Genomic DNA, 53970 nt, shown 5'->3' on the forward strand with positions numbered 1-53970 from the left:
GCTTCAACCGGCTGAAGCACTTCCGCCGCATCGCCACGCGCTTCGACAAGCTCGCTCGAAATTACCTCAGCGCCGTCGCCATCGCCGCCATCAGGCTATGGACCAGGTTTGAGTCCAGGACCTAGCCCGGTCCAGGCCGGCTCCCGCTGCGCGGGGCGAATGCAACCACGCCGTGCTTGCCGCGGTGCAGCACAGCCTTTCCTTGCTTCGTTGCGTGTCCGTCTGTCAGCCTGGGTGCTCCCACGGGAAGGGACCGGGCCATGGACATCGGCAGCATTCTGCGCAGCAAGGGCAACCAGGTCGTCTCCGTCGGCCCCGACGACGACGCCGGCACCATCGCGCGCATCCTCGCCCAGCACCGCATCGGCGCCGCGCTGGTGCGCGACGCGGCGGGCGACGTGCTCGGCATCGTCAGCGAGCGCGACATCGTCCGCTGCCTCGCCAGCCATGGCGGCGATGCGGTGGGCCTGCCGGCGGCGCGGATGATGACGCGCCTGCTGCACACCGTCACGCCGCGCACCACCCTGCCGGAGGCGCTGGCGCTGATGACCGACCGGCGCGTGCGCCACCTGCCGGTGATTGCGGAGGATGGCAGCCTCGCCGGCCTTGTCTCGATCGGCGACCTGGTGAAGGCCCGCATCGACGAGGCGCTCTACGAGGCGGAGGAACTGCGCCACTACGTCGAAAGCGCCGGCTGATCCCGCCGCGCCGCGCCGCGCGCCCGCGTTGATCCTGATCAAGGACAGCGGTCGCGCGGCCGTGAAGACTGCGCGTGCAACCAGTTCGGGACCACGCCAGGATGAATCACCGCCATCGCAAGGTGCTGCACGCCCTCTTCGCGCACCCGGTCAGTTCCAACATCGATCCCAAGCACGTGCTCGCCGTCTTCGAGGATCTCGGCGCCGAGGTCGCCCATGGCGGCCATGGCCAGGTGAAGGTCACGCTCAACGGCCACACCCACGGCTTCCATGACAGCCGCCACAGCCTCTCGAAGGACGAGGTGAGCGAGATGCGGAAGTTCCTTGAGCAGGCCGGCGTGGATCCGGCAGCCTACCCCGTGTAGCGGGGGGCTCTTGCCCCGGCGGCGCGCGGCGGCGATGTTCATTCCCAGGAGAGGCATCCAAACGGGGGAATGATCCGCATGCTGAGCCGCCGCCACCTTCTCGCTGCCACCGGCGCCGCCGTCGCGGCGCCCGCCATCGTCCGCGAGGCCGCCGCGCAGGCGACGCGCTGGCAGATGGCCACCCCGTACCCCGACGGGAACTTCCACACCCGCAACATCCGCACCTTCCTTGAGGAGATCCAGGCCGCCTCCAACGGGCGCCTCGCGGTCCAGCTGCATTCCGGCGCTGCGCTGCTGCCGATGCCGCAGATCAAGCGCGGCGTGCAGACCGGCCAGGTGCAGCTGGGCGAGATCCTGCTCGCGGCCTATGCGAACGAGGACGTCTTCTTCGACGCCGACAGCATTCCCCAGCTCGTCAGCAACCTCGCCGAGGCAAAGAAGCTCGCCGACCTGCAGCGCCCCTACATCGAGCAGCGCCTCGCCCGCCAGGGCCTCTCCCTGCTCTACATGGTGCCCTGGCCGCCGGCGGGCCTTTACGCGCAGCAGCCGATCACCTCGATCGAGGGGCTGCGGGGCCTGCGCTTCCGCACCTTCTCGCCGGCCACCAACCGCTTCGCCACCATCGTCGGCGCGCAGCCCACGCTCGTGCAGGCCGCCGAGCTCGCCCAGGCCTTCGCCACCGGCGTCGCGCAGGCGCAGATCACCTCCGCCCAGACCGGCGTGGACACCTCCGCCTGGGATTACGCGAAGGTCTTCACGCCGCTCGGCTTCACCATGACGAAGAACGCCGTGATGGTCTCCCGCCGCGCGATGGAGGCCCTGCCTGCCGACCTGCAGCAGGCGATCCGCGCCGCGGCCGCGCGGGCCGAGGTGCGCGGCTACGAGCTTGCCGGCGAATCGCAGACGAGCTCCGAGCGCACGCTCGGCCAGCGCGGCATGCAGGTGATCCCGCCGACCAACGAGTTCATGGACGGCCTGCGCCGCGTCAGCGCCCAGATGACCGAGGAGTGGGTGCAGCGCGCCGGCGCCGACGGCAAGGCGCTGATCGAGGCCTATCGCCGCGCCTGACCGGGACCGGCTGCGCGTGGTTGCGGCACGGCGCCCTGGCGCCTGCCGCCGCCATGGGCAGCGCCGCCGCGACGGCTGCATTGTGCTGCCCGCGCGGGCTTCCCGGCCCGCCTCCGTCCACGCATTGATGCCCTGACACAGCGGAGCCTCGCCGCATGACGACCCGCCGGCGCGCCGCGCGCGCCTTCGCCTGAGATGGCCGTGCTGCGGCGCGGGCTCGACCTGCTCTACCTGCTCGGCGGCATCGCGGGCGGCGTTTCCCTGGCTGCGATCGGCGCCATCATCGCCGCGCAGGTCATCGGCCGGCAGTTCGGCCTGGTGTTCAACGGTGCCGACGACCTGACCGCCTTCGCGGTGGCTGGCTCCGCGCTGCTGCCGCTCGCCTATGCCTTCCGGCATGGCGCGCATATCCGCGTCGACCTCATCATCGGCCATGTGAAGGGCGGTGTGCGCTTCGCGATGGAGGCGGTGGCGCTGGCGCTTTCCGCCGCGCTCGCGGCCTTCCTCGCCTATGCCATGGCCGACCTCGCCTACGATTCCTGGCAGTTCGAGGACGTCGCGCAGGGCACCGTGCCCTGGCTGCTGTGGTATCCGCAGGCGATCAGCGCCGCGGGCTGCGCGCTGTTCGCCGTCGCGCTGTTCGATGACCTCGCGGTGCACCTCGCGGGCGGGCGGCCTTCCTATCGCAAGGCGGCCGAAACCTCGGCCGTTCAGCGCGCGATGGAGGAGCTCTAGCCATGGAACTCGCCCAGACCGAGGCCGGCCTGCTGCTGCTCGGCGCGCTCTTCGCCATTCTCGCGCTCGGCGTCTGGATCGGGCTCGGCCTGCTCGCCACGGGCCTGGTCGGCGTCGTCGCGCTGCCCCTGCTGATGCCGGGGATGGCGACCTTCCCGGCGGAGAAGGTGCTCGGCAGCGCGGTCTGGGGATCGCTCGCCTCCTGGACGCTCGCCGCGCTGCCGCTCTTCATCTGGATGGGCGAGATCCTGTTCCGCACGAGACTCAGCGAGGACATGTTCCGCGGCCTCGCGCCATGGGTGCAGCGCCTGCCGGGGCGGCTGATGCATGTGAACGTCATCGGCTGCGGCATCTTCGCCGCCGTCTCGGGCAGCAGCGCGGCCACCGCGGCGACCGTCGGCAAGATGTCGCTGCCCGCCCTGCTGCAGCGCGGCTACCAGGAGCCCATGGCGATCGGCTCGCTGGCCGGCGCCGGCACGCTCGGCCTGCTGATCCCGCCCTCCATCGTCATGATCGTCTACGGCGTGGCGGCCGAGGTCTCGATCGTGCGGCTTTTCATCGCCGGCATCGTGCCCGGTCTGATGCTGATGGCGCTGTTCAGCGGCTACATCGCAGTCTGGTCGCTGCTCAACCCGTCGAAGACGCCGCCCGCCGACCCGCCGATGCCGTTCCGCGAGAAGCTGCGCGCCAGTGGCCAGCTGTTCCCGGTGGTGCTGCTGATCGGCTTCGTCATGGGCAGCATCTATTTCGGCTGGGCGACCGCGACGGAGGCGGCCGTCTTCGGCGTGGTCGGCGCGCTCGCCCTCTCCGCCTGGGGCGGCACGCTCAACTGGGGCAGCTTCACGGCCAGCCTGATGGGCGCGGTCCGCACATCCTGCATGATCAACCTGATCCTGGCCGGCGCCGCTTTCCTGACCAAGGCGATGGCCTATTCCGGCATCCCCGCCGCGATGGCCGCCTGGGTCGGCGCGCAGGGCTTCTCGCCCATCACCATCATCCTGGTGCTGACGCTGATCTACCTCGTGCTCGGCTGCTTCATCGACGGCATCAGCATGATCGTGCTGACCGCCTCCGTCGTGCTGCCGATCATCGCTGCCACCGGATTCGACCTGATCTGGTTCGGCATCTTCATCGTGCTGGTGGTCGAACTTGCGCAGATCACGCCGCCCGTGGGGTTCAACCTGTTCGTGCTGCAAGGGCTGACAGGGCGCGACATCCTGACCGTCACGCGCAACACGATGCCCTTCTTCTGCCTGATGCTGGTCGCGGTGGCGCTGGTGACGCTGTTCCCGGGGATCGTCACCTTCCTGCCGAACACCATGTTCGGCGCCTGAGGTGCCGGATGCGGGGAGGCGGTGCGCCGCCTCCCCGGTCGTGCCCTACTGCGTCGAGCCGGTGTTGCCGCCGCTCGCGCTGCCGTCGCGGTTCTGGTTGAACCCGGGCACCACCGCGCTACCGCCGCCGCCGACCGGATCGTTGATCGGGTTGTTGGAAGGCGCCGGCACGCCGCTGGTGGCACCGGTCGGGTTCGGCCGGTCGAGCCTCCCGACACCGCCGCCGCTCCCGCCGCTCGCCGAGCCACCCGATCCGCTGACCTGGCCCGCATCCTGCACCTGGCCACCGCCAACGGTCCCGCCACCCATATAGGCGCGGTTGCGGTCGGAACTGCCGGTCATGCTGTCGCCGACGCCGAGGCTCGCCATCATCTGCGAGTTTGGCCGCCCGGTCGCCTGCATGTTGTTCGCGCGCTGCCAAGCCATCACCGCCTCGCGCGTGCGCGGGCCGAAGACGCCGTCCGCCGGCCCCGCGCTGTAGCCGCGATCATTGAGCGCGCGCTGCATCTCGCGCACCTGGGCGCTGGCCATGCCGCTGCCGCGATAGTTGCCCGCGCTGCGGCTGCCCGTGTTGCTGCGGGCCGTCCCGCTGTTCACGCCCGGCACGCGCGCATCGGGGTTGCTCCAGGGCGGCTCGCCCAGGTTCACCGTGGAAGGCTCTGTCAGCGCCCCGGTGGCCGCGCCCGCGCCCGCGCCGATCGCGGCGCCGGCCAGCGCACCCGGCGGCCCGCCCAGCGCGCCCACGCCGGCACCCGTCGCGGCACCCGCGGCCGCGCCGCCCGTCACGCGCTCTTGCTCGGTCACGCCGCAGGCCGCCGTGATCAGGCCGAGCGCCAGGGCACCCAGCATCCTCGTCTTCATCGCGTCGCTCCTCACTGTCCCGGCCGGCCGGCAGGAGCGCCGCCGGTCCGTTGGGCGGGAAACGCCGCCGATGAACGGAAGGTTGCGCCGGGGCGACAGAAGGCCTGTGCCTCTACGCGCGCAGCGCGATAACGCCCTACGCGCGCAGCGCGATGGCCCCGGATCCGACGAGAGCGGCCACACGCGCCGCAACCGCTGCGGTTCCGCGCGCCTCGAGCCCCAGCAGACGCACGACGCCCGCCGAGAGTTCCTCCTCCGTCGCAATGGCCATCGCACCGAGCAGCGCCTTGCACGCCGCCTCGATCTCCGCCGGCGCCACCATGGCCGCACGCTGCAGATGGGCGGCGGCGCCGCGCCGGTCACGCGGCGCGGGCGGCGGCGCATCCTCCGCGCTCCAGAAGGCGTTCCGCTCGGAGACGCCCTGCAACTGCCCTGCCAGGCGCAGCGCCTGCTGCAGCGCCGCGCGATCCGCGGCGTCCAGCGCGTCCTTGCACCACAGGATGCGCGCGCGTTCCGCAATGGCATCCGCATGCACCGGCTGCTCCACGCGGATGATCGCCGCGAGGATTTCCGAGAGCTTCGCGAAGGGCACCTGCGGGATCGCGGCGTCCTTCGGCACCTCCGGCGTCGCTTCCTCATAGGGTTGCGCCAGGCCGGGATCGGGGCCCGCCGCCACCGGCGCCGCCTCCTCTTCTGTGACCGGTGCGGCGCCGAGCGCCGCGCGCAGCTTCGCGCGCTCCGCCTCCGGCCGTTGCAGCCACGCCAGCGACCAGGCGCGGTGCAGCTTCCACCCCATCATGCCGAGCGCGCCGGGCCTGCCGCGCTCGCGGTCGCGCGCGGCGCGCACGCTGGTCCAGTCGCCCGCATCCGCCTCCACACCGAGCACGAAATCCGCGCCTTCCTTCGCCGCGACATCCAGGTAGAGGCCCGAGATGCCGATGCGCGCCACCGCCTCCTTGCCCGCCGCCGCGATCTCCTGCGCGATCACGCGCGCGATCGGCGCCGCCGCCGACGCGCCCTCGGCCCGGCGCATGTCGCCCGCCGCCGCGAAGCGCAGGAAGGTCTTGAGCGCCGCCACGCCGCGCCCGCTCGCGCGGTCGAGGTCGATGTCCTCCGCCGTGAGCCCGCTGAACACGACGGTGCGCTTCTTCGCCCGCGTGATCAGCACGTTGAGCCGCCTTTCGCCGCCATCGGCCGAAAGTGGGCCGAAGCGCATCGCCAGCTTGCCGTCCGCACCGCGCGCATAGCCCACGCTGATCAGGATCGCGTCGCGCTCGTCGCCCTGCACGTTCTCCAGGTTCTTCACGAAGAACGGCTCGTCCTCATGCGCGCCGAAGAATTTTTCGAGCTCGGGATCCTCGCGCCGCAGCTTCTCCACCGCGTCGAGGATCGCGTCGCGCTGCTTGATGGAGAAGGCCGCGACGCCGAGCGTGTCGCCCGGCGTCTCCTTCGCATGCGCCATCACCGCGCGCGCGACCGCCTTCGCCTCGATGCGGTTGACGCCGGCACCCTGCTCCCACTGGCCATCCACTCGCACCAGCGAAAGTCCGAGCTTCTGCGACCGTGCGCGCGGCGAGGGCAGCACCATCAGCCGTCCCTCGTAGAACTCCGCATTCGATGTGGCGATCAGGCTCTCGTGCCGGCTGCGATAGTGCCAGCGCAGCATCACGTTCGGCACGCCGCGCGCATTGGCGAGGCCGAGGATGCTCTCCACCTCCCGCGCCGCCACCGGGCCTTCCGCGAACTCCTCCTCGGCATCGTCCTCGCTGGTCATGCGCTGGAAGAAGCGCGTGGGCGGCATCTGCTTGTCGTCGCCCACCACCACCACCTGACGGCAGCGCGCGATGGCGCCGAGCGCATCCACCGGCTCGATCTGGCTCGCCTCGTCCATCACCAGCAGGTCGAAGGTCAGGGCGGGTTTCAACCCGTGCGGCGGCGCCAGGAACTGCGCGACGGAAAGCGGCGACATCATGAAGATCGGCTTCGCCGCCTGGATCGCCGGCCCCGCGCGTTCCAGCAGCGTGCGCACCGGCAGGTGCCCGCGCTTCTTCTCGAACTCGCCCTTCAGGATCTCGTAGCCCGGCACGCCGGCGCGCACCCGCGCCAGCGCCTGCGCATGCGCGTATGCCGCCTCGCGCCGCGTCAGCTCGATGCGGGCCTTGTCCGCTTCGGCGAAATCCGCCGCGAGCCGGTCGAACTCCGCCCCGTCGAAGGTCGCGAGTTCCGGCCGCGCGCGCATCGCCGCCTTCAGCAGTGCCTCGTCCAGCGCGAAGGCGAAGTCCTGCTCCGCCTTCTTCGGCGCCAGCCTTCCATCCGCCAGCCGCTCCGCGACCGGCGCCAGCGCAGCGCCCGCCCGCTCCACCGCGCGCTGCCAGCCAAGCCAGAGCGGCAAGCCCTCCGGCGCCGCCGCCCAGTCGCCGAGCCGCGCGGCGATGTCGGCGCAGGCGGGATCATCGCTGCCGAAAGCGACGCGCCCATCGAGCCCCGTCGCCGCCCGAAGCTCCTCCCAAGCTCCAACGGCTCCCTCCCCCGCGCTGCGGGGGAGGGATGGGGTGGGGGCCGCACCACCTCCGCCAGCCAGCGCGACTGCTGCGTCGCTTCCCTTCTCCTCCCGCCACGCCACCAGCGCCGCCATCGCCCCTGAATCGCCCCACAGCGCCCCGAACGCTGCGCGCCCCAGCGCCTCGCCCTCGCGCAGCGCACGCTGCGCCGCCTGTCCCGCCAGCGCCGCATCCAGCGCCGGCAGCGCATTCTCCGCATCGCGCGCCACCCGCGCCGCCACCGCCTTCGCGTTGCGCAGCGACGAAGAGAGGAACCCGAAGATCCCGCCGCCTTCCGCCAGCGCCGCCCGCGCCTCCGCGATGCCCTCGACCGCCAGCGCCCCCGGCTGCAGCCGCGCATCGCGCTCGGCCGCCGCAACCGCCGCCGTCGCCTCCGCCAGGGCGCGCAGCGGCGCCGGATCGTCCTGCCACGCCGCATGTCCCATCGCCGCCGGATCGTGCCGCGGCGCCGTCGCCGCCACCGCGTCCCGCGCCATCCGCGCGCGCAGCGCCGCCGGCCCGACATCGCCGCCCGCCGCCAGCGCGCGGATCAGCGCCGGCAGCCGCGCCAGGAAGCGCTCCTGGTCGGTCGGCGCCAGTGCCACCGTCACGCCGCGCCAGGCGCTGCGCGGACCGCCTTCCGCCGCGCGCGCAGCAAGCTCCGCCACCGCATCGCGCGCCTCGGCGATCGCCATCGCCGTCCAATCGCCCGGCAGCGCGAAGTCGGGCGCCGCCACGCCTTCCGCCCGCAGCGCGACCAGGTTGCCCACCACCTGGTGCAGCCTGCGCCTGCTCTGCCCGACCTCGCCCGCCATCGCCGCGGCATGCGCGTTCAGCCGCGACCGCAGCGCGCCCAGCCGCTGCACCAGCGCTGCGCGTTCCGGCTTCGGCACATTGGGCAGCGCGAGCGTCGCGCGCAGCTCGTCCAGCACCGCACGCTTCGACTGCTTCTCCGAATGCAATTCGAGACACGCCGCGCCGAGCCCGATCGTCCCGAGCCGCCGCTTCACCACTTCCAGCGCCGCCAGCTTCTCCGCCACGAACAGCACGCTGCGCCCGTCCAGCACGGCCTGGGCGATGATGTTCATGATGGTCTGGCTCTTGCCCGTGCCGGGCGGGCCCTGGATCACGACGTGGCCGCCCTGGCGGACGGCCTCGGCCGCCAGTGCCTGGCTGCCATCGGTGTCGATCACGTGGTCGAGCCGCTCCACCTTGATGGTGGCGTCCACATCGGCGTCGTCGGGGAAGGGAGGCGGCGCCGCGATCATCTCGCCGCCGACCAGCGCGCGCACCATCGGATGCTCGGCAAGCCCCGGATTCTCGCGCGGCCCCAGATCCCGCCACATCAGGAATTTTGCGAACGAGAACAACCCGACGGCGAGCCCGTCCGCATCGACGCCCCAGCCTTCGCGCTCCCCGATGGCGGCCGCGACGGCATCGGCCCATTTCGTCGGGTCGTAGGTCTCGGCATCGAATTCCGGCAAGGCGACGCGGAACTCCGAACCAAGCTTTTCACGCAGGGAAAGGTTCTCCTGCACCTCCAGCCCCGCCGAGCGGATGCGGAAGGTCTGGCTGACTCCCTGCCGCTCCAGCGTCACCGGCAGCAGCGCGAGTGGCGCGAGCCGCTCCGTCCCGGGCGTGCCGGGATCGCGCCAGGACAGCGTGCCGATCGCCAGCGACAGCGTCGCGATGCCCGTCTCCTCGCGCGCCGTGCGCGCATCGGTCATCAGGTCGCGCAGGCGGCGGGTGAGATCGGCCGGCGTCATCGCCACGCGCAGCCGGTCGTCGGCGCGCCACTCGGCCTCCGTCTTCGCCGCATCGGCCACCGCCACGCCCTCGGCCTTCGCCTTCGCCGTCCGCCGCGGCGCGCGCTTCGGCTTCGCCGGTGCTTCGGCCGGCGTCGTCCCCGCCGCTTCCGGCGCCGCGCTTTCCACCGCCTCGAAGCCGAAGGACTCGCCGGCCGTCAGCTCAGCCAGCACGAAATCCGCATCCTCGCGCTCGATGATCACCACGCCCCGCGAGCGGCCGGGCTTCGGCAGGGCCAGCAGCCGGTTGCGCGTGGAAAGATCGAGCAGGCCGCGCCGCGCCTCCTCCAGCCGTGCCGCGAGCGTCTCCGTGCCCATCGTCTTCCCCTACTTCCCCGGCGTCGCGCCGAGCAGCCGCAGGATGCGCAGCTCCTCGAGGTCGAGCTCCGATTCGATCCCGGCCAGCAGCTCGTCCGAAAGCCCGTCATCGCGATGATGGTCCAGCAGCGCGACGCGCCCGGCACGCAGCGCGGCGAGGCGGATGCGCATCCGCGCCTCCAGCTCCGCCTGCCCGCCGCCATCAGCGACGCCCCGAAACACCCGTGCCTTCTCGCGATACTCGTCCACCAGGTCGCGGGCCACCGCGCCTTCCAGGATGTCCTCCGCGCGGCGCTCGATCTCGGCCAGCGTCGCCCGCGCCACCTGCCGCCGCGCCCGTGCCTCGTCCGGCGCCATGCCCGCCGCACGCGCCTCCTCGACGCGGAAATGGGTGATGACGCGGCTGAGGGTCGTGCCCTGCAGCACCAGCGTCGCGAGGATCGCGCAGAAGGCCAGGAACACCAGCAGGTCGCGCTCCGGGAAGCCGAGCGGCAGCGCCAGCGCCGCCGCGAGCGAGACCACGCCCCGCATCCCCGCCCAGGAGACCACCATCGCCTCCCCCAGCACCGGCTCCCTCGGGCGCCGCCGCAGCCCGGCGATCCAGTGCGGGATGTAGAGCGAGGGAAACACCCAGACGAAGCGCGACAGGATCAGCGCCGCGGAGATCGCGAGGGCGAGCCCGGCGAGCTCCGGCACGCCCCGGTCGGCGATCCGCTCCAGGATGCCGCGCAGCTGCAGCCCGACCAGGATGAAGATCAGGCTGGTCAGCACGAATTCGCTGAAGCGCCACACCGCCACCGACGTCATCCGCGTCTGCGGCGACAGCACGCGGTGCTGCATCTGCCCCATCACCAGCCCCGTGGTGACCACCGCGATCACGCCCGAGAAGCCCAGCGCCTCCGCCGCCATGAAGGCGCCGTAGCAGGCGATGAAGCTGACGGCCGTCTCCAGCAGCGGATCGTCGAGGCGCCGGAAGGACCAGATCGCCGCCGCGCCCACCGCCCAGCCCACCGCGATGCCGCCGGCCGCAACCAGCACGAAGCTCAGCGCCGCGCTCTCCAGCGCGATGCTGCCCGCCGCGACGGCGGCGATGGCGAGGCGATACAGCACCAGCGCCGTCGCGTCGTTCACCAGGCTCTCGCCCTCCAGGATCGCCACCAGCCGCTGCGGCACCGGCAGCCGCCGCAGCACCGCCGAGACCGCCACCGCATCCGGCGGCGCGACGATGGCGCCGAGCGCGATCGCGGCCGCCCAGGGCAGGCCGGGCAGCAGCAGCTTGGCCACCGCCGCGACGCAGAGGGCGGTGAACAGCACCGCGCCGACGGCCAGCAGCAGGATCGGGCGGATATTGCCGCGGAAGGCGCGCCAATCGGTGCGCCAGGCGCTGGCCTGCAGCAGCGGCGGCACGAAGAAGGCGAGCGCCAGCTGCGGATCCAGCGTCACATGCGGCAGGCCCGGCACGAAGGCCAGGACGATGCCGCCCAGCACCAGGATCACCGCATAGGGCAGCCGCGCATGCCGCGCGATCAGCGCGAAGCCGACACAGGCCGCGATCAGGGCCAGGACGGCCTGCACGATCTCCATGCGGGAATCATACCCGCCATGCCACGGCTTGGGGGAGGGGAGCCCGCTTCCCATCTTGGGAAACATGCTCGACGCCCCCATCCCCTCCGATGGCGCCCTGCTGGACGCCTATTCCGCCGCCGTCACCGCCGCCGTGGAGCGCGCCGGGCCGGCGGTGGTGAACGTGGCCATCCGCGCCGCCCGCGGCGGCGGCGCGGGCTCCGGCGTGGTGGTTTCGCCGGATGGCCTGATCCTCACCAACAGCCATGTCGTCCGCGGCGCCGAGGCGATCCTGGTCGCCACCGCCGAGGGCCGCCGCATGCCCGCCCGCCTGCTCGGCGACGACCCCGACACCGACCTCGCCCTGCTGCGCGCCGAGACCGACGCAGCGCTGCCGGCCGGGACGCTCGGCGATTCGGCGGCGCTGCGTCCGGGCCAGCTCGCCATCGCCATCGGCAACCCGCTCGGCTTCTCCTCGACCGTCACGGCCGGCGTGGTCAGCGCGCTCGGCCGCACGCTGACGGGTGCGGGCGGGCGGCCCGTGGAGGACCTGATCCAGACCGACGCCGCGCTCAACCCCGGCAATTCCGGCGGCGCGCTGGTGGACAGCCGGGGCGCGGTGGTGGGCATCAACACGGCGATGATCGGCGGCGCCCAGGGCCTCTGCTTCGCCGTCGCGTCCAACACCGCGCGGCTGGTGCTCGGCCATCTGGTGCGCTTCGGCCGGGTGCGGCGCGCGCGCCTGGGCCTCTCCGGCCAGCGCGAGGCGATTCCCCGCCGCTTCGTCCGGCTGCACGGCCTGCACGGGGCGACCGGCGTGCTGGTGACGGAGGTGCAGCGCGGCAGCCCCGCCGACCGCGCCGGCATGGAGCGCGGCGACCTGCTGCTCTCGGCGGGCGGCGAGACGATGCTCGGCGTGGACTCGCTGCTGCGCTGGCTCACCGGCGACCGGGTGGGCGAGGCCGCCGAGCTGGTGGTCCTGCGCCGCGGCGACCTCCGCCGCTTCCGGGTGACGCCGGAAGAGCGTGCCTGACCCCGCCAACGCCTCGCCAGAAGCCCTCTCCCTCCTCAGGGGGAAGAGGTGAGGGGGGCAACCCAGCAATCGCGCTGCTTCCCCGCGCGAAACCCGCTACGCTCCCCCCAAAGGTCCAAGGGGAGTGCATACCATGCCCGGAACCGTCCGCATCCTCTCCCTCGATGGCGGCGGCATCCGCGGCCTGATCCCGGCCGTCGCCCTCGGCCACATCGCGGCCGCGCTCGGCATGCCCGGCAAGTCGCTCGCCAACGCCTTCCACCTCGTCGCCGGCACCTCCACCGGCGGGATCATGGCCGCCGGCCTTTGCGCCCCCGGCGCGTTGCGGCACGGCCCGGCCGAGCTGGCGGAGCTCTACACGGTGCATGGCGGCACCATCTTCCCGCCCGGCGCCTGGACCCGCCGCAACCCGATCTCCGAATGCAAATACGAGCCCTCGGCGCTGGAGCAGCTGCTCGCCCAGCGCCTCGGCCAGACCCAGCTGCGGGAGGTCGCGCCCGAGCTGCTCGTCACCGCCTGGGACCTCGAGCGTGCGCGGCCCAAGCTGTTCAGCTCCTGGCGCGCGCGGCTGAACGGCAGCGAGGATTTCCGGCTGCGCGACGTGGCGCGCGCGACCTCCGCGGCCCCCACCTATTTCCCGCCCGCCATCGTCGAATCCCTCGACGCCAACTACCCCGCTGCGCAGCGGCGCCATGCGCTGGTGGATGGCGGCGTCTTCGCCAACGACCCGGCGGCCGTCGCGCTGGCGGAGGCGCGGCGCATCTTCCCGAAGGCCGACCGCGCCCTGGTGCTTTCGCTCGGCACCGGCGCGCGGGTGAACCGCATCAACGGCGACAAGGCGCAGGGCTTCGGCTTCGCCGGCTGGCTGCCCGGCCTGATCGACGTCTTCATGGACGGCGCCTCGGCGCTGACCGAGCACGAGATGATGCTGCGCCAGGCACGCGACGAGCTCGCCTATTTTCGGCTGCAGGTGGAGCTGGATCCGCCGCCGCCCGCCTTCACCATGGACGACGTCGCGCAGCCCACCATCGGCGGGCTGCAGAAGCTCGGCGAGCAGGTCTTCGCCCGCTTCAAGGCCTCCGGCGCGCTGAACGGGCTGATCATGGAGATGCAGAAGCCGCTCGCCAGCCCCGCCGCGATGGGCTTCGACCCCGACGCGCCGGGGCCGCGGCTGTCGTGACTACTTCCGGCTGATCAGCGCCACCACCAGCACCACGGCCGCCAGGATCGCGACCGACATCATCCCCTGCACCACGTCGAAATTCTCGGCGTCCGGCGCCACGAACAGCGCCGCCACGGCGCCGCCCGCCAGCAGCAGGATGCGGACGATCCAGCCGATCATGCGCGCCGCTCCTCAAGCCTCTCGAGCCGCGCGAGCGTGTCGCGCAGCATCCGCGTGAGCTCCGTCACCTGCTGCTCGCGCAGCAGGTCGATCTTCTCGTGCAGCAGCGCGATCTCGGCCTCTGCGCGCAGGTTCACCTGGTAGTCCGCCAGCGCGCGGTCGCGGTCCGTGTCCGCCTGCCGGTTCTGGCTCATCATGATCACCGGCGCGGTGTAGGCCGCCTGGAAGGACAGCAGCAGGTTCAGCAGGATGAAGGGGTAGGGGTCCCAGCCGCCGCCGAGCAGCACATTCGTCGCGATCCAGCCGGCCAGCAGCGTGGACTGGATCGCGATGAACCGCCAGGAGCCCACGGTCGCGGCCACCGCATCGGCCAGCCGTTCGCCGAAGCCGGGCGGCGCGGGCGCGTTGCCGCGCCGCCGCTTGGCAAGGGCGATGGTGCGCCGGATATGCGTGTGCTGCGCCTCATGGCCCGTGGCGTGCCGCGTCCTCATCCCCGACCTCCGCATCGGGGGCGTGGCGCTCAATGGCTGAAGCGCCGCACCCCGCCATCCACATGGATCACCTGGCCCGTGATGTAGCGCGCCCGCGGCGAGCACAGGAACGCCACCAGCACCGCCAGGTCCTCGGGCTCGCCCACATAGCCGACCGGCACCTCGCGCTCGGCCCATTCCCGCGCGATCTCCGGCGTGGGCAGGATGCGGGTGTCGATCTGCTCGGAATGGATGCGGCCGGGCGGGATGCAGTTCACCGTGATCCCGTCGCGCCCGAGATGCCGGGACAGCGCCTTGGCCCAGATATGCACCGCGCCGTTCGGCGCATTGGCCGCGTTGATGCTGAAGGGCTCGTCCGGCCCGGTGATGTTCACGATGCGCCCGAATTTCTGCGCCTGCATCGCGGGCACGAAGGCATGCGCCATCCGCCGCCCTGCGTGGAAGTTGAGGTCGAGGCTCTCCATCCAGACCTCCTCGCTGCCGAGGTCCGTCTGCGGCCGGCTGCCGCCCGCGTTGTTCACCAGGATGTCGCAGCGCCCGAAGCGGCCGAGCACCGCATCCCGCGTGCGTTCCGCCGCGCCGGCACTGCGGAAGTCCTCGGCGATCACCAGCGGCTCCGCGCCCGCCGGCAGTTCCGCCGCCAGTTCTTCCAGCAGGTGCCGGCGCCGCGCCAGCAGCGCCAGCCGGCAGCCCTCCTCGGCCAGCATCCGCGCGATGCCGCGCCCGAGCCCCACCGAGGCGCCGGTCACCAGCGCCACCTTGCCGGTCAGTTGCAGGTCCATGCGCGTCCTCCTCCGGAGCCCCATCATGCGCCGACCCGCGCAAACGAAAAGGGCCGCCCCCTTGGGGGCGGCCCTGCTTCCGGCGAACCCGGCGGCGCTATTCCTGCAGCGCCGCGTCCTTCTTGCTGCGCAGCCCGGGCAACAGCATCGTCGCCAGCGCGATGAAGCCGATGCCGAGGAGCGTCGCCGAGATGGGCCGTTCCAGGAACACCATGGCGTCGCCGCGCGAAAGCAGCATGGCGCGGCGCAGATGCTCCTCCATCATCGGGCCGAGCACGAAGCCGATCAGCAGCGGCGCCGGCTCCATCCGCAGCTTGGAGCAGAGATAGCCGAAGATGCCGAAGGCCAGCATCTGATACACGTCGAAGACGTTGTTGTTCAGCGAGTACACGCCGATCGCGCAGAAGGTCAGGATCGCCGGATACATGTACTTGTAGGGCACCTGCAGCAGCTTCACCCACACGCCGATCAGCGGCAGGTTGATCACCAGCAGCATCAGGTTGCCGACCCACATCGAGGCGATCAGGCCCCAGAACAGGTCCGGCTGGGCCTCCACCATGCGGGGCCCCGGCTGGATCCCCTGGATGATCAGCGCGCCGACCATCAGCGCCATCACCGCGTTGCTCGGGATGCCGAGCGTCAGCAGCGGGATGAAGCTGGTCTGGGACGCGGCGTTGTTCGCCGATTCCGGCCCGGCGACGCCCTCGATCGCGCCGGTGCCGAACTCGTGCTTGTACTTGGAAAGCCGCCGCTCCATCATGTAGGAGCCGAAGGCGGACAACGCCGCGCCGCCGCCCGGCAGGATGCCGAGCACGGAGCCGAGCGCGGTGCCGCGCAGCACGGAAGGCGTGGCGCGCTTCCATTCCTCCTTCGTCAGCCACAGGCTGCCGACATTGCCCGACAGCACGTTCCGGCTTTCCGGGCGCTCCAGGTTCAGGATGATCTCCGCGATCCCGAACATGCCCATGGCGATCGTCACGAAGCCGATGCCGTCGGACAGTTCCGGGATGCCGAAGGTGAAGCGCTGCTGGCCTGTCTGCACGTCCGTGCCGACCAGGCCGAGCGAGACGCCCAGCACCACCATCGCGATCGCCTTGATCACCGAGCCCTGCGCGAGCACGGCCGAGATGATCAGGCCCAGCAGCATCAGCGAGAAGTAGTCCGCCGGGCCGAAGGACAGCGCGACGGAGGTGAGCAGCGGGCCCGACGCGGCGACGAAGATCGTGGCGACGGTGCCGGCGAAGAAGGAGCCGATGGCCGCCGTCGCAAGCGCAGCGCCCGCCCGGCCCCGCCGGGCCATCTTGTAGCCTTCCAGCGTGGTGACGACCGAACTGACCTCGCCTGGCAGGTTCAGCAGGATGGCCGTGGTGGAGCCGCCATATTGCGAGCCGTAGTAGATGCCGGCGAGCATGATGATGGCGGTGGTCGCCGGCTGGCCGAAGGTGATCGGCAGCAGCAGCGAGATCGTCGCGACCGGCCCGATGCCCGGCAGAACGCCGATGGCGGTGCCGATGACGCAGCCGATGAAGGCGAACAGCACGTTCTCGACGCTCAGCGCGACGCTGAAGCCGTGAGCGAGGTTCTGGATCAGCAGTTCCATGGTCCGATTTCCTTCCCCGTCCCGGCGATCACTGCGTCAGGAACACGGGCCAGACGGGGACCCGGATGTCGAGCTCGTAGATGAAGACGAGCCAGCACAGCACGCAGAGGAAGATGATCATGCCGATCACCCCCTTCACGCGATGGGTCGGATCGGCGAAGGCGGCGACGATGCACATCGTGGTTATGGAGGCGATCAGCCCGAACTGCTCCAGCATCAGCCCGAACACCGCCAGGCCGGCATGCACGAGGCCGATCGGCCGCCAGCCAGGCGCCACGGACAGTGCGAGGCACCCCGCAAAAGCCCCCCAGCCCAGCGGATACCATCCGGTGAACAGCCCGGTGGCGTCCGCGATGAAGTAGCCGGCGAAGAAGGCGACGATGCCGAGCGGCACCGCCATCACCTCGAGCCGTGTCCAGCGTGCAAGCGGATCCGGACCGTTGAACAGCCCGCCCAGGAACACGATCGCTCCGAGCACGCCGAGCAGCCCGAAGGACAGCATCGGCATGTAGCCCGGGCCCATGCGGCGCGCCGAGCCCAGCGTGTGGTCGGTGTTCAGCCACAGGCCGATCACCGCGACGAGGATGAAGATCCCGCCCGAAATCAGGTTCTTCGTGTTGAGTCTCATCGCCACCTCGTTCCTGCCCGGGCCTGCCCCCGGGATAGACGCCTGTCCATACCCATCGCGGCTGCCTGACATGCGGGCAGCACGCAAGGCGCCGGGCAGTCTTCGCCGCCCTGGCGCCGGTTCCCTCTAGCTACGCGTCACGCGGCACGTCACGCAATTGCGAGCAAAGCCGGAAAGACTGTTTCTGACAATCGGCCCGGCCGCCTTTTGCCCGCCTGCACCCACCGTCCCGGCGCCCCTCAGTTCACCGTGGCGCCGGAGGCGCGCACCACCGGGGCCCAGCGCTCCACCTCCGCAGCGACGAAGGCGGTGAATTCCTCGGGCGTCATGTCCCCCGCCGTCCCGCCGAGCTCGGCGAAGCGCGCCTGCGCGGCCGGGGTGGAGACGAAGTCCCGCGTCTCCCGGTTCAGCCGCTGCACGATGGCAGCCGGCATACCCGCCGGCCCCGACAGCGCGAACCAGGATGTGCTGACCAGGTCGAAGCCGGCCTCGCGGAAGGTCGGCACCTCCGGGAAGGAGGGGTGGCGTTCCGCGCTGCTCATCGCGATGGCGCGCACGCTGCCCTGGCGGATATGCGCCGCGGCGGAAGGCAGGCTGTCCGACATCATCGGCACCTGGCCCGCGATCACCGCCTGCATCGCCGGCCCCGCGCCGCGGAACGGCACATGCGTGAAGTCGATGTTGTTCTGCTGGCAGAAGCGCACGATCAGCAGGTGGTTCGAGGAGCCGGCGCCCGAGGAGGCCATGTCCAGCCCGCCCTGCTTCCCCTTCGCCATGCGCACCAGGTCGGCGAGCGAATTGATCCCGCTGTCCTTGTTCACCACCCAGACTGAGGGGTTGGTGATCACCATCGCGATATGGCTGAAGGAGGAGACCGGGTTGTAGCGCACGCGGTTGCCGTAGAGCGTCGGGCTGATTGCGTGACTCGCGATGTTGCTCATAACCAGGGTCTGCCCGTCCGGCGCGGCATCGGCCACCACCTGGCTGCCCGTGGTCGCGCCCGCGCCCGCCCGGTTCTCCACCACCACCGTCACGCCCAGCCGCTGCGACAGCCCATCGGCGAGGAAGCGCGCCGCGATGTCGGTGCTGCCGCCCGGCGCGAAAGGCACGACGAGACGGATCGAGCCGTTCGGCCACGATTGCGCCCGCGCAACGCTGGCGAGCGCAAGCGATGGCGCCGCAGCCAGAAGCAGGCGACGCGAGAGAATTCCCGGCATGTTCCCTCCCTTGTCCAGACAAATTCCTAATGCACGCGGCGGCAGGGGGCTGCAAGCCGCCGCTCCGCGCCATGACCGCTTCTTCACCTGTGCAGGCGGCGCCGCTTCATGCACCATGTCGCCATGACCGCCAACGACCCGACACGACGCATCCGCGACGCCGCGGAGGCGATCGCGCCGCACCTCGTCGCGCTGCGCCGCGACATCCACGCCCACCCCGAACTCGCCTTCGAGGAGACACGCACGGCGGGCATCGTCGCCGCCGAACTCGCGCGCATGGCGATCCCGCATCGCACCGGGATCGGACGCACCGGCGTGCTCGGCGTGATCGAGGGCGGCAGGCCGGGACCCACGCTCGCCATCCGCGCCGACATGGACGCGCTGCCCATCCATGAGGAGACGGGGCTGCCCTATGCCTCGACCGTCGCGGGCAAGATGCATGCCTGCGGCCACGACATCCACACCGCGACTCTGCTCGGCGTCGGCGCGGTGTTGCGGGACATGGCGCCGATGCTCGCCGGCCGCGTGCTGCTGGTCTTCCAGCCCGCCGAGGAGATCCTGGAAGGCGCGGCCGCGATGATCGCGGACGGCGCGGCCGAGGGCGTGGACCTGGCCCTCGGCTTCCACAACCAGCCGGACATGCCGGTCGGCCGCTTCGGCTACGCGCGCGGCGCCTGCCTCGCCGCCGCCGACCGCTTCGACCTGATCGTGCGCGGCAAGTCCGGCCACGCCGCGCACCCCTATGCCGCGGTGGACCCGATCGTCGCCGCCAGCGCATTCGTCGCGCAGGCGCAGACGGTGGTCAGCCGGGAGATCAAGCCGCTGCATCCCGCCGTCGTCACCATCGGCATGTTCCAGGGCGGCACGACCTACAACATCATCCCCGAGCGCGTGCATCTGAAGGGCAGCGTGCGCACGCTGCACGCGGAGGCGCGCGACCTGGCAGAGTCTGCGATCCGCCGCCTGGCGACGGGCCTCGAGGCGACGATGCGCGTGCGCTGCGAGATGGACTACCAGCGCAAGGTGCCGCCGCTGCTGAACGACCACCGCGTGCTGGAACCGACGCTCGCCGCCATCCGCGCGCAGTTCGGCGAGGACCCGCAGGCGGGCGAGCCCAGCATGGGCAGCGAGGATTTCTCCGAGTTCGCTGCCCGCGCGCCGGCCTTCCAGCTGCGTATCGGCTCCGGCGCGCCGGGCCGCGACGACCGCCTGCACAATGCCGGCTACCAGCCCGACGAGCGCTGCATCGAACTCGGCGTCCAGGCCCTCAGCCGCGCCGCACTGGAGCTTCTGTCGTGAATGCCTCTCCCTCCCCCGTGAAACGGGGGAGGGTCGGGGTGGGGGCCGCGCAACACCCGAGGACGAGTGAATGAAGATCTGTGTTTACGGGGCAGGCGCGATCGGCGGCCAGTTGGCGGCACGTCTTGCCCGCGGCGGCGCCACCGTCTCCGTCGTCGCCCGCGGCCCCCATCTCGACGCCATCCGCGCGAACGGCCTCACCCTCGAAGCGCATGACGGCACGCATCACTGCCGCCCGCACGCCAGCGACGACCCGCGCGACCTCGGGCCGCAGGATGCGGTGATCGTCACCGTGAAGGCGCCTGCGCTGCCTGCCGTCGCCGCCGGCATCGCGCCGCTGCTCGGCCCCGACACGCCCGTCGCCTTCGTGATGAACGGCATCCCCTGGTGGTATTTCGACCAGGAAGGCGGCCCGCATGACGGCATGCGCCTGCCCGAGGCCGATCCCGGCGACGCCATCCGCAACGCCATCGGCGTGGCGCGCACCATCGGCGGCGTCGTCTACGCCGCGAGCGAGATCATCCGCCCCGGCGTGGTGCACTCCGAGCACGCGAACATCCGCGTGATCCTCGGCGAGCCCGACGGCCGCATCAGCGAGCGCGCCCAGGCGCTGGCCGCGATCCTCGCCGCCGGCGGCATGCCCTGCCCGGTCTCCCCCACGATCCGCACCGAGATCTGGGCGAAGCTGCTCGGCAACCTGTCCAGCGGGCCGCTCTGCGTGCTCACCGGCATGGGCGTGCGCCACGCCTATGCGGAGCCGGTGATCCGCGAGGCGGCGCGCCGCAGCGCCGAGGAAGGCCAGGCGATCGCCGCGGCGCATCGCTGCCCGCTGCCCGACGCCGCGGTGGAGCGCGTCGCGGCGTCGAACATGCTGCACAAGCCCTCCATCCTGCAGGATTTCGAGCTCGGCCGGCCGATGGAGATCGACACGATCTACAGCCTGCCGCTGAAGCTCGCGCGCTTGGCCGACGTGCCCACGCCGCAGCTCGATCTGCTGGTGGCGCTGGTGAAGCAGGCAGCGCGGACGAAGGGGCTTTATTGACCCTTGCCCTCAGGCGCCGGGCGCCGCCTCTGGCGGCTTGGCTTCGCGGCATACGCCGCGGCGCCCGTTCGGGCGTTCGGAAGGCGCTTGGCGCCTGCCGCAATTCTCATGCGTTCGGATAGGGCAGGGGCGCCAGGTCCGGTGCCACCCACCCTCGCCGCGCCGCGACGGAGAACAGCACCGCCTCCGACCAGTAGGGCGCCAGCGCGCGCTTGCCGCTGCCGAGCGCGCCACCATCGAGCAGCGCGTTCACGCGGCGATGCGCCGGCGCGGTCGCGTCGTCCTTCGCCAGCGCATCCCGCAGCGCAAGCAGGAAGAAGCGCGTGATCGTCTCGTGATAGCCGCGCGTGTCGCTGTTCGGCACGCCATGGCTGTCGTTGAGCCGCATGATCAGCCCGCGCAGGTCGCGCTCAACATCCATCCCGGGATGCAGCAGCATCAGCCCCGCCGTCGCCGCGATGTGTCCCTCATGCGTCCAGCGCGCCTTGGGCAGGGCGGCGTCCAGCAGCCCCCGCACATGCGCGGCGAGCTCCGCGTCGCTGTCGAATCTCATGAATCCTCGCGCGGCATATCGGACTGCCCGAGCACCCAGCCTTCCCAGCGGCGGATCCAGGGATCCTCCGGCACGACATCCTCGCGCGCGCCGTCCAGCACCGCAATCAGCGCGAGCAGCCCGAGCACGCAGTCCAGCCGGTCCTCGCCCGCCGCATCCGCGCCGAACCCATCGGCGATCATGCGCGCCAGGTCGCGCGAAGCGTAAACGCGCAGCCGCGCCATCGCCGCGCGCAGCGTCTCCGCCAGCGCGATCCGCGGCGCCTGCGCGCGCTTGCTGCCGGAAAGCTTCAGCCCGAGCTGCCGCAGCGCTTCCGCCGGATAGACCTCCGCCACCGCGACGCGCCCCGGTGCGAGCAACCCGTGCAGCCCGCCCTCGAAGGGCCAGAGCGACACCGGCGCCCCCGCCGCCAGCGCCGGCGCCAGCCAGTCCCGCCACGCCGCGATTGCCGCCTTGCCCGACTGGTTCGCCCCGAGCGTCCAGAACACCGGCGCCCCCGCCGGCCGCGTCGCCGTCGCCCGGTCGCAGAGCCGCGACAGGTCGCGCGCCGAAGCCAGCCCGAGTGCCGCCGCATGCGCCGCCCGCGTCATCCCCTTCACGCCCCGCGCCGGATAGAAGGGCCGCGCCGGCGACACCTCCGCCAGCGTCGCGCTCACGCTGAAGAAGTCGGCATCGCCCGCCAGCCCTCGCAGCATCGCCGGGAAGTCGCGCTCGCTGCGCTGCGCCGCCCAGCCGCGCGGCACGCCGAGTGGCAGGTCAAGGCCGAGCGCCACCGGCGCGCCCTCCGCCATCAGCCCCGGTAGCAGCACCGCCGTATCCCCCACCAGCCGCGGCGCCTCCGCCCGCCAGCCATCCGCGCCACGCCGCGCCAGCGCGATCCACCGCTTGCGCGGATCGATGCTCCAATCCGCATGGGCGGCGATCATCTCCCTCCCCCGCATGCGGGGGAGGGTCGGGGTGGGGGCCGCGCGCCCTTCAGCCCTCAAGCCGGCAGCGTCTCGTCATAGGCGCTGTCGAAGAAGGCCCGCTCGAGCGTCGCCGCGCGCGTGAACAGCGCCCGCACCCGCGCCCGCCCCGCCGCATCCAGCGCGATCACCTCGCGGTCCAGCGCCGCGCGGAGCCCACGCACGAAAGACTCGAAATAGGGCGAGGCATGCAGGTCCACCCATTCCGCGCACCAGAAGGGTTGCGGCGGCCGCGTGGCCCGCGCGGGGCGTGCCCAGCTCAGATACACCCACTCCGCCACGCAGAGCACCGCGAGCTGATCGGCATGCACGGCGCTCTCCGCCGCCTCCACCATCAGCGCCCTGAAACCGCGCGCGGCATCCGACAGCGGCGGGTCGCGCCGCAGCGCCTCGCTCACCCCCAACGCATCGAACGCCCGGACGAAAAAGGTATTCTCCTCCGAGCAGAGCAGCCCCATGAAGCGCCCGAGCGGCAGGCGCGAAGGCAGGTCGGGCGCGGTGTGGATCGCGCGTCCGAGCAGCGCGCAGAAGGCGCCGATGAACTGGTAGTCCTGCACCAGGTAGCGCCGCATCACCGTCTCCGGCACCCGGCCCGCATTGCAGTCAAGCGCGAAGCGATGCCCGACCGCCGCGCTCCAGTCGGGCTCCGCGGCCGCGCGCAGCCACTCGGTCGGCGCGGCGCCGGGATGCGCGGCACGAAATTCCGGCCAGTCCGGCACCTCGCTCATTCGGCTTTCGCTTCCATGTGTCGGCGGCGGTCATGCCATACTGGGCGCAGCCGCGGGAGACGCGAGAGATGGACCAGCCCCAACCGGCCGCCGCCCTCATCCGCATCCGCGGCGTGGACGACCTCCACCCGGACGGCCAGTATTCCGCCCTGGCCAAGTGGTTCCACTGGACCACGGTGCCGCTGTTGGTGCTGGCGATCCTGACCGGCCTCGTCATCCGCTTCATCAAGGATGACGTGAAGATGCCCTTCTATGCGCTGCATGAGAGCCTGGGCCTGATCATCCTGGCGCTGGCCGTCGCAAGGCTGGCCTGGCGCCTCCTGTCGAAGCCACCCGCATTGCCCGACCACATCCCTCCCGGCATGCGCCGCGCGGCCAATGCGGTGCATCACCTGCTCTATGCCGCGCTGATCATCCAGCCGCTGCTCGGCTTCTTCACGACGAACGCCTACGGCTTCCCGCTGCAGGGGCAGACCGCTTTCCTCGGCTTCATCGACCTGCCGAAATTCATGGAGGCGCATGAGACGCTGGCGCTGGTTCTGCACTGGGGCCACAGCCTGATCGGCTGGGCGCTGCCCTTCCTGATCGCCGCCCATGTCGCCGGCGCCATCCACCACCACGCGCTGCGCAAGGACGGCACGCTGCTGCGCATGCTGTAGCCGGTCACGTCTCCAGCGCCTCCGCCTGCGCCGCCAGGCGCCGCGCCGGCGCCGCCTCGACGTGGCGCGCGACCTCGGCCTGCGCGGCGCGCCAGAGGGGCAGCGCCGCCTCCAGCCGCCGGGCCCCGCTCTCCGTCAGCCAGACGGCGCGACGGCGCAGATCCGCCTCCACCGAGGCGATCTCCACGAGGCCCTCGGCCTCCAGCCGGCGCAGGTTGCGCGACAGGGTGGAGGGATCGAGGCCCGCGCGCTGCGCCAGCGCGGCCATCCGGTCGTCCTTCGCCACGGCGATCTGCGCCAGCAGCGCCAACTGCGCCGCGCCGAGGCCGGTCGGGGCCAGCGCCCTGTCCAGGACGCGCGTGATGCGCCGCGCCGCGACCCGCGCCAGCACCCCCGGACAGGCTTCGAGCAGCGCCCCGGCATCCGTGCGCAGCGTCGGCTTCCGCATGCGTCCATCCCCTGCTTGCGCCGAATTGATTGTATCTGCAATCAATGCATATGCAAGTATCACCCTGCAACACCGGGACCCGCCGCCATGCCCGCGCAGCCCAGCATCCTCGACCGCATCGGCGGCACCGGCCTGCTGCCACTGCGCCGCATCGCCGCGCCGAACGGCGCCCGCATTCTGCTCAAGCTGGAAAGCGAGAACCCCACCGGCAGCATGAAGGACCGCATGGCCCTGGCGATGATCGAGGCCGCCGTGCGCGACGGCCGCCTGCCGCCCGGCGGCGCGGTGGTGGAATACACCGGCGGCAGCACCGGCGTGTCGCTCGCGCTTGTTTGCGCCGTGAAGGGGCATCCCCTGCACCTGGTCACCTCCGACGCCTTCGCGCGCGAGAAGCTGGATCACATGCGCCTGCTCGGCGCCGCGCTGACGATCCTGCCGAGCGACTCCGGCCGCATGACCGAGGCGCTGACGCGCGGCATGATCGCCGCGGCCGGGGTGATCGCGGCGGAACGCGGCGCCTACTGGACCGACCAGATGAACAACGCGGACCAGCTGCCCGCCTATGCCGCCCTGGCCGAGGAACTGCTTGCCGGCACCGGCGGCACCCTCGTCGCCTTCGTGCAGAGCGTCGGCACCGGCGCCTGCTTCCGCGGCACGGGGCAGGCGCTGCGCCGCGCCCTGCCGGGCATCCGCCTGGTTGCCGTGGAGCCGGCGGAATCCGCCGTGCTGTGCGGCAGCCCGCCCGGCGCGCACCGCATCGACGGCATCGGCGCGGGCTATGTCGTGCCGCTCTGGCGCCCCGACCTGGCCGACGCCGTCGAACCCGTCTCCACGGAGGAAGCCCGCGCCATGGCCCTGCGCCTGGCGCGGGAGGAGGGGCTGTTCTGCGGCACCTCCACCGGCGCGAACGTCGTCGCGGCGCTGCGCGAAGCCGCGCGCCTGCCGCCGGGCGCGACGATCGCCACCGTCATGTGCGACACCGGCATGAAATACCTGAAGAGCCTGGGCGCGGAGAGCGCCGGCTGATCACTTCAGCGGCTGATGCGCCTTGTCGAGCAGGCGACCGAGCCAGCCCTTCTTCTCCGGCTGCGTGGCCTTCGCTGCCAGCTCGGCCTCCTTCGCCGCCTCGGCGGCTTCGGCCTTCGCCCGCTTCTCCTTCTCGGCCAGCCACTTCTCCAGCGTCATGCCGGCCTTGGCGGCCCGCCGCGCCTCGTAGGCGCGCTGGCCATCGGTCAGGTCCTGGGGCTTGGACATGGGGGATACCTCTCGCGGCGGTGAATGGACCCGCCTGCGGCGGCAGGCAAGGGCTTGCACGCCCGCCGAACGGCGCCGACCTTCGGCGCATGGAACCCCGCGTCAAGGCCGGTATCTGGGTGAGCATGGCCACCCGCCTCTCGGACATCGCCGGCCGCCCGGCCGCGGTGATCCGCAAGGGAGACCCCGATTCCGGCGGCATCCTCTGCCTGCTGCGCGGCCGCCAGGGCCTGGTGGTGCTGACCCAGGTCCGCGACGCCGAAGGCCGCCCGGCCTGGATGCGCGCCACCGGCGAGGCCCCGGTGGATGACGCCGCCGCCGATGCCTATGTCGAGCGCCAGGTGAAGCGCGACCCCGATCTCTGGGTCGTCGAGTTCGAGGCCCCGGACTTCAAGCCGCCCTTCGAGGCGAAGCTGATCTGACGTCGGCCGCCGTGCCGCGACCGGGCCACAGCGAGACCGACCATCCGCGCGATGCCGCCATGTCGCATGGCGTCCTCGCGGTCGGCTTCGCCGTCGCGACGGGCTTCGTCGCCTCCTACCTGCCCTGGCCCTGGGTCTTCGACATCCATTCGCCCGACTTCAACCCGATGGTCGCCCTGCCCCTGCTGTCGGCCGGCGTGACGGCGCTGGAGACGGTGCGCGCGGTGCGGGCCGAGCTGCGCCATCGCCGCTTCGGCGCCGCCACGCTCGATCTCGAAGGCAGCGGCCGGCTTCGCCTCGGCCAGCGCGTCGGCGGCGTGGTGCGCACCGCGCGTCCGCTTGCCCCGACCGGCCCCTACCGCATCCGGCTGCGCTGCGTGGACACGCATGAGTTCCGCGACACCAGCGAGAACGCGACCTCGCCCCGCAGGAACTCGGACTTCGTCGTCTGGGAGCGGGAGCAGGAATGCCCGGCGGAGGCCGTCGATTCGACCCGCGGCATCCCCTTCGCCTTCCGGCTGCCGAACTCGGTCGGCCCGGCGCCGCAGCCGCCGATCCGGCCGACGCGCTCGCCCTACTTTTCCTTCAAGGCCGCGATCATGATCCTGGGCCTCCGGCGCGTCTGGTCCAGCAACGACCCCCCGGTGGCGCGGCGCTGGCTGCTCGAGGTCTCGGCCCCGATGCAGGGCACCGATTTCGAGGCCCGCTTCCTGCTGCCCGTCGACCCGGATTGATCGCAGCGGCGGCGCGCTAAGCCCCGAACAACCCGTCCAGCACCGTCCCCGGCATCCGAGTCCCGAGCGCGTCGAAGGTCCCCGCCTTCATCGCCTCCACCGCGCGCCCCACCGCGCCCCAGGCGACGCCGGCCAGCGCGCCGCCGATGCTGACGCGCCGCACGCCGAGCGCCGCGATCTCCGCCAGCGTCAGCCCGATCGGGCGCGAGACCAGCAGGTTCACCGGCAGCGGCGAGGCGGCGGCGACCACCGCCGCGATGTGCTCCGGCGTCCGGATCCCCGGCACATAGAGCACCTCCGCCCCCGCTTCCGCATAGGCCGCGATGCGCCTCAACGATTCGGCCAGGGGATCGGGATGGCCCGTCAGGAAGCATTCCGCGCGGCCCACCAGGATGCCGCGCCCCGGCGCCGCGTCGCAGGCCGCGCGCGCCGCCTGCATCCGCGCCACCGCCTCCTCCAGCGGGAACAGCGGCCGCGCCGGGTCGCCGGTGGCATCCTCCACCGAGAGCGCGGCGACGCCCGTCTCCAGGCAGCGCGCCACGGCCCGCCCCACGCCCTCGGCATCCGCGCCGTAGCCATGGCCGAAATCGGCGTTCACCGGCAGCGCGGTCGCGCCGACGATCTCCGCGACGTGGGCGATCACCGCATCGAGATCCATCGTCCCATCGGCCAGCCCGCGCGACCAGGCGGCGCCGGAACTCGTGGTGGCCAGCGCCCGGAAGCCCTGCGCCGCGAGGTATTTCGCCGTCCCCACGTCCCACGGATTGGGCAGCACGAAGCAGCCTTCCGCATGCAACGCCCGAAAAGCCTCGCGCCGCGCGCCCGCCGCCGCCGGATCCAGCATGCCGCCCATCCTCGCCTCCTTCCTCGTCACGCCACCGGTCGCGACCGGAGGATGCGGCCATCGGCCAGCGCGATCGCGTGCAGGGTCTGGCTCAGCCGATCCGGGGTGGCGAGCAGCCAGAGCCGACCCGGCTCCGTCATCGCGAAGGCGATGTGCTCCGCGGTGGGCAGCGTCGCCTCCCACAGCGTCGTGCCGTCCGGCCGGATCCGCCGCACCCATTCCTCCATGCCGCCCACGGCGCCGATCTGCGCCAGCAGGATCGAGGGCGGGTCCGCGGGCGCCAACAGTCGCCCCGGCGCCTCCACCAGCAGCCCGCCGGCTGGCAGCGGCGCGACCCCCGCCACCGGCTCGGCCACCTCCAGCACATCCGCCGCACCGCCGCCGTCGCGCACCCGCCCGCGCCAGAGCCGCATCGGACCCGGCTCCGGCATCGGCGGCAGGAAGGCGCCGCCCGCATCCTGCGCCGCGACCGCCCCGCTGATCGCCATCTCCGCCGGCAGCAGCCCGAACCAGGTCGCGCCCACGCGCCCCTCCCGCGCCAGAGCGGGGCCGGCGAAGGCTGCGGCGCGGAACAGCGGCGGCAGCGGCGCGTCGCGCGGGTCGCTGCGCCGATGCGCGATGCGGGTCGCCGGATCGAAGGCGAAGCCGCCGCGGCCCGATGCCGTGCCATCCAGCACCAGCGCCTCCGCCAAGCTCAGCCGCCCGCGCAGCCCGGGCCGGTCCAGGTCGAGCTCGGGATTGAGGCGGGCAAGTTCCGCCTGGTCCAACGTCTTGCCCATGAAGCCCGGCCCGGCGGCCACGAGCTGGTCGGCCCAGACCCAGGCCGTGTTGCCCTGCGCCGCGATCAGCCGGGCATCCGGCGCGCCGCCCACCGGCACCACCGCGACGCGCACCTGCGCCGCGCGCCATATGTCGTCCGCCAGGTAGGACGTCACCTCCAGCATCTCGCGCTGCGCCGGCGTCTCGACCGAGAGGTTCCAGTCGCGCATCTCGACGCGGCTCAGCACCAGCAGCGCCTCCTGCTCGTCGAGGTCGCCGGGCAGCGTGCCGCGCTGGTCGGCCTCCCGCCCGCCGGGCCGGCGAAGCTCCATGCGGGCGCGGAGCAGGGGCGGGATGATGCGGCGGTTGTCGAAGCGCTGCTTCGGCTGCGCATCGGGGAAGAGCGCCGGGATGCCGACGACAAGCCCGGCCAGCAGCGCGCCGATCGCGCCGATGCCGCCGATGACAAGCCTGCGGCCCGATCTGTGCGCCGCCGCCGCCTCCGCATGGGTGGGCGGTTCCAGCCGCTTGCGGTCAGGGCGTTGCCGCTTGCCGTCCATGCTGGCGGTGCTCCGCTCGCCGCTATCCCTCCGTGCCGAAGCAGCGGTCGCCGGCGTCGCCGAGGCCCGGCACGATGAAGCCGCGCTCGTTCAGCTTCACATCCAGCGCGGCGGTGTAGATCGGCACGTCCGGATGCGCTTCCCGCAGCTTCGCCACCCCTTCCGGCGCGGCGACGACGCAGACGAAGCGCACCACCGGCGCGCCGGATTCCTTCACGCGGCTGATCGCGGCGATCGCGCTGCCGCCGGTGGCCAGCATCGGGTCGTAGAGGATCGCGCCGCGCGTGGTGACCTCGGGCGGCATGCGCAGCAGGTATTGCGAGGGCTGCAGCGTATGCTCGTCGCGCATCAGCCCGACATGGCCGACCGGCGCGTCCGGCAGGATCTGCATGGCGCCTTCCAGCAGGCCGAGGCCCGCACGCAGCACCGCCACCAGGACCGGCTCCGGCCCGGCGAGCCTGCGGTGGTCCATCGTGGTCAGCGGCGTCGTCACCTTCGCCGTCACGGAGGGCAGCCCACGCGTCGCCTCCACCGTCAGCATCGCGCCGATCTCCGCCAGCAGCCGGCGGAAGCGCGGGGAGGGGGTGGCCACGTCGCGCAGCTCCGCCAGGCGATGGCTGAGCAGGGCATGGTCCACGACATGCAGGCTTGCGGTCATCGTTCGGCGTCCGGCGGCGGTGTCGCGCAGTTGTCCTATGCCCCGGCGCCCCCGCCAAGCGCCGCGTGGAGGCGTGCTACGGCGCCCGGGCCGGAGCGGGGGCAGGGGCCTCCGCCGCATTCGCCGCGGGCCCCGCCTCCAGCCTGAGCTCGATGCGCCGGTTGCGGGCATAGGCCTCCGGCGTCTCGCGGTCGTCCAGCGGCTGGGTGTCGCCGAAGGCCGCGGCGGCGACGCGGTTGCGCGGCAGCCCGGCCTCGATCAGCAGCTGCGCCACCGCGATGGCGCGCGCCGCCGACAGCTCCCAGTTGTTGGCGAAGCGCCCGCCGCCGCGGATCGGGCTGCGGTCGGCGTGCCCGTCCACCCGCAGCACCCAGTTCAGGTCGCGCGGGAACTGCGCCGCAAGGTCCAGCAGCACGCGCGCCAGGTCGCGGATCTGCTGCTGACCCGCCGGCGACATCTCCGCGCTGCCCACGGGGAACAGCACCTCCGACTGGAAGACGAAGCGGTCGCCGACGATGCGCACCTCGGGCCTTTCGCCGATGACGCGCCGCAGCCGGCCGAAGAAGTCGGAGCGATAGGATTGCAGCTCCTCGACCCGTGCGGCGAGCGCCGCGTTCAACCGCTGGCCGAGCAGCGCGATCTGCGCGTCCCGGTCGCGCCCCTCCGCTTCCGAGGCATCGAGCGCAGCATTCAGCCGCGCCATCTCGCCGCGCAGCGCCTCGAGCTGGCTGGTCAGCAGCGCGACCTGCGTGCGGGCGCTTTCCGAAAGCCGCGCGAACTCGCCCGACTGGCTCTCCGCCGCCTGGCGGCGCCGCTCGGCTTCCGCGGCGCGGGCGGTGGCCTCCGCGGCAAGCTGCGCGGCCGCCCTGCGCTGGCGTTCCGCCTCGGCGGCGGCGCGTTCGGCCTCGGTGGAGCGGCCGGTCGCCTGCGCGACCAGCGCTTCCGCCGCGGCACGGGCGCGCGCCGCTTCCTCGGCCGCGCGCTGCGCGGCGCTGCGCTGCTGCTCGGATTGGGCGGCCTGCTGCTGCGCGGCGGTGCGCAGGCGCTGCTGCTCCTCGGCGCGGGCCAGCGCCTCGGCCGCCTGGCGTTCCAGCTGGTCGCGCAGCGCGGTCAGCGCGCGGAGCTGCTCCGACAGCCGCGCGATGTCGGACAGCCGCGCCTCGATCGTCGCGCGGTCGGCCTGCACCGTCTGGTCGAGCTTCGCGCGTTCCTCCTGCAGGCCGGCGATGTCGCGCCGCGCCGCCTCCAGCTGCTGCCGCGCCGCGGCCAGGTCGCGCGCCAGCGCCTCCGCTTCCTGCCGCCGCTGCGCGAGGTCGCGGTTGAGCGCCTCGGCCTCCTGGCGGCTGGCGGCCAGCGCGCGCTGGTTCGCATCCCGCGCGCCGCGCGTCTCCTGCAATTCGCGCGTCAGCGCCTGGGCCTGGTTGCGGCTGGCCTCCAGCTCCTGCGAACGCGCCGCCAGCGCCTCGCGCTCGGCGGCGAGCTCGCGCGTCAGGCCCTGGCCGAGCGACTGCGCCGCGGCGAGGTCGCGCTCCCGCGCCTCGCGCGTGCGGCGTTCCGCATCCAGGTCGCGGCCGAGCGTCGAAGCCTGGTCCCGCGCCGCCGCCAGGTCGCGCCGAACCGCCTCCAGCGCAGCGCGCTCGGCCGCCAACAGGCGCTGCGCATCGGTCAGGGTGCGTGCGGTGCGCGCGGCATCGCCGCCCACCGCCTCGGCCCGCGCCAGCGCCTCCGCCAGCCGGCCTTCCAGCTCCGCGATCCGGGCCGTCCCGCCGCGCGCCGAGGCTTCGAGATCCGCCAGCCGCGCCGCCAGCCTGTCGCGCTCGCCGCGCGTCGTGTCGCGCTCCGTCGCCAGCCGGTCGCGCTCGTCCCGCAGCAGCGAGAGGCTGCGCTGCGCCGCGTCCCGCGCCGTCGCCGCCGCGCGCAGCTCCTCGTTGGTGCGGCCGAGCGTGTTGCGCAGCTCCTCCGCCTGGCCGCGTTCCAGCGCCAGCAGCTCGCCGAGCTCCGCCACCTGTCGGTTCAGCCGATCCAGCGCCCGGTCCCGCGAGGACAGCGCGACGGACAGGAAGCCCTGCGAGAGCACGAAGACCAGCAGCACGAAGATGATGAGGATGAGCAGCGTGGACAGCGCATCCACATAGCCCGGCCAGGCATCGATCCCGCCGCGGTCCCGCCGCCCCCGCCCGAGCGCCATGCCTAGATGGCCCCTGCGGGGCCGCGCATGCGATTCAGATCTCCGGTGCTCGCGGCGTGCCGCCGCTGCGCCCTTCGATCATCGCAGGCGCCACCGCCCGCGCGCCGGACGGCCATCACTGCCGCGGCTCCTCCGCCAGCGCCGCGATGGTCCGCGCGAGCACCTTGATCTCGTTGCGGATCTCTGTCGTCGCCTGCATCCGCCCCTGGCCCATCTCCTCCAGGATGCGGGCGAGGTAGAGCTCCAGGTTGCGAATATGCCCGCGCGTCGCGTCGTCCATCGCGCCGCCGCCGGCCGCATCCGCCAGCCGCGCGAGCGTCGGCTGCAGCTGCGCCTGCGCCTCCGCCATGCGGCTCATCAGCACCTGCGCCGCGCGCATCTGGTCGGCCAGCACGGTCAGCCGCTCGGTCAGCGTCATCAGCGCCTGGTTGCCCTGCGCGCGCCCTTCCTCGTTGCGGGCGATGGCGCGCTGCAGCTCGTCCATGTTCTCGGCCGACTGCTCGAGCAGCGCCTGGACGTAGGCCGGCATCGAGCCTTCGCCGTCCTGCCCCAGCGCCCCGGACGACAGCCGCGTCGCCCCCGCCAGCCAGTCCTCCAGCTCCGAGTAGAAGCGGTTCTGCGCCTGGCCCGCCTGGAGATCCAGGAACCCCAGCACCAGCGCCCCCGCGAGACCCAGCATCGACGACGAGAAGGCGATGCTCATGCCCCTGAGCGGCTGGCTCAGCCCCGCCTTCAGCTGGTTGAACAGCGCGTTGATGTCGCCCGTGCCCACCGACATGTCGTTGATCACGTCGGACACGCTGCCGATCGTCAGCAGCAGCCCCCAGAAGGTGCCGAGCAGCCCGAGGAAGATCAGCAGCCCCGTCGCATACCGGGAAATCTCCCGCTGCTCGTCGAGGCGTGAGGCGATGCCGTCCAGCACGCTCCGCATCGCCATGGCCGAGAGCGAAAGCCGCTCGCTCCGCCGGCTGGCCAGCATGCTCGCCATCGGCGCCAGCAGCTTCGGCGGCGGCCGGCTCGGCGCGCCGGCGACGGGATTGCGGAACTGCTCCAGCCACTCGACCTCGCGCGTCAGCGCCAGCACCTGGCGGATCGTCCAGGCGATGCCGAGCAGCAGCACCGCCAGGATCACGCCGTTGAGCAGCGGGTTCGCCAGGAAGGCGTGGCTGATCTCGCCCGCCAGCAGCCCCGCCAGCCCCGCCACGGCCGCGAGGAAGATCAGCATGCGCCAGAGATACATGGTGGGGCTGGTCATCCGCGCGCCTTACCCCCTTCGCCCGGTGCGGGTCACGCCCGGCGGCAGGATGTCCGCCGCGTCGAGCCCCTCCGGCGTGCGCCCCAGCGCCCGCACATCCACCCGCGTCTCGTCGAGCCCGCCCGCCGCCAGAGCCTTCCGCACGGCATTCGCCCGTTCGAGCGAAAGCCGCCGCGCGGTCGAGGCATCGTTGCGCGGCCCCGAGGACTGCGCCTCCACCGTGATGCGCCCGGAGCCCGCCGGGCTCGCCGCCATGCGCCGCCCGATCTCGGCCAGCACCTCCGCGGCACCGGCGGGCAGCGCCACCTCCGGCCCGCGGAAGATCACGCGATAGGCCCCCTGCGGCAGCGGCGACATGCCCGCCGGCAGCGCGAGCGGCGGCGCCGGCGCCCCACGCGACTGCGCCCCCGCCACGCCAGGCGCGGCAAGGATCGTCAGCGCGAGCAGGGCGCGGCGGCCATTCATCGCGTGCAACCTACCCGTTGTGTCGAGTCGGCGCCACGCAGCGCGAATTTTCTCTCTGCTCGCCCCATCTCCCGCCCCGCCTCTTCTCCCTCCCCCGCTGTGCGGGGGCTTCGACGCCAAAGGCGTCGGAGGCCGAAGGCTGGTCGGGGTGGGGGCCCGACCGCCCTGCGCCGCCAAGCGCCCGCGGCCTACTCCCGCCCCCGCGCGCTTTCCGCCGCGGCGATCCCCTCCGCCACCACCTCGCGCAGCTTCGGCTGCAGCACGGGATTGCCGCAGACCACATGCCCGCTCTCGTAGAAGCCGTCCCCGCCCGCCGGATCGCTGATCACGCCCCCGGCCTCCCGCACCATCACGATCCCCGCCGCGATGTCCCACCGGTTCAGCCCGAGCTCCCAGAACCCGTCGTATCGCCCCGCCGCCACCCAGGCGAGGTCGAGCGCCGCCGACCCGAACCGACGCACCCCCGCCACCTGCGGCATCAGCTTCGCGAGCGTCAGCGAGAACTCCGCCTTCCGCTGCACCTTCGCGAACGGGATGCCCGTGGCGAACACCGCCTGCACCATGTCCCGCCGCCCCGAGACCCGCAGCCGCCGGTCGTTGAGGAAGGCGCCGACGCCCTTCTCCGCCCAGAACAGCTCATTGGCCGCCGGATTGTAGATGCACCCCGCCACCAGCTCGGTCTTGTCCGGCCCGAGCCGCTTCTCCACGCCCACGCTGATCGCCCAATGTGGGATGCCGTGCAGGAAGTTCGTGGTGCCGTCGAGCGGATCCACCACCCAGCGCCACTCCCACTCGCCTTCCGCCTGCCCGCCTTCCTCGCCCAAAAACCCCCAGCCCGGCCGGGCCTTCGAAAGCTCCTCCTTCAGCGTCTGCTCCGCCCGCAGATCCGCCTGGCTGACGAAATCCCCCGGCCCCTTGGAACTGACCTGGAGGTTCTCGACCTCCCCGAAGTCGCGCAACAGCCTGCGTCCGGCTTTTTGGACCGCCTGGTGCAGGACATTCATGGCAGGAGAGATGCGCGGCGAGACGGCCATCGGATGCGGGTCCTGGAAAGAACGAAGGCCGGTCGGCTGTCCGCCGCCGGCCCGTATCTGCGTGTGTTAGCCCGGGGGCGCCGCCCCCGAAAACCCCCGCCGGGGACGATGATCGTCCCCGGACCCCTCCATTCAAGGAGCCGCCCCCCCAAAACGCTCTCCCGCGTACAAACCCTCTCCCGCAATGCGGGGGAGGGTGGGCCGCGCGTCCAGCGCGGCCGGGTGGGGGCCCGACCGACCTAAGAGAAGACGGCGCGGTTGCTCCGGGCCCGGCGACCGACGAAAGCGCTACCCCTTCGCCCGCTCGTAATACGACCCATCCTCCGTCTTCACCACGATCTTCTCCCCCGCGGTGATGAACGGCGGCACCATCGTCTTCACGCCGTTCGACAGCACCGCCGGCTTGTAGGAGGAGCTCGCCGTTTGCCCCTTCACCACCGGATCGGCCTCGACCACCTCCAGCGTCACCGTCTCCGGCAGGGACATCGCCACCGGCTCGCCCTCGATGAGGCGGACATTCACGGTCATGCCCTCGGTCAGGAAGGGCAGGCGGTCCCCCAAAATGTCCTTGCTGACGAGGGTCTGCTCGTAGCTGACCGGATGCATGAGCACGAGCTGCTCGCCATCGGCGTAGGAGAAGGTGAACTCCTCATCCGCCGTCTCCAGCCGCTCGACGGTGTCGGCGGTGCGCCAGCGCTGGTCCTTCTTCGCGCCGGTCTTCACGTTCCGCATCTCCACCTGGATGACGGCCGCGCCCTTCCCGGGGATCATGATGTTCTGCTTGAGGATGGTGTAGCGCTGGCCTTCGAACTCGATGACCATGCCGGCACGCATCTGGTTGGCCTGCATCTTCGCCATGGCGGGCGGTGTCCTGACGTCGTCTAAGGGGCTGATGGATCGCGGCGCGCTTACAACGAGGGGGCGGGGAGGGCAAGGCGGCGAGGGGCGCGCTTTGGGCGGACCAACTGCGGCGAGACGGCTAGAACGTCCAGCAAGTTACCCCTCCGTGAGCGAGTACGTGCCCATAAAATATACGATCAATCGCGTGAACTATTTCTACAGCTAATTTAAGAAGGGACTCAACGTCTGCAATCGTTAAATTCGGGGGGTGAGAGTGAGCGATCGAAGTTCGTACGCTCTGAAATGATTCAAACATCAACTCAACATCCCTTTTTAATAGCCTTCCCATGCGAGCATCGAAATCGGCGATCCCTAATCTAGCAAAAACCTTCTTAACATTACTATAGGATGGATAAGACGCGTTGTTGTGCCAAAGCTTACCGTCGAATTGGAGAGATATACTTGTCCCGTCCAAAACTGGCCAGTTATTGTGCGCACTCATAATGCCTTTTGCCAGATGGATCTCGTCTTTCTGCGAAAAGAACTTCTGATAGTGCGGCATGAATAGACAAGATGCAATGAATGCGCGCGCGTGCGTTGGTAAGCTGTTTCCTAGTCCATTTTGTCTCAGCTTCAACGCCCAACTCTCAATGACAATCTTAAAATAAACCTCCTGGGCTGCGCATGCCTGAAACACAGCACAGTGAAAAGCCATGTCTCGCACGTCAGCGAGCGAAGGTCGCGCCCTCGCTGCCCTTTCGGCTTTCCGTGCTGTCTTTAGGAGTCCGTTGACGCGGGAGTCGAAATCTCGACGAGCGCGGCTAACACGGTATGGCATCTGGGATTGGCTCAGAAATTATCCACAAGACTCTTGTACAACACGATACGGTTCTTAACGCTTGACTCGTCGCTGGTGGCCTGCCTGATCGTTGTAAGAAAATGACTTTTGCTGAGTAATGTCGCGTTTGCGGCCTGGAAGCTGACATCCTGAGGTAAATAATCCAGAATTCTCGGATTTGTCGTCTCAGCAAACGCGATCATCTGTGCGTCATAAAGGGCGGAGTTGAAAGGTCCCAACCTGGTATGTGTGTCGATCAGACGAAATGCGTGCTTCCCAAGAGCAGCACGAATGCGTTGGAATGTGTCCAGGAATTCGCGAGACCACTTCTCTACATCCGCCGGCTTGGCGTCACGGTTTTTGCTGCTAAATTCATCAAGAAATCCAGAAAGAGGCTTTTGGTAGTTCTGTCTATCATGACGGAGTGCGAAGAAGCGTAAAATCAATTCCTCTGCCTTCATTCGCTTGTCGGCCTTTATGCCTACAGCATTCAACCAATCCTTGTTTTCGGCGAGTTCTTTTATTTTTTTCATAAGGGGGCCGAAATTCAAGCCGTGCCGTAACTCTTGAGCATTAAGTGATACTGCTCCTGTATTCAGACGTTGAAACACGTCGAACTTAATCTGAGGATGTGTATCGTTCAATATCGTGATGCATCGGATCGTTCTATTCTCGATGTGATCCTTGAAGCGCGGGTCCAGCGTGCTCCAACTATATCCGTTAAGCTCCGGATAGGTTGTCAGACCCTGAAGCTCGAACCCGTCATTTAGGAAAAGTTTGATGCTCAGCAGTCTTTGATTTCCATCTATTACAAGTAGGTTTCCGTCGTAATTTTGACTCAGATAAATAATGGGTATGGGACACTGAATTATAAGAGATTCAATGAGCCTGGAAGCATGCGTCCTCTTCCAAACGTATTTCCTTTGAAACTCTGGTATTCTAACCTTGCCATTCGCCAGATATTGGTGTAGAGAGGCGACAGTATAGTCTGCTGTTTCTGTGTGTAGGCGGCGCTGTTCGGGCGGGATATTGCGTACTTCTGGCTCGTCATCGTCGTGCTTAGATACAGGAAACAGAACATCTGCGATCTGCTTCTGCGATTTTAACCCGCTCACGCGTCCCCTCCAGGTTAAACAGCTACGATGTACATCGCCTTCCGGTCGCCGCCAACAAGATCGCTCGCTGAGCTTGTTGTCTCGCGCACCACGGTGGTGCGATCCGCGGCAAAGCACGATAGCCTGACACCGCCGGGCCACCCGCAGCACCCCCAGGAGGCCCCCCATGCCCCTCACGCTGCACTACCTCTCCGGCTCCCCCTACACCTGGCGCGTCCACATCGCGCTGGCGCACAAGGGCATCCCCCACGCCCTCCGCCCCATGTCCTACGATGCCGGCGATTTTCGAGCGTCCGAATTCGCCGCCCTCAACCCCCGCCGGCGCGTGCCCGTCATCGAGCACGACGATTTCGTGCTCTACGAATCCGCCGCCATCCTCGAATACCTCGAGGACATCGCCCCCACCCCGCCGCTGCTCGCCGCCGATCCGCGCCGCCGCGCCATCCAGCGCCGCATGGTGCGGGAGGCCGACCAGTATCTCGCCACCCATCTCGAGGAACTGGTCGAGGCCGTGCTGTTCACCCCGCCCGACCAGCGCGACCCCGAAAAGATCGCAGACGCCCAGTCCTGCCTCCGCGCCGAACTCGCCTTTTGGGAGACGCTGATCGAGGGCGATTTCCTCGCCGGCGATTTTTTCGGCGCCCCCGACGCCACCCTCTACCCCCTGGTCGCGCTCGCCCGCCGCATCGCCTCCCGCAACCCCGGCCTGATGACCCCCGAAAACCTCGCAGGACCGCGCATCGCCGCGTGGATGGCGCGGATGGAGGCGCTGCCGGTCATCCGCGCCACCTGGCCGCCCCATTGGGGCGCCCCGCCCGGCGCCTGAGCGAAGCCGCGGCCCGGCCCTGGGAACGGCGCCGGTCGCGCCTCAGCACGCCACCGCCTGCACGAACCCCGCCTCCGCATAGGCCAGGATCGCCCGGTCCCGCGTCACCACCGGCACGCCGAGCGTCAGCGCCGTCGCGACGATGATCCGATCCACGGGATCGTTGTGGAACGCGCCCTGCAAGGCGCTGCCCTGATGCGCGATCTCGCGCGTCACTGGCACGGGCCTGATGCCGGGCGCCGCGAACACGCGGTCCAGCCAGGTCTTCGTGTCCGGCAGGAAGACCGTGGCCGGCCGCTTGCCGCGCGCGCGGCTCAGCAGGCCGACTTCCCACGCCGTGAGCGCCGAGACGAAGGCGCCATCGCCGGCGAGGGCATCGCGGATTGCCGCGCGCGCCGCGGCGCTCATCGGCTCGCCCTGCGCCATCCAGATCACGGCGCAGGTGTCGAGCAGAACCGCCGTCACCGGTGCAGGATGCCCAGCTCGGCGTCCGACGGCCCGTCCGAGGTCGGCGCCGTCAGGTCCACCTCCGGTGGAATGATGACGCTTCCCCGCATGAAGCCGAACAGGTCGCGCGGCTGATCCGCAGGCGCCGGCGGCGCGGTCACCACCGCCACGACCTTCCCAGCCTGCGTCACCTCAACGCGCGAGAACTCGCCCGTCTGCACGCGGTCCAGCACCTCCAGGCAGGTCGCCTGGAACTCGGCCGCGCTGATCGTCCTGGCTGCCCCCATGGCCGCCTCCGCTCTCATCACTCGTCGCCATCATATGCGCATCCGCGCCGCGCCATGCCATCATTCCCCGCGCGCGAAACACGTCGGGGAAGGGGACAGCCATGCATGTGGACGGCGCCTGCCATTGCGGCTTCATCACCTATGAGGCCGAGCTCGACCCCGCCGGCATCCTCGTCTGCCACTGCACCGACTGCCAGCGCCTCTCCGGCAGCGCCTTTCGGACCGTCGCGCTGACCCGCCCCGGCGGCTTCCGCCTGCTCAGCGGCACGCCCAGCACCTATGTGAAGATCGCCGAGAGCGGCCGCAGGCGCCTGCAGACCTTCTGCCCCACCTGCGGCTCCCCCATCACCGCGACGGGGGAGGGGGAGGAGCCCAAGGTCCACAGCCTCCGCCTCGGCACCTGCCGCCAGCGGGCGGAGCTCGTCCCGGTCGGCCAGATCTGGTGCCGCTCGGCGCTGCCCTGGCTCGACGACCTGGCCGGGCTTCCGAAGCGCGAGCGCGCCTAGCCCATCGCCTTCCCGCGCCGGCCCGGCAACGACACGCCGCCGGGTTGATCGAGATCATCTCCTGTCCGTTCAATTCTTCTTATGAAGAGGGCATCGCGCGGGCCGCGCGCATCGTCCGGCCTGGCGGAATGGGAGGAGGTCACTGCGATGAAGACCAGTCGCTACGCCCTTGCCGGGGTGCTTGCCGTCGCCCTGCCGGCGATGGCCTCCGCGCAGCCGGTCACGGGGCTGTATCTCGGCGCCGGGATGGGCTTCGACATCCCGCTCGACCAGACGATCTCCGCCTCGGGCCTGGCGGATGAGACGCTCACCATAGACTGGGGCACCGGCTTCGCGGGGGTGCTGTCGCTCGGCTACGGCTTCGGCAACGGGGTCCGGGCGGAGCTGGAGGGGTCCTACCGCTCCACCAGCATCGGCGGGATCAGCGGCACGGACGTGGCCAATTTCTCGAGCGGGTCGCAGAACAGCTACGGGCTGATGGTCAACGGCTTCTACGATGTCCGGCTCGGCGTGGACTGGGTGCAGCCCTATCTCGGCGCCGGCCTGGGCTATCAGTGGACGGAGCTCGACGGCTACCGCCTCGGCCCGGCCGATGGCCGCGCCTTCGGGATGAGCGCATCCGGCACCGACGGCGCCTTCGCCTACCAGGCCATTGTCGGCGCCGCCTTCCCGCTGCGCGCGGTGCCGGGCCTGTCGCTGACGGCGGAGTATCGCTTCCTCGGCACCTTCGGCCACCAGAGCTACGACGGCTACCGGATCAACCCGAAGGGCGTGCGCACCGATGCGCCGCTGACCCTGGAATCCCAGCAGCACTCGCTGATCCTCTTCGGGCTGCGCTACGCCTTCGGGGGGCCGCCGCGGGCGCCGTAGCGGCGGCGCCTGCGCGCCGCCGTTGCCGCTGGCACCGCGCCCTTCGTTCGTGGTATGTTCGCGGCGCTCTTTGAAACGGCGCGGGCCGCGCCGCCCATCCGTCCACTCCAGCGTCCGTCAGCCGGCGCGGCGCACCGGCACCTTGCCGCCGCCGCCCGGCGTCTCGGTCACATAGGTCGGCTGCGCCAGGCCGCTGATCCGCCCGCGCAACCCCTCGACCAGCGCGAGACCCTCCTCCGCCGGCACCCGGAAGCGCGCCGTGCCCGGCGCCTTGTCCAGCTGGTGCAGGTAATAGGGTTTTACGCGACACCGCAGCATCGCCCGGAACAGATCTTCAAGGGTTTCGGGGCTGTCGTTCACGCCGCGCAGCAGCACGGACTGCCCCAGCAGCGGCACCCCTGCCCGAGACAGCCGCCGCAGCGCCGCCGCCGCTTCGGCCGAGAATTCCCGCGCGTGATTGGCATGCACGCACAGGAAGAAGGCTTTGTCCGAATCCAGCGCGGCGACCAGCTCCGGCGTTACACGCGCGGGATCCGCCACCGGCACCCGGCTGTGCACCCGCACGATCTCCAGATGGGGAATTTGTCCGAAAGCGCGCATCAGCGCCGAAAGCCGCCGCGGCGAGAGCATCAGCGGGTCGCCGCCGGTCAGGATCACCTCGCGGATCGCGGGCGTCGCCGCCAGCCAGTCCAGCGCGGCGGCAAGCTCGGCCTCGGTCAGCAGCCCGCCATCCGGCCCCACCACCTCCCGCCGGAAGCAGAAGCGGCAATAGACCGGGCAGGCCAGCAGCGGCTTCAGCAGCGCCCGGTCCGGATAGCGCCGCACCACCCCCTTCACCGGCGTGAAGGGCGCATCCGCCGTCGGGTCCTCGATCTCGTCCGGCGCGGTGATCAGCTCCGCCGCATCGGGGATGTATTGCCGCCCGATCGGGTCGTCCGGCGCCCCGATCAGCCCGGCCACGGCCGGGGTCACCGCGATGGCATAGCGCTCCGCCACGCGCGCGACGGCCGCCTCGGCCGCCGGGTCCAGCAGGCCGGCCGCGACCAGCGCCTGGGCGCTGCGCATCGTGCGGGGCATCGCGTCATCGGGCATGGTTGCGGCCCCTAGCCCCCGAGACCGCCCCGCGTCCATGCCCCAACCCCCTTGGCACCCCGAAAGCCTCGCCGCGAGGCTGCCCTTCCTCCGCCGCCGCGCCCGCCTGGCCGCCGAGACCCGCGCCTTCTTCGCCGGCCGCGGCTATGCCGAGGTCGAGACCCCCTGCCTCGTCCCCGTCCCGGGCATGGAGGTGCATCTCCGTGCCTTCCGCAGCGAATTCCGTCCCCATCTCGGCGCCGGCCGCGCCACCACGCTGTGGCTGCGCACCTCCCCGGAACTGGCGCTGAAGCGCCTGCTCGTCGCCGGCGCCGGCAAGGTGTTCGAGCTGGCCCGCGTCTGGCGCAACGGCGAGCTCAGCCCCCGCCACGGTCCCGAATTCACCATGCTGGAGTGGTATGCGCCGGGCCTGACCCTCGCCGGCCTCATGGATGAGACAGAAGTTTTCGTTCGCAGCGTCTGCCCACGACACGTCGCGCATGAAGGCGTCGCCACTGATCTGGCGGAGCCCTTCGAACGCCTGTCCTGCGCCGAAGCGTTCAGGACGCACTGCAACGGCCTGGAAATCCTGGATACCGTGGACCACGCCACCGCCGAGGGCGACGCCGCCGCCCTCCATGCCGCCGCCCGCGCCGCCGGCCTCGCGCTGCCCGAGGGCCTCGGCTGGGAGGACGCCTTCTTCCACCTGCTGCTGACGCATGTGGAACCCCGCCTCGGCCGCGACCGGGCGACCTTCCTCACCCACTGGCCTGCCCCCCAGGCCGCGCTCGCCCGCCGCGACCCCGCCGACCCCCGCGCCGCGCTGCGCTTCGAGCTCTTCGTCGCCGGCCTGGAACTCGCCAACGCCTTCGACGAGCTGACAGACCCCGCCGAGCAGCGCGACCGCTTCACCCGCGACGTCGCCGCCCGCAAGCAGGAAGCCGGCGAGGAAGGCTGGGAGGTGGACGAGGATTTCCTGGCCGCCCTCGACCACGGCATGCCCGCCGGCAGCGGTATCGCGCTGGGCTTCGACCGCCTGGCCATGCTCGCCAGCGGAGCCCAGCATATCCAGCAGGTTATGTGGCTGCCCGCATCGGTCGAATGAGGCGCAACCGGCGTTTTCTCCCGGCGTTGCCCGCGCTCGCCCGTGGAATCCCGGTGCCATGCGAACGCTCCGCCTCGCGTCCCTGCTCGCCCTGGTCCTCGCCCTGCTGGCCCCGGCGGGGCATGTGCTGGAGATCCCGGGCAAGCTCCGCCTGACGGCCGAGCACTGGCTCGTGGTGCAGCAGACCCTCTATCCCGGCTACGCGGTGGCCGGCGCGGTCACCCTGCTCGGCACGCCGCTGCTCCTCGCCGCCTTCGCGTGGAGCGTGCGCGGCACGGCGGAGGCGCGCGCGGCCTGGATCGCCGCCGGCCTGGTGCTGCTCGGCCTGCTCGCCTGGTGGCTCGTGGTCGCGCCGGTGAACGGCTGGATCGCCGCGGCGACGCCCGAGACGCTTCCGCCCGCCTGGACCGCCTGGCGCACGAGGTGGGAGGCCGGGCACGCCCTCGTCGCGCTGCTCGTCGCGACGGCGCTGGTGCTGCTGCTGCGCACCGCGCTCAGCGCAGCGCAGCCAGCACCTCCGCCTCACGCTCCGCCGGCCAGGCATAGAAGGTGAAGATGTAGGGGTCTGAGGCGCCGAACACCGAGGGATCGCTCGACGCCACCTGCATCGTCGGGGCGTCGAAGGCGGCGAAGGGCTGCATCGCCCCGTGCAGCCAGAAGCCGAGCGCATAGCCCAGGCCCTGCAGCAGCGCCGGCACGTCCCGCGTCGCGCCCTGGCGGTGCCGTTCCTCGACCTCGAGGCTCAACACTGGCCGGCAGCGCGTGAGCGTCGCCCTCGCGCCTTGCAGCACCTCCTCCTCGGCCCCTTCGGCATCCACCTTCATATGCGTCAGCTTGGGCAGCGCCAGGCTGTCGAGGGTGATCACCTCGACCTCATGCCGTTCCGTCGCGACGCCCTCGAACTCGGCATAGTCCTTCACCAGGCTGGCCCATTGCTCGATCGCGGCGCCCGCCGTGACCGGCACGCTGAGCGTCAGCCGCCCCGGCGCCGCGCCGAGCGCCTCCGGCCGCAGCGCGATCTGCGGCGGGATCGCGCCGTATTCGGCCAGCACCGCCGCCCGCAGCCGCGCGAAGGCGCTCGGCAGCGGTTCGAAGGCGATCACCTGCGCGCCGGGCAGGCGCGCGAAGGGCAGGGTCAGCAGCCCGTCATGCGCGCCGACATCCACGATCACGCCCTCGCCGCGCCAGAGCCGCGTGTGGAAGCCGATCTCATCCACGGGGATAGGCCCCGCCGGTCACGGGGTCGCAGGGCGGGTCGGGCGTCGCCGGGATCGCATGCACCGCCTTGGTGCGCTCCCCGGGCCGGCCGGTGAACTGCTCGGGCGGATCGCCGGGCGGATAGGCGCCGACAACCAGCAGGTCGGGCGACTGGCCAAGGTTGCGGTGCCCGGTGCCGGCCGGCAGCACCACCACGTCGCCGGCGCCGAGATCGAGCGTCACGCCATGTTTGCCCCCGAGCCGCACCCGCACCTGGCCGGCCGCAATCGCCAGCGCCTCATGCGCGTTCGGGTGGTAGTGGTGGAAGTCGTAGATGCCGTTGCGCCAGGCCGGCGGCCAGCCATGCCGTGCGAACAACGCCTCGGCCGCCGCGGGATCGCCGGGCGCCAGTGCGGCGCGGTGCAGCAGCACCGGCAGCCTTGCATTGTTCGGGATCTCGCCCCCGGTCGGGAGCATCAGACGTTCCGCCCCGTCGGGTCGCTTCTCGTGCATCGGTGCCTCCGCCTGTCGCGGAGGTTAGCACGCCCCGCCGCGCGCGGGTTCCCCCGCGGTCAACGGCCCAGCGTCTGGGCCAGGCGCTCGTGCTGCAGCACGTGCGGGGAGGGCGCCTCGGCCACCTCCTGCATCGGCTCCGCCTGGGCGGTCAGGATGCGGGCGCCGTGCGGGCGGTTGTAGATGAAGCCATAGGCCGGATAGACGCGGCCGAAGCTGTCGTTGTCCCAGCCCACCTGCACGCGCACCGCCGTCCAGTCGTTGCGGTCGGAGACGTCGATCACCGTCACGCCGCGCATCACCGTCCCGCGCCGGATGCCCGGGCCGGCCCAGTTCGAGTGGTCGATCAGGATGGTGCGGTCGTTCACGACCCGGCTGACCACCGCGACATGCCCCCGCCGCATCCCGCCCGAGGACTTGAACGCCAGCACCGAGCCGCGCTCCGGCGCGTTGCCGCGAGCGTAGCTGCCGGCGGCGTTGTACCACCACAGCCGGGCATCGCCGCTGATCTGCATACCGGTGGCCATGCGCGCGAAGGGCACGCAGGACAGGCCCGCGCTCTGCGCCACATGCAGGATCGGCGTGCCGCCGAGCGCCGCGCCCCGGAAAGAGACCGGCGTCAGCGCCGGTTCCCCGGTGCGCCCTGCGGGCGCCGTCGCGCGGGTGCCGCCCTGGACCACATGGCGTGTCGCCGCCTGGCGTGTCGTCGCCTGCCGCGTCGTTGCCGGGCGCGTCGTTGCCGGGCGGGCAGCCACACGCTGCTGCGCCTGCGCATTCTGCGCGCTGGTGTTGCGGTTCTGCTGCTGTCCCGCCGCATCCGCCGCCGACCCCACGGCGGTTGCGACAAGGATAGCGAAGCCACAAACCAGCGCGCGTCCTGCCCGCATCCGGATACCCCTGCCAAAGCCCCCACGGACCCGTAACGGAACCGTGAGAGTGGCGTATCCGGCCCTCTCGCGCCCTGCCAACCCGGCACGGGCGTTACATCCGGTAATCTGGCGTGATTCGTTCGGCGCGGCTGTGGATGACGCCCGGGTTTCGGGAAATCGTCCTAGGTTGAAACGCGCAACACGGTGGCAACACAGTGTTGCGACACAAATGCAACAGGCGAAACACGCGACACAGACTCGAAACGCAGCCGCTGCATGGCAGTCATGTGCCGACGTGATGATCCGGCAACGATTCTCGCCGGGCGCGCGAGGCGCCCGGCGTTTTTGCAACCTGTCAGGTCACTTGCAGGCGGTGATCATGATCTCGACCAGGTGGCGCGGGTCGGCCATGTTCGCCTGCACGCAGGCGCGCGCCGGGCGGCCGGCATCGCCCAGCCATTCCACCCACACCTTGTTCATCGCGTCGCGGTCGCGGATGTCCTTCAGCCAGATCTGCGCCTGCAGCATCCGCGTCTTGTCGGTGCCGTTCGCCTCCAGCGCGGCGTCGATCTTCGCCACCACCTCGCGGGTCTGGCCCGCGACGTCCTTGGACAGGTCGTCGGCGGTCAGCCCCGCCAGGTAAACGAAGTTGTGGTACTCGACCGAGGTCGAGAGGATCTGGTTGCTGCCCTGGCGGGTGATCTTGGACACGGCGCGGACCTCCTGGAATTGGCGCGCCGGGGTTTTACGGCCGAACGCGCCCCTCTGGAACCGCCCGCCGCCCCCGATTCACGCGACCGCGTAGGTGCTGCCCGACGCCGCGGCGCCGATCATCGCCTCGAACACCGCGACGCCGTGGATCGCCTCCTCCACCGGCAGCGGATAGGCCGCGCCGCCCGCGCAGGCCCTGGCGAAGGCCGCGAGCTCCGCCGCCTCGATGTCGGTCTTCGGGAAGGTCTTCACCCAGCCCTCGCCCTCCACCGGCGTCCAGGTGAGCTGCTCCAGCCCCTGCTGCACCAGCACCCCGCTGGTGCCGAACAGCCCGACGCGCCAGAAGGTCGCGGTGAGCGCCAGGGTCGTGAAGCCGACCGTGGCGCCGCTTTCCAGCCGCGCCAGCATCGCCGTGGTGTCGTCGATGGTCTCCGAGACCTGGGCGTGGCTCTGCACCGTCACCTCCCGGAAGCGGCCGGCGAGGTTGATGATCATGTCCACCATGTGGATGCCCATGCCGCCCATGCCGCCGAGCGGGCTTTCCGCGCGATCCGCGCGCCACATGCCGGGCTTGTAGTTGCGCGCGCCGGAGCCGCTGAAATTGCCCTCGACATGCAACAGCGTGCCGAGCGTGCCGTCGGCAAGCATCTGCTTCATCATCGCCGTCGCCGGCAGGAAGCGCCGGTTGTGGCCGAGCGCCATCACCCGCCCCGCGGCGCGGCACGCCCCCACCGCGGCCTCGGCGTCCGCCTTGGCGAGCGTGAAGGGCTTCTCGACGAAGACATGCTTGCCGGCCTGCGCGGCCGCGATCACCTGCGCCGCGTGCTGGCCATGCGGGGTGGCGAGCACCACCGCCTCCACCTCCTTGTCGGCCAGGACGGCGTCGTAGCCATCCAGCAGCCGGATGCCCTTCGCGGCGGCATAGTCGCGCGCCTTCTCCGGCGTGCCGGTGCAGCCCGAGACGAAGCGCAGCGGGGCATCATTCTTCCCCTGCACGCTGTCCACCAGCACCCGGCCCCAGCGGCCCATGCCCACGATCGCCGCCTTCAGCATCCGTCATCCCCCATCATGATCGTCCCGCCGGATCGGGCGGCACGGCTTCCAATGCGTCCTGCATCCGCTTGAGCCGCCACAGCCCCCAGGAAAAGGCCACCAGGAACAGGCCGACCGCCGCCAGCGTCGGCATCCGCAGCCCGAAGGCCTCCCCCGCCGCACCCAGCGCCAGCGCGCCGAGCGCCGGGCAGGCGCGGGTGATGAGGCCCCAGAGGCTCAGCATCCGCCCGCGATAGATCGCGTCGGTCGCGGACTGGATCAGGGTCTGCACCGTGATCCCCTGCACGGAGGCGAAGGCGCCGATCAGCGCCGCGCTCAGCATGCCCAGCGGGAAGAACCCCGTGGCGACGAACCCCGCCGTCGCGCCGGCCTGCGCCAGCCCGGACCAGACCGCGAGCCGCGTCGTGCCGGCCAGCTTGCCGCGCCCCGCCACCCAAAGCCCGGCGACCAGCGCACCGACGCCGAAGCAGGCGGTCAGGATCGCCAGGCTCTCCGCGCCCAGGCCGTAGATGCGCTCCACATAGGGGGGCAGCACCTCCTGCACGCCGCGCAGCAGCATCGCGGTGATGGCCGCATAGAGCAGCAGGGGGCCGAGCCCGGCATGCCGCGCGGCGTAGCGCACGCCATCGGCCACGTCGGCCCAGATGCCGCCCTTGCCGGCATGGCCGCGCCGCTCCGCCACCGCGACGTTCAGCATCAGCAGCGACAGGCCGGAGATCAGGTAGCCCACCGCGTTCGCGGCGATGGCCGGCACCACGCCGAAGGCGGCGATGACCGGCCCCGCGATGGCCGGGCCGACGAAGCGCGCCACGGCGAAGGTCAGCGAATTGGCGGCGACCGCCGCCGGCAGGTCGGCGCGCGGCACGATGCCCGGCATCAGCGTCTGCCGCGCCGGCTGCGCGAAGGACCCCGCGATGCCGCTCAGCACCTCGAGCGCCAGCAGGATGCCGATCGTCATGTGGCCGCTGGCGGTGATGCCCGCGACGGCGGCCGCCTGCAGCGCGATCGCCACCTGCGTCCAGATGGCGAGCTTCACCCGGTCCACCCGGTCCGCGACCGCCCCGGCCAGCGGGCTGATCACCACCGCCGGCGCCAGGTCGCAGAAGGCGACCATGCCGACCCAGAAGGCGCTGCCTGTCAGCTCCCAGGCCAGCCAGGAGACAGCGATGCGCTGCATCCAGAGGCCGGTCCAGGCCACCATGGAGCCGCCGAAGAAGATGCGGCTGTCGCGGTGGGAGAGTGCGCGGGAAAGGGCGCCCCGCGTGGCCATCCGGCGTGTGGCCTACCGCGTCCCCGCCTGTCCGCCGACCTGCCCTTGGCGCAGGCAGTCCTGGATCATCTGGTCGCGGGTGAGCTGCGCCGAGGCGCGGTCGGCCTCCGCGCGGCTGTAGGGCGCGACGGTGATGGTGCCGCGGCCGCTTTCCGTCTCGTCCGTGCGCATGGTCTGGCCGCGCTCCCGGAACTGCACCACGCGCGTCGCTTCCGCCCGGCAGGCGGCGAGGCGGGCATCCTGCTCGCCGCGCGGCGCGCCGCCGAAGGGCACGTCCACCCGTCCGCCCTGCAGGCGTGCCGAGTCGCAGGCCGCGAGCAGCAGCAGGGGCAGCAGGAGAAGGGCGGAGCGCGGCATGTTCCGGGACTTTCGGCGCGGGGATGGCTCAGGCGGAGGCCCTGGCGGGCAGGCCCCGCGACAATAGCCTCCGAAGTTCCTCCGCGTCGAACCTCGCCCCCGCATCGAGCGGCATCCCCGCCGCCGCCCGCAGCAGCGCGGGATGCAGGTCCACGCCCTGGGGCGTCACGTCGAACAGGCCGATCAGCCACTCCGCGCGGCCCATCACCTCGACCAGCGCGAGCAGCCGGAGGCAGAGGGCGAGGCCGGCCAGCGTGCAGAGGCCGGCGCCGCGGTCCACCGCCTCTGCCCAGCAGCGTGCGTCGCGGTCGGCGATGGCGAGCACCGTCGGCTCGGCATTGGCGCGGCGGAACACCAGCGTCCGCGCCGGGCCCCAGCGCCCCGCGGCCGCGCCGGCCCGCGCCGCGTCCCAGGCGGCGAGTAGCGCCTCCGGCCGCACCGCGGGCAGGCGCTCGGGCGGGCAGGGGATGGCATAGGCGAGGGCGCCATGGGCGTCCTCCGCCACCCGGATCGCGGTGTCGGGCATCGGCGCGATGTGGGGCGGGGCGGAAGGCGGCGCCAGGGGCGGCCAAGGTGCGGCGGCGGCTTCGCAACGGCGCCTCGCCATTCCATGATCGCCGCCATGGAGCCGAACCGCCTGACCGCCACCGAGGCCGCCCGCGCCATCGCCGCCGGCCGCCTTTCCCCCGCCGATCTGATGGAGGCCTGCCTCGCCCGCGCCGCGTCGCGCGAGCCGGCCGTGAACGCCTTCGTCCATCTCGATCCCGCCCAGGCAAGGCGCGGGGCGGCGAAGGCCCGGCCCGGCCCGCTGCACGGCATCCCCTTCGGCGTGAAGGACGTGCTGGACACGGCCGACATGCCCACGGGCTACGGCTCGCCGATCTGGGCGGGCTGGCGCCCGCGCGGCGATTCCGCCGCCGTGGCCGCGGCGCGCGCGGCTGGCGCGGTGATCATGGGCAAGACGGTCACCACGGAATTCGCCACGCGTCATCCCGGCGCCACCGCCAATCCGCACAACCTGGCGCATACGCCGGGCGGGTCCTCCTCCGGCTCGGCCGCCGCGGTCGCGGACTTCATGCTGCCGCTCGCCTTCGGCACCCAGACCGCGGGCTCCATCGTGCGGCCGGCGGCCTATTGCGGCGTGGTCGGCTACAAGCCGACCTATGGCGCGCTGCACCGCGCGGGCATGAAGGTGATGAGCGAGAGCCTCGACACCATCGGCGTCATGGCCCGCTCCGTCGCCGATTGCGCGCTGGCCATGGCCGCGATGACCGGCCGGACCCTGGGCGACCCCGAGGCGAAGCCCGGCCGCGCGCCGCGCCTCGGCCTCACCCTCGGCCAGGAGCCGGGCAAGGCGGCGCCGGAGACGGTGGCGCTGCTGCGGCGCGTGGCCGACCAGGCGCGCAAGGCGGGCGCGGAGGTGGTGGACTTCACCCTGCCGCCCGAGCTGCTGAAGGCCGCCGAGACGCATCCGGCGCTGATGAACATGGAGACGGCGCAGTCCCTCGCCTGGGAGCTGAACGAGGCGCGGGCCCAGCTCTCCCCGGTGCTGCTGGACCGGATGGACTGGGCGCGGAGCCAGCCCATGGCCGCCTTCCGCGAGGCGCGGCTGGCGCAATCCGCCGCCAAGCTCTGCTTCGCGCGGGCGACCGAGGGTCTGGATGCCCTGCTCACGCCGAGCGCGCCGGGCGAGGCGCCGGAGGGCCTCGGCTGGACCGGCGACGCGACCTTCAACCTGCTCTGGACGACGCTGTGGGGGCCGAACGTGACGGTGCCGGCCGGCACGGGGCCGAAGGGGCTGCCGCTCGGCGTGCAGCTGGTCGGCCGCATCGGCGAGGACGCCGCGGTGCTGGGCTGGGCGCGCTGGCTGCAGGCGGCGATGGGATAGGCGCCCGCCGCCACGGCCCGATTACCTCCGGCGTCATCGCCCCGCCGCGCTAGGCCCGTGCAGGCTGCCCGCGTACAACAGCGCGGGAGTGCCTGCCATGGCGACGCTTCTTCCCACCGGCCACCTCGTCACGCGCGACGGCGTGGCGCTGTTCCGCCGCGACATCGGCCAGGGACCGCCCGTGGTCTTCCTGGCGAGCTGGTCGCTGCCCTCCGACTCCTGGTCCCTGCAGATGCAGGCCCTCTCTTCCGCCGGGTTCCGCTGCCTGGCCTATGACCGGCGGGGCCATGGCCGCTCCGCCGATCCGGGACGGGGATGGGACTACGACACGCTGGCGGACGACCTTGCCGAGGTGCTGGAGGCACATGGCATCGAGGCGGCGACGCTGGTCACCTTCTCCGGCGCCGCCGGGGAGGCGGTGCGCTACCTGACTCGCCACGGCGGCCGGCGCGTCGCGCGGCTGGCGATGGTCGGGCCGACAACGCCCCTGCTGGCGCGGCGCGCCGACAATCCGGACGGGATCGACCCCGCCCTGCTGGACGCTTTGCGCGGCGAGATCGCGCGCGACTTCCCGGCTTGGCTGGAGCAGGCGGCGCGGCCCTTCGGCGGGCCGCACGTCTCCCAGGCGATGCTCGACTGGGTGCGCGGGCTGGCGCTGCAGGCCTCGCTGCCGGCACTGCTCGGCTTCCACCGTGCGCTGAGCGAGACGGACTTTCGCGCGGAGCTGCGAGCGCTGGACCTGCCGGTGCTGGTCATCCAGGGCGAGGAGGACCAGACCTGCCCGCTGGACCTGACCGGCCGCCGCACGGCGGCGCTGGCGCGGCGTGCGCGGCTGCTGGTCTATCCCGGCGCGCCGCACGGCGTCCCGTTCAGCGACGCCGACCGGCTCTCGGCCGACCTGCTCGCCTTCGCCCGCGGCGGATGAGCCGGGGGTGCGCTACCGCTTCCCGGCGTATTCCGGCAGCGCCTTCAGCGCGTCCGTCGTGTCGAAGTCGCGCAGCACGGCGTCGTTCGCCATCTCCACCTCCACCAAGCGGTCGGCATGCTTGGCGGCGAGGTGCCGCGCGCCGATGTCGCCGCTGATGGACAGCATCTCGGACAGGAACTCGCGCGCCCAGAGCATCGGGTTGCCCTGCTTGCCGCGATAGGTCGGCTGCACGATGGCGCGGCCTTCCTCGGGGTCGAAGGCGGCGATCAGGCGATCGAGCATCTCCCCGCTCACCAGCGGCATGTCGCCGAGGCAGATCATCACGCCCTCGGCCTCCGGCGGCACGGCACGCAGCCCCGCCTTGAGCGAGGCGGAAAGGCCCTCGGCATAGTCATCGGCATGCGCCAGCAGCACCGCGCGGCCGGCCAGCGCCTCCTCCACGCGTTCGCGCTCATGGCCGGTGACGACGATCACCGGCCGCGCGCGGGAGGCCAGCACATTGTCCACGACGCGCGCGATGATCGGCACGCCCTTGTTGTCCGGCACCAGCAGCTTGTTGAGCGGCGCCATCCGGCGGGACCGGCCGGCGGCCAGCACCAGCGCGCAGACCTGCCGCGCGCGCCGCGGCGCGATGGGCGAGACGGGCGTGCGTGGGGCTTCCGCGCGCGGCAGGGGCCGCGCCTCGATCTCCTTCAGCAGGCCGCCGACGCCCATGCCCATGATGTGCTTCGCCGTCACGCGCTCCCCGGCGAAGAGGCGCTGCAGCACCCAGTCGAAGCCGTTGAGCTTCGGGCTGCGGGCGCAGCCGGGCAGCACCATCGCGGGCACGTCGCCGAGCCGGCCGAGGCAGATCAGGTTGCCGGGGTCCACCGGCATGCCGAAATGCTCGATCGCGCCGCCCGCGCGCACGATCGCGGCCGGGCCCACGTCGCGCCGGTCCACCACGGCGGAGGCGCCGGCGATCAGCAGCAGCTGCGCGCCCGCCTTGCGCAGCCGCGTCAGCGCATCGGCGACGGCCGCTTCCTCATGCCGCACGCGCTCCACCGGCAGCATGGTGCCGAGCAGCGCCTCGACGCGGGCGGAGGTCGCCTCCACCGCGCCCTCCATCACGCTTTCCTTCACGCCCGGCAATTCGGTCAGCACCAGCCCGACCGAGAGCGGGCGGAACGGGCGCACCGCCAGCGCCGGGCGGCCGCGCAGCATCGCCTCGACGACGGAGAGCACGGCGCCGGGGACCGCGAAAGGGATGATCTTGATGGTCGCCAGCATCTCCTTCGCGCCGACCACGCTGCGGTCGGGCAGGGTGGCGACGGTGACGCTCTCATCCACCTGGTTCAGCCGGTCGATCAGCGACGCATCCACGCTGAACAGCCCGGCGCTCTCGGCGAACAGGTTCACCCGCCCCGTGGAGGCGCGGGAGCGCGCGAGCAGGGGGGCCATCAGCGCATTGGCGATGCGGTCCGCGGCCTCGTCCTCCGGCACGTCGCCGGCCTCGAGCCGCGCGGCGATCACCTCGCGCCGGCCGGCTTCCTTCAGCGCGGCGAGCGCGGCCTCGTCCAGCACCGTGCCCTTCTTCAGCACCTTGCCCGGCAGGCGGACGGTGTGGGCGAGGACGGCGCCGCGGGCTTCGTCGAGGGGCGTCGGGCCGAAGATCATGATTGCGCTTTCTTCTTCGGCCCGCCCCGGCGCGATGCCACGACCTGGGCGAGGATGGAGACGGCGATCTCGGGTGCGGTGACCGCCCCGATGTCGAGGCCGACAGGCGCGTGGATGCGGGCGATCTCGGCTTCCGTCAGCCCCGCCTCGGTCAGCCGCGCGACGCGCTTGGCATGGGTGCGGCGGCTGCCGAGGGAGCCGATGTAGAAGGCCGGCGAGCGCAGGGCGACCTCGAGCGCCGGATCGTCGAGCTTCGGGTCATGCGTCAGCGTGACGACGGCGGTGCGCACATCCGGCGCGAGGGCCGCCATCGCCTCGTCGGGCCAATCGGTGGAGATCGTCACCCGATCACCCATCCGTTCCTCGGTGGCGAAGGCGCGGCGCGGATCGACGACCGTCACCGCGAAGCCGAGCGGCAGCGCCATCGGCACCAGCGCCTGCGCGATGTGCACGGCGCCCACCACGATCAGGCGCAGCGGCGGGTTGTGGACCGCGACGAACCACTGCTCGTTGCCGACCGTGACGGTGCGGGAGGCGTCGTCGGCCAGCGCGGATTGCGCGGCCTCGGCCAGGTCCGGCGATGCAGCGTCCTCGGGGAACAGCAGCTGCGCGCCATCGGGCAGGCGGGTGAGCAACGCAACCGGGCGCTTGCCCGCGCGCGCAGCCCGTAGGCGCTGGAGCAGGTCGAGCTTCACCCCACCTTCTCCACGAAGACCTTGAGCTTGCCGCCGCAGGCGAGGCCGACTTCCCAGGCGCGTTCGTCGCTGATGCCGAAATCGAGAAGCTGCGGCGTGCCGCTCGCCATGGTCTGCTTCGCGACATCGGCGACCGCGCCCTCGATGCAGCCGCCGGAGACGCTGCCGGCGATCCGACCCGACTGCGTCACGGCGAGTTGCGAGCCCGCGGGGCGGGGAGAGGAGCCCCAGGTCTCCACCACCGTCGCAAGGGCGACGGTCTCGCCCTCCGCCAGCCACTCGGCGGCGATGCCGAGGATGTCCTCCGAGTCGGTTGCCGTCATGCGGAAAACTCCCTCCCGCGCCCTGGCTGCCGGTCCGACAGTGCCGCCACCAGCTCGCGCAGGCTGGCGAGATTATGCACCGGGCGGAATTCGTCCACATGCGGCAGCATCGCACGGATGCCCTGCGATTTGGGCTGGAAGCCGGCGTAGCGCAACAAGGGATTGAGCCAGACCAGCCTCCGGCAGGATTTCCGCAACCTTTCCGTGGCGTCCGCGAGCCCCTTCGCGCCTTCGCGATCGAGGCCGTCGGTGATCAGCAGCACCACCGCGCCCTGGCCCAGAACGCGCCGCGCCCAGAGTCGGTTGAAGTTCTCGAGGGATTCGCCGATGCGCGTGCCGCCGGACCAGTCCGGTACGG

At 71.6% G+C, this 53970-nt stretch carries 59 protein-coding genes (1 of these 59 only partly in view); 20 read left to right on the forward strand and 39 right to left on the reverse strand.

Annotated elements, in window-relative coordinates:
* Window positions 1–260 precede the first annotated feature (260 nt).
* The 5 genes from DFH01_RS26920 to DFH01_RS26940 all read left to right on the forward strand — a co-directional run bounded on the left by DFH01_RS26920 (window position 261) and on the right by DFH01_RS26940 (window position 4200).
* Window positions 261–698 (forward strand): CBS domain-containing protein, encoded by a 438-nt coding sequence (locus tag DFH01_RS26920; RefSeq protein WP_109873634.1) that lies wholly within the window; start codon window positions 261–263, stop codon window positions 696–698.
* 101 nt (window positions 699–799) lie between these two features.
* Window positions 800–1063 (forward strand): hypothetical protein, encoded by a 264-nt coding sequence (locus DFH01_RS26925; RefSeq protein ID WP_109873635.1) that lies wholly within the window; start codon window positions 800–802, stop codon window positions 1061–1063.
* A gap of 78 nt (window positions 1064–1141) precedes the next feature.
* The gene (locus DFH01_RS26930; protein WP_233256312.1) at window positions 1142–2131 is read left to right on the forward strand and encodes a TRAP transporter substrate-binding protein; all 990 of its coding nucleotides are present in this window, start codon (window positions 1142–1144) and stop codon (window positions 2129–2131) included.
* A gap of 195 nt (window positions 2132–2326) precedes the next feature.
* Entirely contained in the window at window positions 2327–2866 is a 540-nt protein-coding gene (locus DFH01_RS26935; RefSeq protein ID WP_109873636.1) for a TRAP transporter small permease, read from the forward strand.
* 2 nt (window positions 2867–2868) lie between these two features.
* The gene (locus DFH01_RS26940; RefSeq protein WP_109873637.1) at window positions 2869–4200 is read left to right on the forward strand and encodes a TRAP transporter large permease; all 1332 of its coding nucleotides are present in this window, start codon (window positions 2869–2871) and stop codon (window positions 4198–4200) included.
* 45 nt (window positions 4201–4245) lie between these two features.
* On the opposite strand, the gene DFH01_RS26945 is transcribed toward DFH01_RS26940, so the two are convergent.
* The 3 genes from DFH01_RS26945 to DFH01_RS26955 all read right to left on the reverse strand — a co-directional run bounded on the left by DFH01_RS26945 (window position 4246) and on the right by DFH01_RS26955 (window position 11308).
* On the reverse strand, window positions 4246–5061 hold the full coding sequence (locus tag DFH01_RS26945) for a peptidoglycan-binding domain-containing protein (protein WP_109873638.1): 816 nt from the start codon (window positions 5059–5061) through the stop codon (window positions 4246–4248).
* Between the two features lie 136 nt (window positions 5062–5197).
* A complete protein-coding gene (locus DFH01_RS26950; protein ID WP_109873639.1) occupies window positions 5198–9724 on the reverse strand; it encodes a DUF4011 domain-containing protein in 4527 nt (1508 codons plus the stop codon).
* A gap of 9 nt (window positions 9725–9733) precedes the next feature.
* A complete protein-coding gene (locus DFH01_RS26955) occupies window positions 9734–11308 on the reverse strand; it encodes a Na+/H+ antiporter (RefSeq protein WP_158287927.1) in 1575 nt (524 codons plus the stop codon).
* 64 nt (window positions 11309–11372) lie between these two features.
* Here DFH01_RS26955 and DFH01_RS26960 point away from each other — a divergent pair, with 64 nt between their 5' ends.
* Window positions 11373–12320 carry a S1C family serine protease gene (locus DFH01_RS26960; RefSeq protein ID WP_109873641.1) on the forward strand — a complete coding sequence of 316 codons (948 nt, stop codon included), beginning with the start codon at window positions 11373–11375 and terminating at the stop codon, window positions 12318–12320.
* Window positions 12321–12453: 133 nt separating this feature from the next.
* A complete protein-coding gene (locus tag DFH01_RS26965) occupies window positions 12454–13500 on the forward strand; it encodes a patatin-like phospholipase family protein (RefSeq protein WP_109873642.1) in 1047 nt (348 codons plus the stop codon).
* Here DFH01_RS26965 and DFH01_RS28580 read toward each other — a convergent pair whose 3' ends face one another.
* The 6 genes from DFH01_RS28580 to DFH01_RS26990 form a co-directional block, all read right to left on the reverse strand.
* Complete coding sequence (locus DFH01_RS28580) at window positions 13501–13662, reverse strand: hypothetical protein (RefSeq protein ID WP_199231432.1); 162 nt, start codon at window positions 13660–13662, stop codon at window positions 13501–13503.
* Entirely contained in the window at window positions 13659–14153 is a 495-nt protein-coding gene (locus DFH01_RS26970) for a DUF1003 domain-containing protein (RefSeq protein WP_199231433.1), read from the reverse strand. The genes DFH01_RS28580 and DFH01_RS26970 overlap by 4 nt, the downstream gene beginning before the upstream one ends.
* Before the next feature lie 29 nt (window positions 14154–14182).
* Complete coding sequence (locus DFH01_RS26975) at window positions 14183–14935, reverse strand: SDR family oxidoreductase (protein WP_109873644.1); 753 nt, start codon at window positions 14933–14935, stop codon at window positions 14183–14185.
* Window positions 14936–15032: 97 nt separating this feature from the next.
* Window positions 15033–16535: a tripartite tricarboxylate transporter permease gene (locus DFH01_RS26980; protein ID WP_109873645.1), complete on the reverse strand. Its 1503-nt coding sequence runs from the start codon at window positions 16533–16535 to the stop codon at window positions 15033–15035.
* A gap of 28 nt (window positions 16536–16563) precedes the next feature.
* Window positions 16564–17163, reverse strand: coding sequence for a tripartite tricarboxylate transporter TctB family protein (locus DFH01_RS26985; protein WP_109873646.1), 600 nt, complete (start codon window positions 17161–17163; stop codon window positions 16564–16566).
* 239 nt (window positions 17164–17402) lie between these two features.
* The gene (locus DFH01_RS26990; protein WP_158287928.1) at window positions 17403–18380 is read right to left on the reverse strand and encodes a Bug family tripartite tricarboxylate transporter substrate binding protein; all 978 of its coding nucleotides are present in this window, start codon (window positions 18378–18380) and stop codon (window positions 17403–17405) included.
* Window positions 18381–18503: 123 nt separating this feature from the next.
* Between DFH01_RS26990 and DFH01_RS26995 the strand changes: the two genes are divergently transcribed.
* A complete protein-coding gene (locus DFH01_RS26995; RefSeq protein ID WP_109873648.1) occupies window positions 18504–19679 on the forward strand; it encodes a M20 metallopeptidase family protein in 1176 nt (391 codons plus the stop codon).
* 70 nt (window positions 19680–19749) lie between these two features.
* The gene (locus DFH01_RS27000; RefSeq protein ID WP_109873649.1) at window positions 19750–20721 is read left to right on the forward strand and encodes a ketopantoate reductase family protein; all 972 of its coding nucleotides are present in this window, start codon (window positions 19750–19752) and stop codon (window positions 20719–20721) included.
* A gap of 106 nt (window positions 20722–20827) precedes the next feature.
* Here DFH01_RS27000 and DFH01_RS27005 read toward each other — a convergent pair whose 3' ends face one another.
* From DFH01_RS27005 to DFH01_RS27015, 3 genes are read right to left on the reverse strand one after another with little or no spacing between them, the layout of a single operon-like run.
* A complete protein-coding gene (locus tag DFH01_RS27005; RefSeq protein ID WP_109873650.1) occupies window positions 20828–21274 on the reverse strand; it encodes a hypothetical protein in 447 nt (148 codons plus the stop codon).
* Window positions 21271–22200, reverse strand: coding sequence for a hypothetical protein (locus tag DFH01_RS27010; protein WP_109873651.1), 930 nt, complete (start codon window positions 22198–22200; stop codon window positions 21271–21273). The genes DFH01_RS27005 and DFH01_RS27010 overlap by 4 nt, the downstream gene beginning before the upstream one ends.
* 56 nt (window positions 22201–22256) lie before the next feature.
* Window positions 22257–22967: a TenA family protein gene (locus DFH01_RS27015; protein ID WP_109873652.1), complete on the reverse strand. Its 711-nt coding sequence runs from the start codon at window positions 22965–22967 to the stop codon at window positions 22257–22259.
* 68 nt (window positions 22968–23035) lie between these two features.
* On the opposite strand from DFH01_RS27015, the gene DFH01_RS27020 reads away from it, so the two are divergent.
* Window positions 23036–23626, forward strand: a complete 591-nt coding sequence (locus DFH01_RS27020; RefSeq protein WP_158287929.1) for a cytochrome b — start codon at window positions 23036–23038, stop codon at window positions 23624–23626.
* Between the two features lie 4 nt (window positions 23627–23630).
* Here DFH01_RS27020 and DFH01_RS27025 read toward each other — a convergent pair whose 3' ends face one another.
* A complete protein-coding gene (locus tag DFH01_RS27025; protein ID WP_109873654.1) occupies window positions 23631–24074 on the reverse strand; it encodes a MarR family winged helix-turn-helix transcriptional regulator in 444 nt (147 codons plus the stop codon).
* Between the two features lie 87 nt (window positions 24075–24161).
* On the opposite strand from DFH01_RS27025, the gene DFH01_RS27030 reads away from it, so the two are divergent.
* A complete protein-coding gene (locus DFH01_RS27030) occupies window positions 24162–25100 on the forward strand; it encodes a PLP-dependent cysteine synthase family protein (RefSeq protein WP_109873655.1) in 939 nt (312 codons plus the stop codon).
* Here DFH01_RS27030 and DFH01_RS27035 read toward each other — a convergent pair whose 3' ends face one another.
* Window positions 25101–25328, reverse strand: coding sequence for a hypothetical protein (locus tag DFH01_RS27035; protein WP_109873656.1), 228 nt, complete (start codon window positions 25326–25328; stop codon window positions 25101–25103).
* Between the two features lie 89 nt (window positions 25329–25417).
* Here DFH01_RS27035 and DFH01_RS27040 point away from each other — a divergent pair, with 89 nt between their 5' ends.
* Both DFH01_RS27040 and DFH01_RS27045 read left to right on the forward strand, forming a co-directional pair.
* Window positions 25418–25750: a DUF1491 family protein gene (locus tag DFH01_RS27040; RefSeq protein ID WP_109873748.1), complete on the forward strand. Its 333-nt coding sequence runs from the start codon at window positions 25418–25420 to the stop codon at window positions 25748–25750.
* 11 nt (window positions 25751–25761) lie between these two features.
* Window positions 25762–26484, forward strand: coding sequence for a hypothetical protein (locus DFH01_RS27045; protein ID WP_109873657.1), 723 nt, complete (start codon window positions 25762–25764; stop codon window positions 26482–26484).
* Window positions 26485–26500: 16 nt separating this feature from the next.
* Here the strand turns inward: DFH01_RS27045 and DFH01_RS27050 are convergent, their stop codons facing one another.
* The 10 genes from DFH01_RS27050 to DFH01_RS27090 form a co-directional block, all read right to left on the reverse strand.
* On the reverse strand, window positions 26501–27337 hold the full coding sequence (locus DFH01_RS27050) for an isocitrate lyase/PEP mutase family protein (RefSeq protein WP_199231434.1): 837 nt from the start codon (window positions 27335–27337) through the stop codon (window positions 26501–26503).
* 17 nt (window positions 27338–27354) lie between these two features.
* The gene (locus DFH01_RS27055; RefSeq protein ID WP_109873658.1) at window positions 27355–28647 is read right to left on the reverse strand and encodes a hypothetical protein; all 1293 of its coding nucleotides are present in this window, start codon (window positions 28645–28647) and stop codon (window positions 27355–27357) included.
* 22 nt (window positions 28648–28669) lie between these two features.
* A complete protein-coding gene (upp, locus tag DFH01_RS27060) occupies window positions 28670–29305 on the reverse strand; it encodes a uracil phosphoribosyltransferase (RefSeq protein ID WP_109873659.1) in 636 nt (211 codons plus the stop codon).
* 76 nt (window positions 29306–29381) lie between these two features.
* Complete coding sequence (locus tag DFH01_RS27065; RefSeq protein WP_109873660.1) at window positions 29382–31493, reverse strand: peptidoglycan -binding protein; 2112 nt, start codon at window positions 31491–31493, stop codon at window positions 29382–29384.
* A 115-nt stretch (window positions 31494–31608) separates the two neighbouring features.
* Window positions 31609–32748 carry a flagellar motor protein MotA gene (locus DFH01_RS27070; RefSeq protein ID WP_109873661.1) on the reverse strand — a complete coding sequence of 380 codons (1140 nt, stop codon included), beginning with the start codon at window positions 32746–32748 and terminating at the stop codon, window positions 31609–31611.
* A gap of 9 nt (window positions 32749–32757) precedes the next feature.
* Window positions 32758–33213 carry an OmpA family protein gene (locus tag DFH01_RS27075; RefSeq protein WP_109873662.1) on the reverse strand — a complete coding sequence of 152 codons (456 nt, stop codon included), beginning with the start codon at window positions 33211–33213 and terminating at the stop codon, window positions 32758–32760.
* 188 nt (window positions 33214–33401) lie between these two features.
* The gene (locus tag DFH01_RS27080) at window positions 33402–34217 is read right to left on the reverse strand and encodes an inositol monophosphatase family protein (RefSeq protein ID WP_109873750.1); all 816 of its coding nucleotides are present in this window, start codon (window positions 34215–34217) and stop codon (window positions 33402–33404) included.
* Between the two features lie 318 nt (window positions 34218–34535).
* Window positions 34536–35105 (reverse strand): elongation factor P, encoded by a 570-nt coding sequence (efp, locus tag DFH01_RS27085; protein WP_109873663.1) that lies wholly within the window; start codon window positions 35103–35105, stop codon window positions 34536–34538.
* A 121-nt stretch (window positions 35106–35226) separates the two neighbouring features.
* A complete protein-coding gene (locus DFH01_RS29170) occupies window positions 35227–35925 on the reverse strand; it encodes a HEPN domain-containing protein (protein WP_408609220.1) in 699 nt (232 codons plus the stop codon).
* A gap of 11 nt (window positions 35926–35936) precedes the next feature.
* Entirely contained in the window at window positions 35937–37040 is a 1104-nt protein-coding gene (locus DFH01_RS27090; RefSeq protein WP_199231435.1) for a DUF262 domain-containing protein, read from the reverse strand.
* A gap of 166 nt (window positions 37041–37206) precedes the next feature.
* On the opposite strand from DFH01_RS27090, the gene DFH01_RS27095 reads away from it, so the two are divergent.
* The gene (locus DFH01_RS27095) at window positions 37207–37866 is read left to right on the forward strand and encodes a glutathione S-transferase family protein (protein WP_109873664.1); all 660 of its coding nucleotides are present in this window, start codon (window positions 37207–37209) and stop codon (window positions 37864–37866) included.
* Between the two features lie 42 nt (window positions 37867–37908).
* Here the strand turns inward: DFH01_RS27095 and DFH01_RS27100 are convergent, their stop codons facing one another.
* Window positions 37909–38331 carry a type II toxin-antitoxin system VapC family toxin gene (locus DFH01_RS27100; RefSeq protein ID WP_199231436.1) on the reverse strand — a complete coding sequence of 141 codons (423 nt, stop codon included), beginning with the start codon at window positions 38329–38331 and terminating at the stop codon, window positions 37909–37911.
* Window positions 38328–38600 (reverse strand): type II toxin-antitoxin system Phd/YefM family antitoxin, encoded by a 273-nt coding sequence (locus DFH01_RS27105; RefSeq protein WP_158287931.1) that lies wholly within the window; start codon window positions 38598–38600, stop codon window positions 38328–38330. Before DFH01_RS27105 ends, DFH01_RS27100 begins: the two co-directional genes overlap by 4 nt.
* 101 nt (window positions 38601–38701) lie before the next feature.
* Here DFH01_RS27105 and DFH01_RS27110 point away from each other — a divergent pair, with 101 nt between their 5' ends.
* Both DFH01_RS27110 and DFH01_RS27115 read left to right on the forward strand, forming a co-directional pair.
* The gene (locus DFH01_RS27110; RefSeq protein ID WP_109873666.1) at window positions 38702–39106 is read left to right on the forward strand and encodes a GFA family protein; all 405 of its coding nucleotides are present in this window, start codon (window positions 38702–38704) and stop codon (window positions 39104–39106) included.
* A gap of 147 nt (window positions 39107–39253) precedes the next feature.
* Window positions 39254–39976 (forward strand): outer membrane protein, encoded by a 723-nt coding sequence (locus DFH01_RS27115; protein WP_158287932.1) that lies wholly within the window; start codon window positions 39254–39256, stop codon window positions 39974–39976.
* Window positions 39977–40093: 117 nt separating this feature from the next.
* Here the strand turns inward: DFH01_RS27115 and DFH01_RS27120 are convergent, their stop codons facing one another.
* Complete coding sequence (locus tag DFH01_RS27120; RefSeq protein WP_332903301.1) at window positions 40094–41053, reverse strand: lysine-2,3-aminomutase-like protein; 960 nt, start codon at window positions 41051–41053, stop codon at window positions 40094–40096.
* A 52-nt stretch (window positions 41054–41105) separates the two neighbouring features.
* On the opposite strand from DFH01_RS27120, the gene epmA reads away from it, so the two are divergent.
* Entirely contained in the window at window positions 41106–42152 is a 1047-nt protein-coding gene (epmA, locus tag DFH01_RS27125) for an EF-P lysine aminoacylase EpmA (RefSeq protein ID WP_109873669.1), read from the forward strand.
* A gap of 58 nt (window positions 42153–42210) precedes the next feature.
* Window positions 42211–42705 carry a hypothetical protein gene (locus DFH01_RS27130; protein WP_109873670.1) on the forward strand — a complete coding sequence of 165 codons (495 nt, stop codon included), beginning with the start codon at window positions 42211–42213 and terminating at the stop codon, window positions 42703–42705.
* Here the strand turns inward: DFH01_RS27130 and DFH01_RS27135 are convergent.
* The 8 genes from DFH01_RS27135 to DFH01_RS27170 all read right to left on the reverse strand — a co-directional run bounded on the left by DFH01_RS27135 (window position 42647) and on the right by DFH01_RS27170 (window position 48648).
* Window positions 42647–43369: an FkbM family methyltransferase gene (locus DFH01_RS27135; protein ID WP_158287933.1), complete on the reverse strand. Its 723-nt coding sequence runs from the start codon at window positions 43367–43369 to the stop codon at window positions 42647–42649. The two genes, DFH01_RS27130 and DFH01_RS27135, sit on opposite strands and share 59 nt — an antisense overlap.
* The gene (locus DFH01_RS27140; protein WP_233256313.1) at window positions 43362–43826 is read right to left on the reverse strand and encodes a cupin domain-containing protein; all 465 of its coding nucleotides are present in this window, start codon (window positions 43824–43826) and stop codon (window positions 43362–43364) included. The genes DFH01_RS27135 and DFH01_RS27140 overlap by 8 nt, the downstream gene beginning before the upstream one ends.
* Before the next feature lie 95 nt (window positions 43827–43921).
* Window positions 43922–44695: a CHAP domain-containing protein gene (locus DFH01_RS27145; RefSeq protein WP_233256314.1), complete on the reverse strand. Its 774-nt coding sequence runs from the start codon at window positions 44693–44695 to the stop codon at window positions 43922–43924.
* Between the two features lie 396 nt (window positions 44696–45091).
* Complete coding sequence (locus tag DFH01_RS27150; RefSeq protein ID WP_109873674.1) at window positions 45092–45442, reverse strand: RidA family protein; 351 nt, start codon at window positions 45440–45442, stop codon at window positions 45092–45094.
* Window positions 45443–45520: 78 nt separating this feature from the next.
* On the reverse strand, window positions 45521–46495 hold the full coding sequence (locus tag DFH01_RS27155) for a Gfo/Idh/MocA family protein (RefSeq protein WP_109873675.1): 975 nt from the start codon (window positions 46493–46495) through the stop codon (window positions 45521–45523).
* A 13-nt stretch (window positions 46496–46508) separates the two neighbouring features.
* Entirely contained in the window at window positions 46509–47765 is a 1257-nt protein-coding gene (locus DFH01_RS27160; RefSeq protein WP_109873676.1) for an MFS transporter, read from the reverse strand.
* Window positions 47766–47777: 12 nt separating this feature from the next.
* Window positions 47778–48122: a hypothetical protein gene (locus DFH01_RS27165; protein ID WP_109873677.1), complete on the reverse strand. Its 345-nt coding sequence runs from the start codon at window positions 48120–48122 to the stop codon at window positions 47778–47780.
* 28 nt (window positions 48123–48150) lie between these two features.
* Window positions 48151–48648 (reverse strand): hypothetical protein, encoded by a 498-nt coding sequence (locus tag DFH01_RS27170; RefSeq protein WP_233256315.1) that lies wholly within the window; start codon window positions 48646–48648, stop codon window positions 48151–48153.
* Window positions 48649–48744: 96 nt separating this feature from the next.
* Between DFH01_RS27170 and DFH01_RS27175 the strand changes: the two genes are divergently transcribed.
* Window positions 48745–50010, forward strand: coding sequence for an amidase (locus tag DFH01_RS27175; RefSeq protein ID WP_109873754.1), 1266 nt, complete (start codon window positions 48745–48747; stop codon window positions 50008–50010).
* Window positions 50011–50107: 97 nt separating this feature from the next.
* Window positions 50108–50935, forward strand: coding sequence for an alpha/beta fold hydrolase (locus DFH01_RS27180; protein ID WP_109873678.1), 828 nt, complete (start codon window positions 50108–50110; stop codon window positions 50933–50935).
* Window positions 50936–50947: 12 nt separating this feature from the next.
* Here the strand turns inward: DFH01_RS27180 and DFH01_RS27185 are convergent, their stop codons facing one another.
* The 4 genes in view from DFH01_RS27185 to DFH01_RS27200 are tightly spaced (each overlapping or abutting the next) and all read right to left on the reverse strand, a layout consistent with a single transcriptional unit that may run on beyond the window.
* Entirely contained in the window at window positions 50948–52594 is a 1647-nt protein-coding gene (locus tag DFH01_RS27185) for an NTP transferase domain-containing protein (RefSeq protein ID WP_109873679.1), read from the reverse strand.
* Window positions 52591–53289: an XdhC family protein gene (locus tag DFH01_RS27190; protein WP_109873680.1), complete on the reverse strand. Its 699-nt coding sequence runs from the start codon at window positions 53287–53289 to the stop codon at window positions 52591–52593. The genes DFH01_RS27185 and DFH01_RS27190 overlap by 4 nt, the downstream gene beginning before the upstream one ends.
* A complete protein-coding gene (locus DFH01_RS27195; protein ID WP_109873681.1) occupies window positions 53286–53612 on the reverse strand; it encodes an XdhC family protein in 327 nt (108 codons plus the stop codon). The genes DFH01_RS27190 and DFH01_RS27195 overlap by 4 nt, the downstream gene beginning before the upstream one ends.
* Window positions 53609–53970, reverse strand: the final stretch of a protein-coding gene (locus DFH01_RS27200) for a vWA domain-containing protein (RefSeq protein ID WP_109873682.1). 865 nt of this gene lie beyond the right edge of the window; the window shows 362 of its 1227 coding nt (coding positions 866–1227); its start codon lies off the right edge, out of view — the gene reads right to left on this strand; it ends in the stop codon at window positions 53609–53611. The genes DFH01_RS27195 and DFH01_RS27200 overlap by 4 nt, the downstream gene beginning before the upstream one ends.

This window comes from Falsiroseomonas bella (assembly GCF_003173615.1).
GTDB classification, from domain to species: domain Bacteria; phylum Pseudomonadota; class Alphaproteobacteria; order Acetobacterales; family Acetobacteraceae; genus Falsiroseomonas; species Falsiroseomonas bella.

Excerpts from the sequence above, each read along its gene's own strand:
- DFH01_RS26920 (WP_109873634.1), top strand. The coding sequence starts at position 261 with ATGGACATCGGCAGCATTCTGCGCAGCAAGGGCAACCAGGTCGTCTCC.
- DFH01_RS26925 (WP_109873635.1), top strand. The coding sequence starts at position 800 with ATGAATCACCGCCATCGCAAGGTGCTGCACGCCCTCTTCGCGCACCCG.
- DFH01_RS26930 (WP_233256312.1), top strand. The coding sequence starts at position 1,142 with ATGCTGAGCCGCCGCCACCTTCTCGCTGCCACCGGCGCCGCCGTCGCG.
- DFH01_RS26935 (WP_109873636.1), top strand. The coding sequence starts at position 2,327 with ATGGCCGTGCTGCGGCGCGGGCTCGACCTGCTCTACCTGCTCGGCGGC.
- DFH01_RS26940 (WP_109873637.1), top strand. The coding sequence starts at position 2,869 with ATGGAACTCGCCCAGACCGAGGCCGGCCTGCTGCTGCTCGGCGCGCTC.
- DFH01_RS26945 (WP_109873638.1), bottom strand. The coding sequence starts at position 5,061 with ATGAAGACGAGGATGCTGGGTGCCCTGGCGCTCGGCCTGATCACGGCG.
- DFH01_RS26950 (WP_109873639.1), bottom strand. The coding sequence starts at position 9,724 with ATGGGCACGGAGACGCTCGCGGCACGGCTGGAGGAGGCGCGGCGCGGC.
- DFH01_RS26955 (WP_158287927.1), bottom strand. The coding sequence starts at position 11,308 with ATGGAGATCGTGCAGGCCGTCCTGGCCCTGATCGCGGCCTGTGTCGGC.
- DFH01_RS26960 (WP_109873641.1), top strand. The coding sequence starts at position 11,373 with ATGCTCGACGCCCCCATCCCCTCCGATGGCGCCCTGCTGGACGCCTAT.
- DFH01_RS26965 (WP_109873642.1), top strand. The coding sequence starts at position 12,454 with ATGCCCGGAACCGTCCGCATCCTCTCCCTCGATGGCGGCGGCATCCGC.
- DFH01_RS28580 (WP_199231432.1), bottom strand. The coding sequence starts at position 13,662 with ATGATCGGCTGGATCGTCCGCATCCTGCTGCTGGCGGGCGGCGCCGTG.
- DFH01_RS26970 (WP_199231433.1), bottom strand. The coding sequence starts at position 14,153 with ATGAGGACGCGGCACGCCACGGGCCATGAGGCGCAGCACACGCATATC.
- DFH01_RS26975 (WP_109873644.1), bottom strand. The coding sequence starts at position 14,935 with ATGGACCTGCAACTGACCGGCAAGGTGGCGCTGGTGACCGGCGCCTCG.
- DFH01_RS26980 (WP_109873645.1), bottom strand. The coding sequence starts at position 16,535 with ATGGAACTGCTGATCCAGAACCTCGCTCACGGCTTCAGCGTCGCGCTG.
- DFH01_RS26985 (WP_109873646.1), bottom strand. The coding sequence starts at position 17,163 with ATGAGACTCAACACGAAGAACCTGATTTCGGGCGGGATCTTCATCCTC.
- DFH01_RS26990 (WP_158287928.1), bottom strand. The coding sequence starts at position 18,380 with ATGCCGGGAATTCTCTCGCGTCGCCTGCTTCTGGCTGCGGCGCCATCG.
- DFH01_RS26995 (WP_109873648.1), top strand. The coding sequence starts at position 18,504 with ATGACCGCCAACGACCCGACACGACGCATCCGCGACGCCGCGGAGGCG.
- DFH01_RS27000 (WP_109873649.1), top strand. The coding sequence starts at position 19,750 with ATGAAGATCTGTGTTTACGGGGCAGGCGCGATCGGCGGCCAGTTGGCG.
- DFH01_RS27005 (WP_109873650.1), bottom strand. The coding sequence starts at position 21,274 with ATGAGATTCGACAGCGACGCGGAGCTCGCCGCGCATGTGCGGGGGCTG.
- DFH01_RS27010 (WP_109873651.1), bottom strand. The coding sequence starts at position 22,200 with ATGATCGCCGCCCATGCGGATTGGAGCATCGATCCGCGCAAGCGGTGG.
- DFH01_RS27015 (WP_109873652.1), bottom strand. The coding sequence starts at position 22,967 with ATGAGCGAGGTGCCGGACTGGCCGGAATTTCGTGCCGCGCATCCCGGC.
- DFH01_RS27020 (WP_158287929.1), top strand. The coding sequence starts at position 23,036 with ATGGACCAGCCCCAACCGGCCGCCGCCCTCATCCGCATCCGCGGCGTG.
- DFH01_RS27025 (WP_109873654.1), bottom strand. The coding sequence starts at position 24,074 with ATGCGGAAGCCGACGCTGCGCACGGATGCCGGGGCGCTGCTCGAAGCC.
- DFH01_RS27030 (WP_109873655.1), top strand. The coding sequence starts at position 24,162 with ATGCCCGCGCAGCCCAGCATCCTCGACCGCATCGGCGGCACCGGCCTG.
- DFH01_RS27035 (WP_109873656.1), bottom strand. The coding sequence starts at position 25,328 with ATGTCCAAGCCCCAGGACCTGACCGATGGCCAGCGCGCCTACGAGGCG.
- DFH01_RS27040 (WP_109873748.1), top strand. The coding sequence starts at position 25,418 with ATGGAACCCCGCGTCAAGGCCGGTATCTGGGTGAGCATGGCCACCCGC.
- DFH01_RS27050 (WP_199231434.1), bottom strand. The coding sequence starts at position 27,337 with ATGGGCGGCATGCTGGATCCGGCGGCGGCGGGCGCGCGGCGCGAGGCT.
- DFH01_RS27055 (WP_109873658.1), bottom strand. The coding sequence starts at position 28,647 with ATGGACGGCAAGCGGCAACGCCCTGACCGCAAGCGGCTGGAACCGCCC.
- upp (WP_109873659.1), bottom strand. The coding sequence starts at position 29,305 with ATGACCGCAAGCCTGCATGTCGTGGACCATGCCCTGCTCAGCCATCGC.
- DFH01_RS27065 (WP_109873660.1), bottom strand. The coding sequence starts at position 31,493 with ATGGCGCTCGGGCGGGGGCGGCGGGACCGCGGCGGGATCGATGCCTGG.
- DFH01_RS27070 (WP_109873661.1), bottom strand. The coding sequence starts at position 32,748 with ATGACCAGCCCCACCATGTATCTCTGGCGCATGCTGATCTTCCTCGCG.
- DFH01_RS27075 (WP_109873662.1), bottom strand. The coding sequence starts at position 33,213 with ATGAATGGCCGCCGCGCCCTGCTCGCGCTGACGATCCTTGCCGCGCCT.
- DFH01_RS27080 (WP_109873750.1), bottom strand. The coding sequence starts at position 34,217 with ATGAATGTCCTGCACCAGGCGGTCCAAAAAGCCGGACGCAGGCTGTTG.
- efp (WP_109873663.1), bottom strand. The coding sequence starts at position 35,105 with ATGGCGAAGATGCAGGCCAACCAGATGCGTGCCGGCATGGTCATCGAG.
- DFH01_RS29170 (WP_408609220.1), bottom strand. The coding sequence starts at position 35,925 with ATGCCATACCGTGTTAGCCGCGCTCGTCGAGATTTCGACTCCCGCGTC.
- DFH01_RS27095 (WP_109873664.1), top strand. The coding sequence starts at position 37,207 with ATGCCCCTCACGCTGCACTACCTCTCCGGCTCCCCCTACACCTGGCGC.
- DFH01_RS27105 (WP_158287931.1), bottom strand. The coding sequence starts at position 38,600 with ATGGGGGCAGCCAGGACGATCAGCGCGGCCGAGTTCCAGGCGACCTGC.
- DFH01_RS27110 (WP_109873666.1), top strand. The coding sequence starts at position 38,702 with ATGCATGTGGACGGCGCCTGCCATTGCGGCTTCATCACCTATGAGGCC.
- DFH01_RS27115 (WP_158287932.1), top strand. The coding sequence starts at position 39,254 with ATGAAGACCAGTCGCTACGCCCTTGCCGGGGTGCTTGCCGTCGCCCTG.
- DFH01_RS27120 (WP_332903301.1), bottom strand. The coding sequence starts at position 41,053 with ATGCCCCGCACGATGCGCAGCGCCCAGGCGCTGGTCGCGGCCGGCCTG.
- epmA (WP_109873669.1), top strand. The coding sequence starts at position 41,106 with ATGCCCCAACCCCCTTGGCACCCCGAAAGCCTCGCCGCGAGGCTGCCC.
- DFH01_RS27130 (WP_109873670.1), top strand. The coding sequence starts at position 42,211 with ATGCGAACGCTCCGCCTCGCGTCCCTGCTCGCCCTGGTCCTCGCCCTG.
- DFH01_RS27140 (WP_233256313.1), bottom strand. The coding sequence starts at position 43,826 with ATGCTCCCGACCGGGGGCGAGATCCCGAACAATGCAAGGCTGCCGGTG.
- DFH01_RS27155 (WP_109873675.1), bottom strand. The coding sequence starts at position 46,495 with ATGCTGAAGGCGGCGATCGTGGGCATGGGCCGCTGGGGCCGGGTGCTG.
- DFH01_RS27160 (WP_109873676.1), bottom strand. The coding sequence starts at position 47,765 with ATGGCCACGCGGGGCGCCCTTTCCCGCGCACTCTCCCACCGCGACAGC.
- DFH01_RS27165 (WP_109873677.1), bottom strand. The coding sequence starts at position 48,122 with ATGCCGCGCTCCGCCCTTCTCCTGCTGCCCCTGCTGCTGCTCGCGGCC.
- DFH01_RS27170 (WP_233256315.1), bottom strand. The coding sequence starts at position 48,648 with ATGCCCGACACCGCGATCCGGGTGGCGGAGGACGCCCATGGCGCCCTC.
- DFH01_RS27175 (WP_109873754.1), top strand. The coding sequence starts at position 48,745 with ATGGAGCCGAACCGCCTGACCGCCACCGAGGCCGCCCGCGCCATCGCC.
- DFH01_RS27180 (WP_109873678.1), top strand. The coding sequence starts at position 50,108 with ATGGCGACGCTTCTTCCCACCGGCCACCTCGTCACGCGCGACGGCGTG.
- DFH01_RS27185 (WP_109873679.1), bottom strand. The coding sequence starts at position 52,594 with ATGATCTTCGGCCCGACGCCCCTCGACGAAGCCCGCGGCGCCGTCCTC.
- DFH01_RS27195 (WP_109873681.1), bottom strand. The coding sequence starts at position 53,612 with ATGACGGCAACCGACTCGGAGGACATCCTCGGCATCGCCGCCGAGTGG.